This is a genomic window from Novosphingobium album (ex Hu et al. 2023), assembly GCF_022832385.1.
GTDB lineage: Bacteria > Pseudomonadota > Alphaproteobacteria > Sphingomonadales > Sphingomonadaceae > Novosphingobium > Novosphingobium album.
Map to the genome: position 1 here is coordinate 112,966 of NZ_JALHLE010000011.1, position 57,671 is coordinate 170,636.

Genomic DNA, 57,671 nt, shown 5'->3' on the forward strand with positions numbered 1-57,671 from the left:
ATCATGTCCGGGGTGGCGATGACGCGGTCGTAGTCGAGGTTGCCATCCTGCATGTCCTGCATCAGGTCCTCGGCGCCCACCTTGTCGGCACCAGCGGCAAGAGCGGCCTCAGCCTTGTCACCCTTGGCGAACACGGCGACGCGGACGGTCTTGCCGGTACCGGCCGGGAGCGAAACCATGCCACGGACCATCTGGTCGGCGTGACGCGGGTCGACGCCCAGGTTCATCGCGATCTCGATGGTTTCGTCGAACTTGGTGGTCTTGAGGTCACGCAGCGCGGTGAGCGCCTCGTTCACACCATAGAGCTTCATGTTGTCGCCCAGCTTTTCGGTCAGCGACTTCTGCTTCTTGGTCACCTTGGCCATTCTATCAGCCCTCCACCACTTCGAGGCCCATCGCGCGAGCGGAGCCTTCGATGATCTTCGTTGCGGCCTCGATGTCGTTGGCATTGAGGTCGGCCATCTTCACCTGCGCGATTTCAGCGAGCTTCGAACGCGCGATCTTTCCGGCCGAAACCTTGCCGGGCTCCTTCGAGCCGGACTTGAGGTTGGCGGCCTTCTTGATGAGGAAGGTAGCGGGCGGAGTCTTGGTGACGAAGGTGAAGCTGCGATCCGCATAGACCGTGATGATGGTCGGGATCGGCATGCCCTTTTCCATCTCCTGCGTGGCGGCATTGAACGCCTTGCAGAATTCCATGATGTTCACGCCGCGCTGACCCAGAGCCGGACCGATCGGCGGCGACGGGTTGGCTGCGCCGGCAGGCACCTGCAGCTTGATATAGCCTTCAATTTTCTTGGCCATGAGAGGCCTCCTTTCACACTGTCGCTTCCGCCGGAGCAGAAGCTCATGTTAAGCGGTCAGACAGGCGCCGAAACGCCCTCCCGCACAGAATCGGCCCTGCCGTCGAATCTGATGGCTGGTCCGAAGGGCGCGCCCCTAACCGAAATCGGAAGAAAAGGGAAGCGTTATGCCGCAAGCGGCGTAGTCGTTCGCTCACGACGCTCCCACGCCGCCTTGATCGCACGGCGCGCGGGCATTTCAAGATGACGGTAGCTCACGTCGGAAACCAGCAGCACCGCAGCAGCGAATGCGGCCGTGACCGCCCAGACAGTGGCCATGCCGCTGTCGAACGGCGGCCAAAGACTTTCGACCAGGACAAGCATCGGGTAGTGTACAAGGTAGATCGCGTAACTGCGGTCGCCCAGCCAGCGCATCGGCGCGCAGCCCATCCAGGATGCGCGCAGGGTGAGAAGCAAAAGCGCGGGCCAGGCATAGAGGCACAGAGGCAAAAGCGAACTCATTGCTCCCATGTCGAGCGCCAGCCCGAAAACGAAGAAGCAGCCCAGAAGAAGAGTCGCCGTCCGGGCGAGACGGACACGCAAGTGCCAGAGCAACTGTCCGAAAAAGAACCCGAACAACCCGCGTGGGACACCGTCGCCAACCCAGGGTCCGCCCGGACGCCCCTGCACGATGAAGTGTGCCAGTGCGATAGCGATGGCGACGCCTGTCACCCAGCGGAGCACGCGTGGACCGCACACGGCGGCCATCGCGAACAGCAGGTAACAGACCGCTTCCACCTAGATCGACCAGGCCGGTCCATTGAACGTGTGGCTGACTGGCTGAACAAACGCCTGCAGCATCAGCAGGTGCGCGGCGAATGCCAGCACGGTATTTGATGGGGCTGCCCAGAACAGAATGGCAGATGCAAGCAACGTCGCCAGGTGCAGCGGATAGAGTCGACCCACGCGCGCAACAGCAAAGCTGGCGAGCTTGTCACGTGTCAGGCCGGTCCCGTGCAGATAGACATGCGCAAAGACGTAGCCGGAAATCAGGAAAAACAGGTCCACCAGCGTCCAGCCCCATGTCTGGAACCAGATCAGCGCGCCCGGTGCACCGACAAGTGCCGGGCCGGTGAACAGCGATTGGGGATGGTAAAGGAAGGCAACCCCGCAAGCAGCCAAGCCACGCAGCCCATCAAGCTGGGTCAGACGCTGGATCGGCTCGTGCCCAAAGGCCTTCTGCTCAGCGATAGTCTCCGTCATGCGGCGGACGACTATCGCATCCCAGTAATTTTAACATTAACCCGCATAACCCGGCCCAAAGGCCGGGCACCTGCGGTAACGATTACTTGCTGAGTTCGACGTGTTCGAAATCGAGCTCGACCGGCGTAGCCCGGCCGAAGATCGAAACCGAAACCTTGACGCGGTTCTTGTCGAAATCGAGCTCCTCGACCACGCCGTTGAAGCTGGCGAAGGGACCGTCGAGCACCTTGACCTGATCGCCGATCTCGTAATCGATGCTGACCTGATGGCGCGGAGCAGCAGCGGCCGCCTCGGCGGCACCGAAGTAGCGCGCGGCTTCCGATTCGCTGATCGCCTGCGGCTTGCCGCTGGCGCCGAGGAAGCCCGTCACCTTCGGCGTGTTCTTCACGAGGTGATAGATGTCATCGTTCATGTTCAGCTTGGCGAGCACGTAGCCGGGCATGGTCTTGCGCTCGACCTGAACCTTCTTGCCGCGCTTCACTTCGGTGATGGTCTCGGCGGGAACCTGCACGTCCTCGACGAGCTGCGACAGCCCCATCCGTTCGGCTTCGGACAGGATCGCTTCCTTCACCTTGTTCTCGAAACCGGAATAGGCGTGGATGATGTACCAGCGGGCCATGGATCTCTCTTCAGTCTATCTGGTTCAGGCAATTACAGGAGCGACAGCAGCGAGCTGACGATCCAGCCGAACAGTGCGTCGATACCAAGGAAGAACACGGCGAGCAGCACCGTCATGATGCCGACGAAGATCGCGGTGGTCACCGTTTCCTGGCGCGAGGGCCAGTAGATCTTGCGCGCTTCCGACTGGACCTGGCGCATGAATTCGCCGGGATTGATCTTGGCCATATCGTTCGCTCTCGTGTCTCTTGCCTGATTGCCTAAGCAAAAAATGTCTCGTCGCTTCCGCCTAGGGGACATCGCCGCCCCGGCCGTGGCCGGGAGGGGCAAATCAGATCCTCATGTCGGAAGAGATGGGGGATTTAGCTTCCGTCTGCAGGATTTGCAAGGTCCACCGCATCGGGCAGCCGCGCCAGGAACGAGTTGGGCGTGCTGAACACGATCCGCGCACCATCGGGCACGGCCACCGGATGGACGTCGCCTATGAACCAGAGATAGTCCGCGTGGCGGGCCGGCTTGAACTTCCTCAGGTCGATCCGCTGATTCGAAGAGAACAGGATCCGCTGTGTCGGATCGTTGAACCGGTAGCGGGTTTCGCGCATCGCCAGCATGTGCACGTCAGGCAGCGCGAAGTTGGAATTCTCCATCGCACTGCGCCGGACCACGGCATAGCTGCCGAAATGCTCGAACGGTCCGAACTTCCACTGCGAGCGCGGAATCGCGACCGCCGTGGCCACCCGTGCACCTTCGGGCACATGATCCATCGCCTTGATCATCTGGCTCGCGGTTTGCGCGTCCTGATGCCAAACCACTGTCGTCACCGCGATTCGCGAGGTGAACAGCAGCCCGGCCAGCACCATGCCCCAGCGCGGCACCGGCCAGTCGATCGCGAGGCAGGCTACCAGCAGCGCAGTCGTACTGAGGCGGTAATCGGCATAATCTCCGCCGAAGATCTGACGCGGCACAATCAGGGTGAGGATCAGCAGCAGCAGCGCGGCCCAGCCCGCACGCATGTCGAACCGCTTCGAAAACAGCGCAAAGGCGATCACAGCCACCACCAGACACAGGCTGGTGATGTCGAACACCTGATCGTAGCTGCGCATCGCCTTGTAGAGGATCTGCCACTTGTATTCGAGCACTCCCCAGCGGCCGTAGGACACCTTGGAATTGGCCCCCATGCCCGCCAGCATCGGCACCAGCGGAAAGATCAGCGGCCAGGGCTTGGTAAAGGGAATCCAGTCCAGCCAGCTGCGGCGCCTGGTCCATTCATAGCCGAACACCAGCACGCCCATGATGCCCCAGCCCGAAACGTGGCAGAGCCAGACCGCAAAGGAGAAAGGCACGAAGACCACGTGCCGCCAGGGCGAGCGCTCCATGCGGACCCACAGCGCAAAGGCGAACAGCGCCATCGCCAGCGAGAGCGAGAAATTGAGGAAACCCATCAGGAACGACGGCGACCAGATCATCGCGAACGCGAGGATCGCGCCCACCCCAATGTTTTTGCGAAGGCTCCAGGCCACCGCCATGACCGACAGGCCGGTGAGGAAGGGAATTGCCGCGACAATCAGCCGTCCGGCCTGCTCCAGCCCGAAAATCGACGCGAGCGGCACCATCAGCAGTTCCGCGCCAAGATTGCCGGTCCACTCCCAGTTGTGCAGGAAATAGTACGTCAGCCAGGGGTCGCTGCCGTGATCGAGCATGACCTTGTAGCCGGCCAGATGCGACGGGTAATCGGTCATCTGTGGTGCCCAGGCCACGAGCGCTGGCAGGGATGCGAGAATCGAGAGGATCAGCCCGAGCCAGAGCGCCCCATGCCGTTTCCTGCGATAGGCGTCGCCGGTTTCGCTCGCCTCAGGCTGCGCCGTTCCGTGCATCTACGACCGAATCTTTCCTCGTTACGCCGTCACCGGGCCGGACGCTTCCGCGGGCCTCCCGCGCGAATCGCCGGAACGCCGCCCTCCTAGCCGCCCCCGGGCAATTGGCAAGCAGCGCGCACGCTACAGGGTTCGCTGCCCGCCGCAAATAGGCACGTTCCCGGCCGCGATTCGCCAGCCCGGTCGGCGGCAACAGCGTGAATTTCGGGAAATACTGGCAGGAGTGGCAGGATTCGAACCCGCGGCCCTCGGTTTTGGAGACCGATGCTCTACCAACTGAGCTACACTCCTGCAGGCAGTGCGGCGCCTCTAAAGGGAGACGCGGAGGATTACAAGTGCGCGCCAACAAGATATTCGTGCCCTGATCCTTTTGCTACGAAGAGACCATGCACGCGCCGCGATCCCCGGACATGATCGACCCAGACCTCCTCATGCTGGCCTATCGCAGCGGGATATTCCCGATGGCGGACAACCGCGATGACCCGGAAGTGTTCTGGGTGGAACCGCGCCTGCGCGCGATCCTTCCGCTCGACGGCTTCCATCTCTCGCACTCGCTGGCCCGCACGCTGCGGCGCGGCCGGTTCACGGTGACCTGCAACACGGCCTTCAGCGCGGTCATGGATGCCTGTGCCGCTCCCCGCCCGCCGCAGGCCGGCGACGAGGCGGACGATGACGGCAGCCGCAGCTGGATCAGCCACCGCATCCAGGCGAGCTACGAGAACCTGCACAGGCTTGGCGGCGCGCATTCCATAGAGTGCTGGCAGGACGCACCGGATGGTAGGGACAAGCAGCTGGTGGGTGGCCTCTACGGCGTCGGTTTCGACCGCGTCTTCTGCGGCGAGAGCATGTTCAGTCGGGTGCCCGATGCCTCAAAGGTAGCGCTGGCGTGGCTCGTCGCCGCCTTGCACCGGGGCGGCGCGGTGCTGCTCGACTGCCAGTTCATGACGGAACACCTCGCCTCGCTGGGCGCGGTGGAGATGCCACAGCGGCGATACGTCGAACTGCTGCAAGCCGCTCAGTCGGCGCCGGCATCTGCCTCAGGGGCCGCTTCCGGCTCTGGAGCCGGTGTGGCGGACGGGACAGGCGATGTGCTGACACTGCCCGATGCCTTCGGCCTGCTGCTCGAGGAAGCCGCCTCAGCCGGACTGGCGCCCTCGCCCGGGAAATTCATCGCGCAAGCCTTGACCCAGACGTCATAGACCGGGTGCTCGACGACATTCAGGCCAGGCGAATTCTTGAACAGCCAGCCAGAGAACACCTTGTGCCACGCCAGCTTGTCCTTGGCTGTAGCCCGCTCTTCCACGAAGACCTGCACGAAAGCGCCCTCTTCCGCCGGGTGCTCCCAGGGCATTGTCTTCTCGCAAGTGGCGACCTTGACCACAAGATTGCCCAGGCGCTTTGAATCGCCCGGCTTCATCACCAGATCCTGGGTCAGGTTGTTGCGCTTGTTGAGGACGCCGAGCGTGACCACGCGATCCTTGTTGGGCGTGCCTATGTGCTGACCCTGCTCGGCCTGCGCCTTGCCCGCCTGCATGCCCGAGATGGCATCAGGAACAGTGGTTTCCTGATCTTCCGGCTTGGGTTCACCACCCCCGCACGCCGCCAGCAGCGACATCGAGGCAAAAAGCGGCAGGTAAACTGCGGCCCGTTTCACGGGACCGGGCCTCAGGCTTCCGGTGACCAGGCTTCGTAATCGCCCGTGGCCGGCGCGCGGTGGCCGCCACGCTCCAGCGCGCCCTGCGGACGGTAGGCCTTCACGGTGCCGGTGGCATTGGGGGTGTAATCGGCTTCCCAGATACGCGGCGGCGCCAGATGGCTTTCCGGCACTTCGTCATAGGAATGATGCAGCCAGCCGTGCCATTCGGCCGGCACATTGCTGGCATCGTTAGCGCCGGCGTAGATCACCCAGCGCTTGCCGTAACCCTCGACGGTCTTCGCCTTGTTCGAGCGATAGTACTTGTTGCCCTGCGCGTCGGTGCCGACGTGCTCGCCGTTCATGGCGCTGAAGAGCGAGGTGCCGATGGTGGCGCCGTCCCACCAGGTGAAGATCTTGCCGAGGATTCCCATGAGCCGCGCGTTAGCCCTTCTGCCCCCATCAAGGCAAGCGTGTTGACGCACTTGCGCTGATTTGATCCCCCGCGGCCGGACCGATAGGCTGCGAACCATGAATCAGGAGCGCTCCCCCGCCCCGATCGTCGAAACCGACGTGCCGGCCCGCCTCGACCGCCTGCCCTGGACGCGCTTTCACTGGCTTGTCGTCGTCGCTCTCGGAATCACCTGGATTCTCGATGGCCTTGAGGTGACGCTGTCGGGCTCGGTGGCCCCGGCCCTGCGCGAAAGCCCGATGCTGCGTTTCACCGCCGCCGACGTGGGCCTTGCCAACAGCGCCTATCTCGCCGGCGCCGTGCTGGGCGCCCTGTTCTTCGGCTGGCTGACCGACCGGATGGGCCGCAAGAAGCTCTTCACGATCACCCTGATGCTCTACCTCACAGCCACGGCGGGCACCGCGCTGACCTGGGACCTGCCCAGTTTCGCACTGATGCGCTTCCTAACCGGTGCCGGGATCGGCGGCGAATACAGCGCGATCAATTCCGCCATTCAGGAGCTGATCCCCGCCCGCCATCGCGGCTGGACCGATCTCGTCATCAACGGCAGCTACTGGGTCGGCGCGGCAATCGCGGGCAGTCTGGCCGTGATCGTGCTCGACCCGGCCGTGCTGGACGTGGACAGTGGCTGGCGCTTCGCCTTCCTGTTCGGAGCGCTGACCGGTCTCGCGATCATCTTCCTGCGCCGCCACCTGCCCGAAAGCCCGCGCTGGCTGATCACCCACGGCCATGCGGACAGGGCCGAGGCGATCGTCGATGCCGTCGAGCAGCGGATCACCGCCTCCGGCCGCGCGCTCGCCCCGGTGGAGCAGACCGTGCGCCTCAGGGCGCGGCGCTCGACGCCGCTGGGCGAAGTATTCGCGACGCTGCTGCGCACGTACCCGGACCGCGCCGCGCTCGGCCTGCTGCTGATGGCCTCGCAGGCGTTTCTCTATAACGCGATCTTCTTCACCTACGCGCTGATGCTCAGCGACTTCTACGGCGTGCCGTCCAAGGATGTGGGCTGGTACGTTCTGCCGTTCGCGGCGGGCAACGTGCTGGGACCGCTGCTGCTGGGCCGCCTGTTCGACACTGTTGGCCGGCGCCAGATGATCACGCTCACCTATGGCGTTTCCGGCGTGCTGCTCGCCGTGACCGGACTGCTGTTCCACCCGGGCATGCTCGACGCGACGACGCAGACGCTGTGCTGGAGTTGCACGTTCTTCTTCGCCTCGGCGGCAGCCTCATCCGCTTACCTCACGGTAGCCGAAAGCTTTCCGCTCGAAATCCGCGCGCTGGCCATCGCGCTGTTCTATGCCATGGGCACCGGGATCGGCGGCGTGCTGGCGCCGTGGCTGTTCGGCGTGCTGATCGAGAGCGGATCGCGCGGGCAGGTTCTGATCGGCTATCTCTTCGCCGCCGTACTGATGATCATTGCCGCGGCCGCCGCGTGGAAGTTCGGTCTCGCCAACGAGCGCAAGCCGCTGGAACACGTCGCCCGCCCGCTGTCCTGGCACGAGGACTGAGCGGAGGTTCAGCCCGGCAGAGGCAGATAGCGGCCAAGGCGCGGATCGGCTGGCTCGGCGGTCATGCCCTTTTCCTCCAGCCAGGCGTCACTGTAGCAGGTGGAGCGGTAACGGTCGCCGCAATCGCACAGCAGCGTGACGATCGAGCCCTCCTCGCCCGCCGCCGCCATCTCGTCGATGAGCTGCAGGCAGGCGTGCAGATTGGTCCCGGTGGACGGGCCGCAGCTGCGCCCGAGATAGCGGCTGAGATGCCGCGCCGCATGAAAGCTCGCCGCGTCGGGCACCGCGATCATGCGGTCCACCACATCGGGCAGGAACGACGGCTCGACGCGCGGGCGGCCGATGCCCTCGACCAGCGAGACCGTGCCCTGCACCTGCACCACGCTGCGGTCCGCGAAGTGGCGGTGGAAGACAGATCCCGACGGATCGGCCACGCACAGTCCGGTCTTGTGGCGGCCATAACGCAAATAGCGCCCGATCGTTGCCGACGTGCCGCCTGTGCCCGCGCCGCACACGATCCAGCGGGGAACGGGATGGTCCTCGCCTTGCATCTGCTGGAAGATGGACACCGCGATATTGTTCGTGCCGCGCCAGTCGGTGGCACGCTCGGCATAGGTGAACTGGTCGAGATAGTGCCCGCCGCATTCGGCCGCGAGGCGCTCGGCTTCCGCATACATGGTGCGCGGATCGTCGACCTTGTGGCATCGCGCGCCCTGCTCCTCGATCAGCGCCAGCTTCTCACGGGCGGTGGTGGCAGGGACGACGGCAATATAACGCAGCCCCAACAGGCGGGCAAAATAGGCCTCCGACACGGCCGTCGAACCGGACGAGGCCTCGATCACCGTGGTGTCCGGGCCGATCCAGCCATTGCACAGGGCATAAAGGAACATCGAGCGGGCTAGGCGGTGCTTGAGGCTTCCGGTCGGGTGGCTCGATTCGTCCTTGAGATAGAGCGCAATGCCCGGCGCATTCGCCAACGGCACCGGGATCAGATGCGTGTCGGCCGAGCGCGACTGTTCGGCCGACAGGATACCGACCGCCCGCGCCAGCCATTCACGTGGCGATGGGACGGAGGGGTTGGCGGACTCAGGAATCTGGACGTTCTGCACGCCCCGATCTCTGGCAGGCGCCAAGGCAGCCTACAAGCTGCCGATTTCAAAAGCAGGCATGCCGCAAGGGTTCAATGGCCGGAGCCTTGCCGGCAAGAGGCGCCGCGCCTAGGGGCAGGACCTAGGGCTTCGCGCCAAAGCATGATTTGTTCGAGGGGGAGCGCCATGACCATCCACTTTGACTGCACACAATGCGGCAAATGCTGCCAGAACCTGCGGCTTACGCTGAGCGTGGACGAAGCCATTGGCTGGGCCGGGCGCGGCCACACCGTGCAGTTGCTGACCGAGGCCCTGCCGTGGGTCAGCGAACCCGACACTGCGGACGCGCGCGTCCTGTACGACCGCGATCGCTCGTTCCCGGCAATGAGCGGTTCAGTCGCGTTCCGCATCGCGGCGGTTCCGGTGGCTCATCACATCGGCCCCTGCCCGAACCTGCAACCGGACATGCGCTGCAGCAACTATGAACAACGCCCCCGGATCTGCCGGATCTATCCGCTCGAAAGCAGGCCCTTCATCGGCCTCGACCCCGCAAGCCGGCTTTGCCCGCCCGAGGCATGGGCGCCGGCGTTTCCGGTGCTGGAGCGCAACGGGAAAATCGCCGATACCGAAACGGCGAACATCGTCGCCGAACACCGGCGAACCGCCGTCGACGACGTGCCAGTGCTCACCATGGCCTGCCATGCGCTGGGCGTATCCACAGCGGCTTTCGCGAACGAGGGATTTGCCGTCCATACTTTCGATCCGCAGAAACTGGCGGAAGCTCTTCGCGCGGTGCGCGATGCGAACCCGAACCAGAACGCGCCTGCTCCGCAGCCCTGGACGGTAGCGACCAACCGCCGCTCAACGCTGACCATGCTTGCCGGAGCCGGGTGCGAGGCCGCTCTCGTGCAACGGGGGGCCGACTATCTCGGCTCGTTCCCCGACGAGCCTTGAGGGTAGTCGCCTACCACTGCACGGAATCACCGGGCTTGATACCCAGCTCTTCCGCGCGGCCGCCATTCAGTTCGAGCACCGCGCTGGCCACGCCCGCTGACGGGAGCGGCGTCTCGTCATAAGGCACGGCATTGGCCGCGATGTTGAGGATGCGGTGATCGGTGCCGACGAAGATGATGTCGAGGGGGATCACGGTGTTACGCATCCAGAACGCAGCCTTGCGCGGCGGGTCTTCCGGAAAGATCATGCCTTCGTCCGCGCCCATTGCGGTACGGAACATCAGCCCCTTGGCCTGTTCCGCCTCGGTTTTCGCGACTTCCACACGGAATGCGTGCACCTTGCCACCCGATTCCACCGTGAGCGAGGTCACAGGCAGGCCGGACACGGGATGGACAGCCGGCTGCGCCGCCGCGGTGCTGGCGGTGGCTTCGGGCGCATCGCCTGAACAGGCGACAGTCCCTAGCAGCAGGGCAGCGACAAAAATTCCGGTCAGGCGCACTCAATCGTCTCCGTAGGCCGACTCGGCCCATTCTTCTGCCTCGCCGGGATCGGGCGCATCGACAATCCGGCGCGCAATGTCGAGCGAATGCCCCGCCCGCAACATCGCTGCCAGTTGCTTCTCCCGCGCCGCCCGGTCCGGCGACTCGATCGCGAAAGGCCCGAACCGCCGCCGCCGCGCGAGGACCAGCGCCGCACGCCGCTGATCACGCTCGCCAGGGCGTGTCTCCGCGCGCAAGCCTTCTTCGATCCCGGCTTGCCCCAATGCCTCGCCCACGCGCCGCACGCCATAGCCGCGCCGCAGCAGGCTGCCTGCCTTCATCCGCGCCCACGCGGCATCGTCGACATAGCCCAGTTCGGCATAGCGGCTGACCAGCGCCTCGACCGGCGGTTGCCCCTCGCCGTCCCAGCCCCGCTCCCGAATCTTGCGCTGGAGATAACCATGCAACCTGGCTTGCGTCGTGGCAAAACGCGCGACATAGGCCAGCGCCAGTTCCTCCAGGCGCTGGCCATTCAGGGGCTGTGGATTACGACGCTTGACCGACATCTTGCCCTATTCGTGCCACACTCCGCTCAGAATGGGGAGTGCGCGTGGGATCATGCGGGTCCGAATGGGCTAACTCCGGTTCAGATTGCACCGGTTAATAGCCCCGGTTCCGCAAGAATAGTGTTATAACAACAACGGGTTACATACAGATGGCCGACACCGTGAGCATGGTGCCGAACTCCGCACAGGCACTTGCAGCGACGCCGAACGACGACGCTCTGCCGCGCCGTTTCGCCGATTTCGACACTTTCTGCGAGGCACTCGACTACGCAGCGAAGGGCCTTCGCGGGTTCAATTTCCATGATCCGCGCGGCACGCTGACGCGTCCCTACCCCTTCAGCGAACTGCGTGAGGATGCGCTGGCCGTGGCCTATGCGCTGATCGCGCGCGGGGTGAAGCCGGGTGACCGCATTGCGCTCATCGCCGAGACCGGGCCGGACTTTGCAGCGCTGTTCTGCGCCACGGTCTATGCCGGTGCATGGCCGGTGCCACTGCCGCTGCCGACCAGCTTTGGCGGCAAGGACAACTATATCGAACAACTCGCCGTCCAGCTTTCCAGCTCGGACCCGATGATGCTGATCGGGCCGGACGAAATCGCGGCACTCACATCGGCCGCTGCCGAGCGCCAAGGCTGCGGTCATGCGATCTGGGCCGACTTCGCGACGAAGGACACGGCGCCCTGCGAATTGCCGGTCCTCAGCCCGGACGACATCTGTTACCTGCAGTATTCGAGCGGTTCGACCCGCTTCCCGCACGGCGTCGCCGTGACGCACCGCCAATTGCTCGCCAACCTCGCCGCGCACAGCCATGGCATGCAGTTCACCGAGAGCGACCGCTGCATCTCGTGGCTGCCATGGTATCACGACATGGGCCTTGTCGGCTGCTTCCTGTCGATGATCGCCAACCAGGTCTCTACCGACTACCTCAAGACCGAAGACTTCGCCCGCCGCCCTCTCGCCTGGCTCGACATGATCAGCCGCAATCCGGGCAACTCGTGCTCCTATTCGCCCACCTTCGGCTATGACATCTGCGCGCGGCGAATTTCCAGCCAGAGCAACGTGGCGGACCGGTTCGACCTTTCGCGCTGGCGGATCGCGGGCAACGGAGCGGACATGATCCGGCCAGACGTGATGCAGAGCTTCGTCAATGCCTTTGCCGACGCCGGCTTCAAGGCCGCCGCGTTCCTGCCGAGCTACGGCCTTGCCGAAGCGACGCTGGCGGTCACCATCATGCCCCCGGGCGAAGGCATCCGTGTCGAGCTGGTCGAGGAAGAGCGCCTTTCCGGCTCCCCGCGCGATCTGTCACGCCCGGCCCGCTACCGCGCCATCGTCAATTGCGGCAAGCCGGTGAAGGACATGGAAGTCGTGATCCGCGGCGAAAAGGGCGAGACGCTGGGCGATCACAAGATCGGCAAGGTCTGGTGCCGCGGCACCAGCGTGATGCACTCCTACTTCCGCGATCCCGAAGCGACCGCCGAATGCATGGTCGATGGGTGGCTGGACACCGGCGACATGGGCTACATGGCCGACGGCTACCTGTTCATCGTCGGCCGCGCCAAGGACATGATCATCATCAACGGCAAGAACCACTGGCCGCAGGATATCGAATGGGCCGTGGAACAGCTTCCCGGCTTCAACCACGGCGACATCGCGGCGTTCTCAGTGGAGATGGAAAACGGCGAGGAAACGCCTGCCGTGCTGGTTCACTGCCGCGTATCCGATCCGGACAAGCGCATCGAACTGCGCGACCAGATCCGCGACAAGGTTCGTTCGATCACCGGCATGAACTGCGTGGTCGAACTGGTGCCGCCCAAGAGTCTGCCGCGCACCAGCTCTGGCAAGCTCAGCCGCGCCAAGGCCAAGAAGCTTTACCTCTCGGGCGAGATCGAGCCCTTCAAGCTCGCCGCCTGAGCGGCATCGAGAGGTGACGAAAGGCGGGCCGGAGAGCGCAAGCTCTCCGGCCCGTTTCTTTTGGGAAAGTGGGACGGAGATCAGTCGCGGCCGGAACCGAAAGCCGCGATCTGCAGCAGGCCACCGGCAATCGCGATGTTCTTGAAAAAGTGGATAAACTGGTTCTGATCCGCCAGGTTGTTGTGAAAGAACACGGCAGTGGCGACGCTGAACAGCGCGATCACGGTAGCGACGGCACGCACGCGATATCCCGCGATCAGAAGCAGGCTGCCCACGATCTCCACCGCAATGGCACCGGCCAGAGCGAAAGCGGGCAGAGGCAAGCCTACCGACTGGATATAGGCGATCGAGCCCGCGGGATCGGCGATCTTGGAGAAGCCGCTGAGCAGGAAGATCGCGGCAATCAGTACGCGACCTGCGACAGGCAGCCACTTTTCCAGATTGGCAGCAATGGCGGGAAACTGGGTACGGGCAACAGTGGTCATAACGAATTCCTTTCCTGATGAGAGGCCTTCGGGAGTGCACCATGCGGCCCCTTGCCTCGACAGGTCAGAAACTGCTCCAGGAACATCATTCTAAATAGTGAGATAAAATTATCTCAAATGTTCAGCATTGTTGAAATGTACTTTGTGCAATTCCGCCTCAACGCGCCTTTAGTTCCCCATCCAGACGTTCGGCCAGCCGCAGGGCCAGCGCCACAAGCGTAAAGGTCGGGTTCGCCCAGCCCGCCGTCGGGAACACCGAACTGCCCGCCACGTGCAGGTTGGCCAGACCATGCACCCGGCAATGCGCGTCGACCACACCCGCCTTCGGATCGTCGCTCATGCGGGTCCCGCCCATGTGGTGGTAGCCGGCGATGGGGTGGTTGCCGACGGTGGGATCGACCGGCCAGTCGTTGCCCGCCTCCGCGATCCATTCGGTGGGCGTCACATGCCCCTGCCCCATGCGCTGCAGTTCCTCGCCAAACACGCGGGCGAAGACGCGGGCGGTGTGCTTGTCGAGCCCATCGAGCTGCCAGTCGAGGTCCGCCTGCCGTTCGCCAAGGGCGTTGCGCTTGTCTGACAGGACGATGCGGCTGTCCGGGTTGGGCGCCTGCTCGCCGCGGATGATCATGTAGAGGCCGGTCATGTCGGTATTGGCCATAGCCGCCTCCACTTTCTCGCGCACGGCGCGATGGAACCAGCCGCGCAGGCCGCGGTAGATGTGATCGAGCGTGCGGCCGGTGCGGTTCGGGTTCAGCGAATGTTTGATCGTGCCGTAGAGCTTGTTGCCCAGCGCCACGCCCTTTTCCGGCGGACGCTGCAGCTTGAAGGTGATGATCGAGTTCATCGCCCCTTCGGCTTCCTGCACCGCGTCGGACAGGCGCAGCACCGGCGCCAGCGGCGGGCCGGACTTCATGAAGCGCTTCTGGTAGGCGGCCCACAAGTCGAACGGGCGCGAAGTCTCCACCTTGCCGATGCGACCGGTGGGGTGCTCCATGAAGAAGCGTCCGAGCTGGTCGTGGGCATTGCCAAGGCCGCCTGCAATCACATCGTCGGACGCCATCATCAGCCGCACGTTCTCGATCGCACCGCAGGCGAGGACATAGTGCTTCGCCTTCAGCCGGGCCGACTGGCCGGTGAGCGTCCTGACCTCGACATGCTCGATCTCGGCGCCATTGGCGCTCGCCTGCACCTGCGTGGCATTGGCGTGAAGCACGATCGTCAGGTTCGGCGCGTCGATCAGGTCCTTCGTGCGCGCCTGCGCGAAACGTTCGGTCGCCTCGTCGAAGCGCCAGAGGTCGGTCGCCAGCTTTTCTGGATCGAAACCCTGATCGGGAATGCCGCAGAGCCGGTAGGCATCGTCCCACTCGAACGGGCCGATTTCGAAGATGTCCTGCGCCTGCCGCCAGTAAGGCATGACGTCATCGCGCGTGATCGGCCAGCCCGAATGCGGCACCCAGCTGCGCCGGGCGAAGTCAATCTCGTCGAGCAGCGCGCAGCGCCCACCCCAGATCGACACCGTGCCGCCGAAGAAGCGCAGGCGCGATTCCTCCAGCGGGTAGTAGTCGTGGCCGATGTTCGCCCCATCGTAGAGCGCCTGCGTCTTTTCCTCGAAATCCATGCCGCCGCTTTCGGCAAGGCACACCTGATGGCCCGCACGCATCAGTTCGCGCGCGAGCGTCACGCCCGCCGCGCCGGCGCCGATCACGCAGACGTCGAACTGCTTTCCGGCAAGGGCTTCGGGGCTTTTCTGGAGATCAACGAGCATCGAAAGTCTGGTCCCACCAGCAGGAGAACATGGCGATCGCGTAGAGGATGCGCCCGTGATTGGCCACGCCTGCGGCATGTTCGGTGAACAACTGATGCACCGCGTCCTCGCGCAGATAGCCGCTTTTCGAAGCGCCGCTGGAGATCCATGCCTCCTGCGCGAACGAAGCGAAACCGCCGCTGAACCATTCGGCGAAGGGCAGCTGGAACCCCAGCTTGCGTTCGTCCAGCGCGCCGGGGAAGAGCCAGGGCTCCACTGCCTTGCGCAGGGCATACTTGCCGACCTTGCCGCGCAGCTTCATGTCGCGGGGCATCGTCAGCGCCCAGTCGACCAGCTTGTGGCTGAGAAACGGCACCCGAGCCTCGAGCGAATGCGCCATGGAGCCCCGGTCGGTGCGGTTAAGCAGCGAGGCGGGCATGTGGACGGTCAGGTCTGCCAGCATGAACTGCGAAAGCGGATCGAGATCGCGCGCGCCGCTCCACCCGAAATATTCGCGCTCCAGATCGGCAAACGGATGACCGCTTTCCTGCCGCGCATGGAAACCGGGCTCGTACAGGTCCTCGCGCACCCACGGGGTGGAAATCTGCGTGCCCTGGAAGAAGCGCTGGTAATTGTTCTCCAGCATCGCCGACTGACGGAACCGCCGCGCATTCTGGCGCAGGTAGTTGAGCCGCTTGCTACCCATGCCGGGCACATGGTCGATGGCGGCCAGAACCGGCTCCAGCATCCGCAGCAGCGGCCCGGTCCGTGCCGCTGCCAGTGCGGTGCGCTGACGCTTGTACCCGGCGAAGATTTCGTCCGAGCCCTCGCCGCAGAGCACGACTTTCACGTGCTCGGCCGCGAGTTTCGAAAGGTGCCACACCGGCACGGCGGCCGTGGCGGCGCAGGGCTCGTCATGGCTGCGCTGCACTTCGGGCAGCATGATCCCGGCGTCCTGCGGCTGGAGCGGCAGAGTGATGTGCTCGCAGCCAAGGTGCATGGCAATGCGCGCGGCGGCCTCGGTCTCGTCGATCGAGGTGCCCGGAAAGCCCATGGTGAAGGCCTTGACCGGCGCGATGGCATGCTCCGCCATGGCCGCGACGACCGCACTCGAATCCACGCCGCCCGACAGGAAAGCACCGACCGTCACGTCCGCCAGCATGTGGCGCTTCGTGGTCTCCGAAACCCAGGTCTGCGTCTGCTCGATCCACTCGGCCTCGGACAGGCCCTCGGTGACCTTGAATTGGGGGCGCCAGAACTGGCGAACGTCGGGCTCACCCTCCGGGCCGATGTGGAGCACGTGACCGGGAGGTAGAGTCTTCACTTCGTTCCAGATCGAGCGCGGTTTCTGCACGTGCCCGAACATGAAGAAATCATGCACGCCGCGCTCGCAGACGGTGAAGTCGAGCGCCCCGCCATCGGCCGAATACATCGCCCGCAAGGTGCGGATTTCCGAACCGAAGGCGATCCCGCCCCGCTGCAGCGTGTAGTACACCGGCTTGATCCCCAGCGGATCGCGCGCAAGCACCAGACGGCGCTCCTTCACGTCCCAGATGGCAAGGCCGTACATGCCCTCCAGCTTCGGCCAGGCCTCGTCGCCCCAGCGCACGTAGGCGGCGAGGATCGTCTCGGTGTCGCCGTGAGTAGAGAACTTCCAGCCCCAGTCGGCCAGTTCCGCGCGCAGGTCCGGGAAGTTGTAGACCTCGCCGTTGAAGACGATGGCCCAGCGCCCGTCGGCCGAGAACATCGGCTGGTGCCCGCCTTCCAGATCGACGATCGACAGGCGGCGGTGGCCCAGCCCCAGATCACCGTCGATGTGGATGCCTTCGTCGTCGGGTCCGCGATGGACGATAGTCTGGCAGGCCCGCACGATAGCCTCGCGCGGCACCGGCCTGCCGCCGCGCCTGTACCAGCCGGTTATGCCGCACATGGGCCCCTCATTGTCGCCGCCATGATTATGGCGGTTCCGTTACAAGGGAGTGGGGATCAGGAAAAGGCCTTGGCTTCGTTCCCATCCTGCCACCGTGGATAAGGCGGCAGAAGGATCAGCAGCGCGCCGCCCAAGGTGCACCCGACGACGCCAAGCCACAGGAAAGGGCCATAGCCTCCCATGGTATCGTAAATACGCCCTGCCACGAACGGCCCAAGCCCCGACCCCAGCGCCACAAGCGCCGACATCACGCCGTAGATCGAACCGAAATTGCGCATTCCGGCAAAGCCCACGGTCAGGAAGGCACAAATCTGCATCTTGGTCCCCGCCGCGTAACCGTTGATGACGACGGCCACTATCACCGCCGTCGTCGATTCGATGAATCGGTCTAGCATGAAGAACGTCACGGCCGTTACGCCCATGGTCAGGCCCCCGATCCAGTTCGGGCGGAACCGGTCGAGCAGCGAACCGGTGGCCAGCTTGCCGACGACGCCGGCGATGCCGCCCAGCGACATCATCCATGCCGCCGTCTCGCGCGGGACTCCGCTTTCAGTGAGGATCGGGAACAGGTGGATTCCCAGCCCGATCGTGAGCAGCATGACGACGAAGGTAGACGCGGCCACCATCCACAGCGCCGGACTGCGCAAGGCCTGCGCCTTGGTCAGCCCGGGCAGCGACACACTACCGCGTGCGCTAGCCTCCTCGCCCCGGCTGGCAGCGGCGCGCGCATGGCGATCGTGCGCGTCGTAGAGAAACAGCCAGCACAGCAGTAGCGTCAATCCGCCCCAGCCCGCGCTCAGCCAGAAGAAGGCGCCGCGCCAGCCGGTCGTCGCGATCAGCCAATTGCCGAGCGGCGGCACCACCGTCTGCGCGATCGCGGTGCCCGCAACGACGATCCCCAGTGCAAGCCCGCGCCCCTTTTCGAAGACACCCGCCACTGCCGTCGTCCAGATCGTCGACTTGATCGAGGTGAGGATCAGCCCGAACAGCGCCCACATCAGCAACCATTGCGTGCGGCTGCCGTCCGCCAGTCCGAACATGGCCGTGCCCGCCATGGTGATAACGATGCCGGGAAGCGCGAGACGGCGCGAACCGAAGCGGTCGATCATCGCGCCGTAGAAGGGCGAGAGCAGCGCGGTGACCCCGGTGGCGATTGCGGGCCCGGCGGACAGCACCGACTTGTCCCAGCCGAACTCGCGATTGAGCGGCTCCATGAACAGCCCGACCGCCGACAGCAGCACCGAGAAAAAGGAGAATCCGATTGCCGATGCCAGCACCAGCGTCCAGCCCGACGACCATTCCTGCGCCTGCGTTCTCGCGCTGCCTTCCATCCGGACAAGTCCTCCCTATCAGGCACAGCCTAGATGGGAGTGACAAATTGGCAATCTGCCCGGCACCAGCCCCGCCCCGGCGATGGCCCGTGTGCCTCAGAGCTTGCGGTGGAGTTCCAGATAGTCCCGCGGAATGCGCAGGCTGGCGGCCGCGATCTGGGTCTCGCGCAGGAACAGCACCAGCCCCACCATCAGCAGCGTCAGCGCGGCAATGAAGGTTCCCGCCGCCACCAGCCGGATTTCGGTGCCCACCAGTTCTTCCAGAAACAACAGGAATACCGTGGTGCCAATGAACAGCCCGCTCAGCACCAGCAAACGCATGGCGATGCCGATCAGCCGGATCCGGTCATCGACTGTCCGGATCTCCAGAACGACAAGGTCGTGTTCGGCCTCCATCGTCGAAGCGTAGCGGTCCTGCAGCACCCGTGCCCGGTCAACGACGCGGCTAAGGCGGGTCGTCAGCAGGTTGAGGATATTGCCGATCGCCACCAGCATGAACACCGGGGCAAGCGCGAGCTGGATGGTCTGGGCGATCATGACGCCCTTGCTCCTATCAGGCAGCGCAGGCTCTGGCGAGCAGGCATACGCCGTCTTCAGCGAATGCAACGTCCCGCAAAGCGGGAGCGAGCGCGCAACTGCCCGGTGCAATGGTTTCACCGGCCACCTGTACCACGCCCTCGCGCGGGATCACCAGCAAGGGACCGGGGTAACGCCTCGAGATTTCCTCCGACGGAATCCCCTCGACCTGATCGAGCAGGAACAGCGGCCCATCAACAAGCACCTGCGTCCCGCGCGGCGGGACCGTCTTGTGCCACGCGGTGAGATCGTAAGTCTCTCCCCTGGAAACGGCCACGCCCTCTTCCAGGTGCAGCTCGCGCGGGCGGCCATAATCGAACAGCCGATAAGTGATGTCGGAGTTCTGCTGTACTTCGATCAGGCTGACGCCCGCGCCGATGGCATGAACGGTGTTTGCAGGGATGTAGAAGAAGTCCCCCGGTTTCACATCATGCCAGGTCATCAAGCCTTCGATGGAGCCGTCCAACGCTGCCGTACGCATTGCATCGTCGCCCATCGCGCAGTCAAAACCGATGCCCAGCGTCGCACCAGGTTCGGCGGCCACAATCAGCCAGCACTCTTCCTTGCCCTGCCGGCCGATCCCCTTCGACAGCGTCTGCGCATCGGAAGGGTGGACCTGCACCGAGAGCTTTTCGCTGGTGAAGATATATTTCACCAGCAGGTCGGGCAATTGCTCGGGCGGCTCAAACCAGATCTCGCCGATGCGCTGCCCGGCAGGCGCGGCAAAGGGACACGGGAGCACCTCCTTGCCCCATGGCTTTTCCACGTGCCGAATCGGAAGTGCGCCCACTACGCAAGTTCCCTCACTGGTTCACTGCACCGTCCAGCTTGCCCACCTTCTGCACGCCGGTCACAGTCGTGATCATCACGTCGTTGCCATCGACGACGACGATGACGTCTTCGAGGCCGATCACCGATACGCGCGGGCCGTCGCTGTCGATCAGGACATTGCGGCAATCGACAAGCTCGGCTCTGACGTTCCCGCGCACGGAATTGCCATTGGCATCGCGTGGCAGTGCTTCGTGAAGCGCGTGCCAGTTACCGATGTCGGACCAGCCCATATTCACCGGAACCATCGCGGCGCGCTTCGTGTTCTCCATCACCGCGTAGTCTACGGAATCGCTTTCGACCGAGGCGAATGTTTCGGCATCGGGATGGAACCGCCTTCCATCCACGGCACCCTTGGCAACTGCGGCCGCGACAGTCGAGGCGATCTGCGGACGATGAGCCGCCAGGTCGCTCAGGAAATCCTTTACCCGGAACGCGAAGATACCGCCGTTCCAGGCATATCCGCCTTCCGCAAGGAAGCTCTGGGCCCGTGCAAGATCCGGCTTCTCGACAAAGCGGGCAGTAAGATAGCCGCCCCCCTCGATCGGCTCGCCACGCTTGAGGTAACCGAATCCGGTTTCCGGCGCGGTCGCCTCGATCCCGAAGGAGACCAGCCAGCCGTCACGTGCCAGATCGGCAGCACGAAGCGCGGCATCTGCGAAGGCCTGCGCGTCCGCGATGTGATGATCGCTGGGACAAATCAGCATAACGGCGTCTTCCGGAAGGCGGCAGGCCGCCAAGGCGATGGCTGCCGCCGTGTTCCTGGCCGAAGGCTCGACAATGATCTCCGCCCCATCGACAGGCCCCAACTGCTGCTCGACATGATCGAGATGCATTTGCCCCGTCACAACGACAGGAGGCGCAAAGCCGAGATTAGCCGGGCACCGTGCCAGTGCAGCCTCGAACAGAGTGCTGTTACCTACGAGCGGTAGAAATGGCTTCGGCTTGCTTGCCCGGCTACGCGGCCAGAGGCGCGTTCCGCTGCCACCACACAGGATTACAGGAACGATAATCGGCATTTCCCCCGCTTTGATAGTGGGCATTCGAAGTACTGCAGCTATTACCGCCAACAGGTTTCAATGCAACGCCCCCTCAGGCTACCTCCCTCACCTTAATGGCTAGAACGGCCTTTGCATTCAGTAGAACCATCGCTGGCGCCATCGGTAGATCGCATCGACCGGATTTCCTTGTGCGTCCGTAGCGGGCCGGAAACGAAAGCGTTTCGTGGCAAGATCGCAGGTAATGCGATCGGCCTCCGTGTCGGGACTGGGGCGCACGACCCGGCATGCCTTGACGCGGCCATCCGTGCCAACCGTCAGATCAATGGTGACCGAAGCTCCGATCCGAAGGCCGCGACTGGCACGTGGGTAGTCCTTCGCTGAATTGATATCCCCCCTGACCTTGACCGTAGGCGCCGACTGACCTCCTCCACCCTGTCCAGTCCCTCCCGTGCCGCCGCCCGTGCCCATGCCCGTTCCTGAAGCACCTGTGCCCCCGCCATCATCGCGGGCACCGGCGGTATTTTCATCTCTGGTGCCCGCAACCGGCGGGGCCTGAGTCGGCTTGAACGCAATGGATGCTTCGGGAGCAGCAGCTTCCCGCGGCTGCGCTTTGCGCCCCGGCGCCCCCGCAGCCCCCTGCTCAACCGGAAGCGCAGCGCTTGGCGAGGGAGACGGGGCGGGTTCCGGTAGCGACGGCGGAAGCGAAACGAAAAATGCTTGCGTCACGCTGTCGACGACGCTGGCGGCAAACCGGGGCGTAAAGGCGCGGATCAGGCCTGCGACGAGCACCAGATGCACAAGCAGCACCAAGGCTGCCACACTCAGCCGCTTGCGGCGTTCCATGCGGAAATCGGCCTGCGTCATGTTGCAGCCATGCCATGGCGACCCATGACACGGCAACGACGCACTTTGACAAGTGCAGCAGCACAATGCATTCCAATTTCAGAACAATTATTCATTATTTCGACAATATGGGAGGCCACAAACATGGGCACGTTCGAACCGCTTCGTTGCCAGCACCGCGACGTTACCATGGAAGGATTCGTCATAGGGCCCGGTCAGGGGACAACGCGGGGGACTATCCTGATGTTTCCGGGCGCCACCGGCCCCGGCCACAGCTTTCGCAACGCGATGCGCGAACTGGCTGACCTTGGCTATCTCACCGTCGGCATAGACATGTACGGCATCTGCGCAGACATCTCGAGCCCGCAAGCGGCTGGAGGATATTTCGCGGCGCTGATGGCCGATCCCGTCCTGCTGCGCGAGCGTGTCGTCGCCTGGTTCGAGACAGTACGAGATCTTCCCGGCGTCGACCCGCATCACATGGCCGCGATCGGCTACTGCTTCGGCGGGAAGTGCGTGCTGGAACTCGCCCGCAGCGGCGCTGCCATCGCCTGCGTGACAAGTTATCATGGACTGTTGACGACCCATGCTCCGGCCCGCCCGGGCGAAGTGCGAGCCGAGATCGCCGTGTGGTCCGGAGGGCACGATCCCTACGCACCTGCCGCGGATCTGGACGCATTGCGCGCAGAACTCGATGGAGCAGAGGCCAGCTATCAGATCACGCTGTTCTCCAAAGCCCAACACTCATTCACAGATCCTGATCACGACGGAGTCGCAGAAGGTATCGCCTATGATCCCCTTGCCCACCGAATTGCCTGGAGCGGCACGTTGGCGATGCTGGCCGAGAAGATCGGCCAGTAGACTTCCCGAAGGGTGTTACTCGTACGTCACAGTACGTCACATAAATTCATTCTTACGACATTAAATTCGACATATAGAACGTATCTGCTTCACTTTTGCTTGCATCCCAAAGCGACTCCAGTAGTCTGCACATCAACGAAAAACGAAGGATGCCGGCAACCGGCACATCGGGATTGAGGAAGCTGAAGGGAGACATGGGGGGAATCCGCCTGAACGCGGATTGCGCCAATCCATACACTCCACAAAGCTAATCGAAGGAAGCGGACCGTGAAAGGCGGCCGTCCGATGTTCCTGTTGCTGTTGCGTGAGAACAGAGTTTCCGGAGGGAGAGAGAAGACCATGCTGGCGAGGAATTTCAAATCTGCATTGATGCTTGGAGTTGCATTTGCGGGAACGTCGGTTGCGATGCCCGCACTTGCGCAGAGTTCGTCGGCGGCCAATCCCGACGAAATCATCGTCACGGCCCGCCGCGTCGAGGAACGCCTGCAGGACGTTCCCATTTCCATGACGGTTTACAGCGGGGATCAGATCGAAAAGCGAAACATCGCAGTCGCGTCAGACCTAGCGCTGACGACGCCCTCGCTGTCAGTCAACACCCGCTACGGACCTGAAAAGGCGACCTTCTCGCTCCGCGGCTTCAACCAGGACGCTGCCGCAGCACCGACCGTGGGCGTCTATTTTGCCGACGTCGTGGGCGTGCGCGCGCAAGGCGGCACCGCAGGCGGCAACACTGTTCCGGCAGGCGCTTTCACGGACCTGCAGAACGTGCAGATACTGAAAGGCCCGCAAGGCACCCTGTTCGGGCGCAACACCACGGGCGGCGCCGTGCTGCTGGTTCCGGCAAAGCCGACCGACCTGCTGGAAGCCTCCATCGAAGGCACATACGGCAACTACGACCAGAAGCGCGTCCAGGCCATGTTCAACGTGCCACTGGCCGACACCTTCAAGGTGCGCCTGGCGGTCGATCGCAACAAGCGCGACGGCTATATGAAGAATCACTCGGGCACCGGCCCCGACGCCTATAACGATGTCGACTATACCTATGTCCGCCTGGGCATCGTCGCGGACCTTACCCCCGATCTCGAAAACTACACGCTCTTCCATTACAGCGATTCCGACACCAACGGCTACGCGTCGCATTATGAAGACTGCAATCCCGCCGCACCGGGTCTGGGCGCGTTCACGACGCTGGCGTGTTCGGCACAAATTGCCCGGCAAACGGCGCGCGGGGACGGTCAGCTCGATGTCGATGTCGGGTTCGCTGACCCGCGCATTCACCTCAGGACGTGGCAGGTAATCAACACCACGACGTGGCAGGCCAGCGACACGCTCACGATCAAGAACATCGCCAGCTACGGCGAATACCGCGAGCAGGCCGCGTTCTCGCTCTACAGCGACAACTTCACGGTTCCCGGCACCACCACACCCTTCCAGTACATCACGCTGGGCATTCAACCGGGCCACGATGCTGCCGCGGAAAGCACTGCAACCGAGGAACTGCAGCTCCAAGGCCGTTCTGCCGACGGCAAATTCAACTTCGTGGTCGGCGGTTACCTCGAATTCAGCCGCCCCATCGGCTACAACCAGCAGCGCACCGGTATTTATGGCAATTGCACGGATCCGGGAACGCTGAGCTGCGTCGGCGGCCTGCCGTTCATCCCGCTGCCGGCAAATGCCCTGTTCACCGGCTCGCCGGCGATGACGCTGGCTGGTGCGATCATTTCGGAATCGCGCACCCGGCTTGCTTTCGACAACCACGGCATATTCGCGCAGGGAACCTACAACTTCTCCGACCAGTTCGCGCTGACCGTCGGCGGCCGCTGGACCTTCGACACGATCAACGGTTATGCGGAAAGCAATCGCTACACTTATGGCACGCTTCCGGCCTATCTCGGCGGATCAACGGTCCTGTTTGCGCGAAGCTGCAACGACAGCCTGAACCACCCGACTGTCAACCTGATCACGAACGGCGGTGATACCTCTGCCTGCGGCACACACATCACCAACAAGTCGAACAAGCCGACATGGCTGATCGACCTCGACTACAAGCCGACGCCGGACATGCTGTTCTACGCCAAGTATGCCCGCGGCTACCGGCAGGGCGCCGTGAACTTCACGAACCCTGGCATCGAGACAGTGGGGCCGGAACGGGTCGATGCCTATGAAATTGGCAGCAAGGTGACCGTGCGCGGCTCGATCCCAGGCTACTTCAACATCGCGCTTTTCTACAACGATTTCCAGGATCAGCAGATTTTCGGCGCGCTGATCCCCAAGGCATCGTCAGGTCTTGCAGGCGGTGCCGCGTTGATCAACGCGGGCAAGTCGGTGATCAAGGGGATCGAGGTCGACACCGGCTTCACCCTCTTCAATCACCTGCGTCTGACGGCCGGATATACCTATCTGGACACCAAGCTTAAGTCATTGGTCGTACCCACGTTGTCGGCAGACAGTCCGTTCGCTGCCATTCTCCCGAACGGGGACGTTGGCGGTTCGCTGACTTATTCGCCAAAGCACAAGGTTTCGCTTGGCGCAGACTTCACAGCAGAACTTGGCGACTTCGCCGGGTTCAACGCCAGCGCGCTGTGGACCTACACGGCCAAGCAGATGGCTGACAGCGTGGCCGTGCTGCCAAGCTACAGCCTGCTCAACTTGAACGCCGGCCTGACAAACATCGGCGGCACCGGCTTCGATGTCACGGTGTTCGCGCAGAACGTGACAAACAAGAAGTATCGCGTCGCCTCAGGTGGCGGCTGGAACTCTTCGGGCATCCTCGACTTCATGTACGGTGCCCCGCGCATGTACGGCATCCGCCTGAAGTACAACTTCGGACAATAAGCCATAAAAGACCCGCATCCTGCGAGATGCGGGTCACAATCCGGCTGCCGAGCCGACTGAAAGGCCACGCTTTCCCAGGGAAGCGTGGCCCTTTTGCTGTGCTTTGCTTTGTGGGACGCGTCAGGAAATGCCCAGCAATCCGAAGCTGCCGTGCCGCATCACCGCCCTTCCCAGCCGGTCGGTGAACTGCACGATGACCGGCGGATCGACCCGCCGGGTGATCGACCAGAGGTAATAGCCGTAAGTCACCCCCTCCCGGTATTGCGCCCAGGCCTCCTCCGCGTCCGGCATCGCCATGCCATGGCCGCGCATCATCGCCAGGTATTCATCCAGCAGACGCCGCTCTTCGGCCTCGGCGGTTTCCACCGGCAGCACGGCATTGATGTGATAGGCGACATCGAGCGCCCAGCCGCCGCGCTGGAGTAATTGCCAGTCGATCACGCCCATGCCTTCGGTGGTGCGAAAGATGTTCCCGGCATGGGCATCGCCATGGATCAAGAACTGCGGCCGGGCCCCGTCGCGGTCCGCCAGCGCCTTGATCGCGGCGACGAGGTTCTGCGCGCTGCGCACATCAGGCAAGAGATTGTCGCCGCGCGGGCCGTCGAGCAGTTCCTGCAGCATTTCGGGCGTGACGTAAGTCATCTTCGCCAGTTCCGCTGCGCGGGGCCGGATCCAGCCGGCGCCGCCGAGAAACGCACTCTTCGCGTGAAGTCTTGAAAGCTGATCCAGACTCATCAGCGCGTCGTCGGCAGTGAAGGGATCGAGCGCGGAACAGAAGGTGGCGCCATCGACGATCAGATCGCGCATCACCGTCACTGCCTGCTGCGCCTCACGGTCAATGACCGTCGCTACCGCCGTCGGCACGCGCATGTCGAGGACAGGCGCCACTTTCCCATAGAAATCCGCCTCCAGCACGCAAGTCGGCCCGCCGCGTGCCGTCATGGCGTCGACGTCCAGCAACCCCTTCAGGCAGAAGTTGGCCATCAGCCCGTCGGCGAAGGTAACGGCAAAGCGCACCTTGGTGGCGACCGTGCGGATCACTTCCACCTGCTCGACGGCAGCAACGGCGCTGCCGCCGGAATATTCGGACAGCACCTGTGTCAGCCAGGCCGGATCGAGTGCCTCGGCCAACGTCGCGGGAACTGCAACCTTCGGCTCGGACGGACGGGCGTGGCTCGGAACTTCAGACATGCATCTCCCTTTCCGGTGTTTCTCGGATTCTGCTGAACCCCACCTTGACGTAATTCGCTATTTCGGTCCATCATTCATAATAGAGAATTATTGACGTGCCGTGACGCCCCTTGGGCGATCGGTGTTGGACAGCCGCAGCAAAGCGATCGAAACTGCGAAAAACTAGGGAGAGGCCGGAGCCGCCATGGGCAAGCCGCTGGAAGGAATCAAAGTCGTTGAAGTCGCCATGTGGGCATTCGTGCCCGTCGCGGGCGGTATGCTGTCCGATCTGGGCGCGGATGTCATCAAGGTTGAACCGCCCACCGGCGATCCGATCCGGGGCCTGCAGATCGGCGGCACCGAAGGCGGCAAACGCCAGCTCGACTACTCGTGGGAATCGTACAACCGCGGCAAGCGCTCGATCACGCTGGACCTCAAGCAGGAAGCAGGGCGCGCCGTGCTGATGAAGCTGCTCGAAGATGCCGACGTGTTCATCACCAACCTCTTGCCCCCGGCACGGCGCAGTATGGGAATCGATGCCGATACGCTGCGCGCGGCCTTCCCGAAGCTGATCTACGCCAGCGGCAGTGCCTCTGGCCCGAATGGTCCCGAGGGCGAGAAGGGCGGCTATGATGCCATTACGTTCTGGGCACGGGGCGGGGTCAGCTCCTCCGTCACCGAGGACGGGGCCGAACGCCCGGTAGGACCGCCGGGGCCGGCTTTCGGCGATTCGCTGTCAGGTTCGATGCTGGCCGGTGCGGTCTCAGCGGCCATCGCCAAGCGGGCGATGACCGGCGAGGCCTCTGAAGTCGATGTATCGCTGCTGGGCACCGCGATGTGGTCGATGCAGCGCTTCATCGCCCAGGCGACGGACAACGATATCCTCAAGTTCCCCCGCCCGGCAGACATGAAGCCATATAACGTGCTGGTCCACAATTACGCCACCAGCGACGGCCGCTTCGTCGCACTGTGCATGTTGCAGGCCGACAAGTACTGGGCCCGGTTCTGCGAGGTTGCGGGCCGGCCGGATCTTGCCGCCGACCCGCGCTATGCCAGCGCCTCGGCGCGGCGCGAGAACCTCGATGCCTGCTTCACGGACGTGAAGGCGCTGTTCGCCAGCAAGACGCTCGCGGAATGGAAGGCGATCCTGAAACAGCAGGACGGCCAGTGGGACGTGGTCCAGCATGTCGGTGAAATGAAGGACGACGTGCAGGTTCAGGCCAACCACTACCTGCAGCGCGTCAATTACGGAGACGGCACCGAAGTGCCCCTCGTCAGCGTGCCCATGCTGTTCGACCGGCAGGCGCTGCCCACCCGCCGGTCTCCCGGTCTCGGAGCCGACAGCGATGCCGTGCTGGAAGGGCTCGGCTACAGCGAGGACGAGATCATCGACCTCAAGGTTCAGGGCGTCGTGTTCTGATGAGCCAGACGCCCCCCCCTGCCCGCAAGCTGCCGGAACTCGAACCGGATACGGCATTTTACTGGACCTCGGGTGCCGAAGGCGTGCTGCGCATCCAGCGCTGCGCAGACTGCGGCATCTATCAGCACCCGCCCTTTCCGCGCTGTTCGTGCTGCGGAAGCGAGGCTGTCGCGCCCGCGCCGGTTTCGGGCAAGGGGCGGATCGCCAGCTACACCATCAACTACGAACCATGGGTGCCCGGCCTTGAAGTGCCGTTCGTGTTCGCCGCCGTGGAACTGACCGAACAGCGCGAGCTCTACGTCTTCACCAACCTTCTCGCGCCGGCAGAAGCCGCCCGCGTCGGCATGGCGGTGACCGTCGAATTCGAGCAGCACGACGATGTCTGGCTGCCGATGTTCCGCCCTGATGCCGGGGAGGACGCGGCATGACGCTCTATCCCGAAAAACTCACCTGCATCACTGGCGCCGCACAGTCCGAGGTCGGACGCCCCTCATCCCGTACGGCCTTGCAGCTCACCGCCGATGCCTGCCTGGCCGCGATTGCCGATGCCGGGCTCAAGGTTTCCGACATTGACGGTATCGCCACTTATCCGGGCAAGTCGTCCGAGGGCGGCGGCATCGCTCCGGTCAGCCCGTCCGAGGCGGCCGCGGTGCTGGGCATCGAACCGCGCTGGATCCTCGCTTCGGCCGAGGGCTTCAGCCACATGGCGCCGATCTTCAACGCGATCACCGCAATTGCCTGCGGCCTTGCCCGGCATGTCGTCGTGTTCCGCTCGGTGGCGCAAGCGACCGCACGCTTGGCCTCGCGCCAGTCCACGCTGATGGCCGGATCGCGCAGCCGCGTGGATGGCAACAATGCCTGGACCGTGCCCTACAACGCCCTTTCGCCAATCAACACGTTCGCGCTCTACGCGCAGGCCTATTTCGAGAAATACGGAGCCAATGAGGAGCAGCTCGGCATGATCGCGGTGTCGGGCCGCCGCAACGCCGCGCTCAATGAAAACGCCGTCTACCGCAAGCCGCTGTCGCTGGAAGACTATCTGGCCGCCCGCGTGATCTCCACGCCGCTGCGGCTGTTCGATTGCGATTCGCATATCGACGGATCGACCGCGATCGTCGTCTCCCACATCGACGCGGCGAAGGATCTCAGGAACCCGCCCTTGCACATCGAATCGATGGGCATGGCCGTCGGCGGCCTGTGGGCCGGCCGCTACGAGGGCGATTTCACCTCGATCCCCGCCGCGCACAGGGCGGGCGAGATGCTGTGGCAGCGCACGGACCTGAAACCCGCCGACATGGACTGCGCGCAGATCTACGACGGCTTCTCGATCCACGTGTGGATGTGGATGGAAGCGCTCGGTCTCGTCCCCAGAGGTGAGGCCTGCCGCTTCGTCGAGGGCGGACAGCGCATCGCGCTCGATGGCGAACTGCCGCTCAACACCGGCGGCGGCCAGCTCTCCGCCGGGCGTTTCCATGGCTACGGGCACATTCACGAAGCCACCGTGCAGCTCTGGGGCCGCGGCGCCGGGCGGCAGGTCCGCGATGCGAAGACCTGCGTGATCTCCAACGGCGGCTACGGATACGGCGCAATGATCCTCCGGCGCGACTGACCGCAACGAAGATCGAGTCGTGACCTTGACAGAATCGTTCGTTATTGCGATAGTTAGTTCGTTATTTCGAATTTATACGCATAGCCGGTAAACGGCAGGAGAGGAGCACGGGAAATGAGCGAAGCAGATCCGGCAATCCGGGACGGACAGGTTACCGAGTGGACCTACGGCCCCATTTTCGATGCAGATGCCCACATCGATCCGCCGCATGACATGTGGAAGGACTACCTGCCTTCGCACCTCAAGGACCGCGCGCCGTATATCGAGCACGCCGAGGATGCCGATTACATCTGCTTCGAAGGCAACCGCCGTCCCTTCATGATGATCAACAACCAGGCCGGCCGCAGCGGCGAAACCTTCAAGATGAAGGGCCGACTCGCGGATCAGCGAAAGGTCTGGGAACCGGCCACCCGCCTCGGCGACATGGACGCCGATGGCATGGACGCGGCGCTGCTGTTCGGCGGCGGCCCGCTCGGCTCGTTCGATAACGAGCTCTACGTCGCCAGCTACGAGGCTTACCAGAACTGGGTTATGGACTTCTGCTCGGTCGCGCCCGACCGGCTGTTCCCGGTCGGCTATGTGCCGATGCGCGACATCGGCGAGACCTGCCAGCATGTGGAACGCCTCGCCAAAAAGGGCTTCCGCGCGGTCAACCTGCCGGCCTTTCCGCAGAACCCCGATGCCTGGAAGACCTCTTCGGGCATCAAGAACCTCAAGGACGGGCAGGTGTCCGCGCTGACCGGCGATCCGCAGGGCGAGCTGCAGTATTCCAATCCGGCCTTCGACAAGCTGTGGAAGACGATCGTCGACAACAACATCGTCATCACATTCCACCTCGGCGGGCGCGTGCCGCGTTTCGGCCAGAAGGAATACTTCCTGGCAGACATGCCGATGAGCAAGCTGGCAATGGCCGAACCGATCGGCATCCTCATCTACAACGGCGTGTTCGACCGCTTCCCCGACCTCAAGATCGGCTCGATGGAAAGCGGCGTGGGCTGGTTCGCGTGGTTCGCCGAATACAACGACCGCACCTGGGAAAAGCAGCGCTTCTGGACCCAGTGCCCGATCAAGAACCCGCCCAGCTACTACATGGACCGCAACGTCTACGGCTCGTTCATCCAGGACCGCACGGGCATCCTGTGCCGTGATCTGCCCGGCGGCAGGAACATCATGTGGTCCTCCGACTATCCGCACTCGGAAACCACGTTCCCGAAATCGCGCGCCATCATCCAGCGCGACTTCGCGGGCGTGCCCGAGGAGGACGTGAAGGCCATCATCAACGGCAATTGCCGCAAGCTGCTAGGTCTGGACTGACAACACCGTCCAAGCTGCCAAAACGACAACAGCGCCGGGGGAAAAGGTGTGGCGACGACATCATTGAACCGGGAATCGGTGACGGCTGCGGCCACACCGATCCCGGCCTCGGCCTACATTGCGCTGGCCCTTCTCGCTTCGGCAAACCTGCTCAATTATCTCGACCGCTTCGTCGTCTCGATTCTGGCCGAAGCGATCAAGGCCGATCTCAGGCTCGACGATGCCCAACTCGGGTTCCTGCTGGGGACGGCCTTCGCCATCTTCTATTCCATCGTCGGGGTCGCCATGGGCGGCATTTCCGACCGGCTGAGCCGCAAGAAGGTGATGGCCTTCGGCCTCGCGCTCTGGTCGGGCATGACCGCGCTGGGCGGCATGGCGACGAACTTCGTCACGCTCGCCGCCGCGCGCATCGGTGTGGGTGTCGGTGAGGCCGCGGCCAATCCCTGCTCGCATTCCCTGCTTTCAGACATCTTCCCGGCCCGCAACCGTGCACTGGCGCTGGGCGTCTACCTCGCCGGAACATTCCTGGGCGGCGCGCTCGCCATGGCGGTCGGCGGCTATTTCCTCCAGCACTGGTCCACCAGCATGTGCGTCGCGGTGCCCATCGCCGGGGCCTGCGATCTCGCCGCGTGGAAGGCCGCGCTCTTCGCGGTCGGCCTGCCCGGCTTCCCGCTTGCCCTGCTGCTCCTGATGATACGCGAGCCGGCACGGACGGCCAGCGGCGGGAGCCATTCGGCAGGCGTGATCATCCGCGAATTTTCCGCCTCTCTCCCGCCCTTCACACTGCTGACCGTCGCGCGGGAAGGCGGCCAGAGGGCCCTGCGGCGCAACCTCGCCATTCTCGCGGGAATTGCCGTGGCGGCAGCGCTGCTGGTCATGGCGACCGGCGATTACGCCCAGTGGATAGCCTTCGGCACGGGCGCTTATGTCGTGGTGACCTGGGGGCAGATCCAGTCACTGCGCGACCGGCCGCTCTTCGCGCTCACGTTCGGCGACCGCACGTTCCTCTATGCCATGGGCGCAACCGCGCTGATCGCCTGCGTGGGCGGTGCCATCAACGTCTGGGCCGCCCCTTTTGCAATGCGCACCCACGCGATGAATCCCAGTGAACTGGGCCTGCGTCTGGGCGTGATCCATACCGTCGGCGCCATTGCCGGGGTCATTGCCGGCGGCTGGATCGCAGACAAGTGGAAGCAGGTGGACCGCCGCGCCCCGCTGGGCATGGCGGCGATCTCGATCAGCGGCACCCTGCCCAGCGTGCTGGTCATGCTGCTCGTCGCCGACCTCGAACTGTTCCTCGCCGCTTACGCCGCCGTCAGCGTGTTCGGCGCGATGTGGAGCGGCGCGACGGCTGCGCTGGTGCAGGACCTCGTCCTGCCGCGCATGCGCGGTTCGGCGGCTGCCTGCTATTCGTTGATCGCCATCGTCGTGGCATCCGGCACCGGGCCGTACTGGGCCGGCAAGGTGAGCGCCGTTACCGGTTCGCTCACAACCGGAATGCTCAGCCTGCTGGTACTGGCGCCTGTCGCCATGGTGTTCCTCTGGCTGGCAGCAAGGCGCCTGCCCGGCGAAACGCCCGAAGCGCGCCTTGCGCTGGCGGCGGCCGCGGGCGAGCCCTCCGTAAGGGACACGGCGTGATGCAAGACGACGTCCTCACGGCGGACGATCCGCTCTATCAGGAGCTTTACGACGTCCGCCGCGAGGCCGAGGCGATGGGCAATTTCATCGACCGCGACGTGACGCAGGACATCCATGCCCTGCGCGCGGCCGCGCCGGTCCACAAGGGTAAGCTGCGCGAGCTGCTCGGCCTGCCCATGACATATGAGCGTCACCAGAACGCCGTGGGCCGCCAGCACTACACCGTGCTTAGCTACGAAGCGTGCGAGGTCGCCTTCCGCAACCCGCAAGTGTTCTCCAACAAGGTCCAGATGGACCCGAAAGTGGGCGAGAAAGGCACCGGCCTGCTTGAACTCGACCCGCCCCGCCACCGCGCCTACCGCCGCACCGTGCAGCCGATGTTCCAGATGGCCAACGCGCTCAGCTGGTGGCGGGCCAGGACCATCGACGGCATCATCGAACGCCTGATCGAACGGCTCGGCCGTGAGGACCGCGCCGAACTCAACATCGAATACTGCGCGCGCATCCCGGTCTATACGATCACCACTGCGCTGGGCCTTGCCGGCGACGAGGCACTGCGCTTCCGCCACGCCTATCTCAACAGCACCAGCGCCAGCCGCAGCGTCACCATGGAAGAGCGCATGCGCAACGGCCAACTGGTCCAGAGCCTGCTGCACGATCTGGTCACCGCCCGGCGCAAGGCGCCGCAGGACGACCTCGTCAGCTTCATGATCGACGCCGTGCTGCGCCTGCCCGGCGAGCCCCCGCGCCCGCTGACCGACGAGGAGATCACCACCCATGCCAAACTGGTGATGGTGGCGGGCGGCGGCACTTCCTGGCGGCAGATGGGCATCACGCTGTTCGCGCTGCTGACCCACCCGGAGCAGCTCGCGCAAGTGAAGGCCAACCGCGATCTCGTCGGCGACGCCATCGAGGAAGGCCTGCGCTGGGACCCGACCGCGCCGTTCCACTACCGGCTGGTGCTGGAGGACATCGATTTCCATGGCCACGCGCTGAAGGCCGGCGACGTGCTCGAACTCGGCCTCGGCCCCGCCAACCGCGATCCCTCGCGGTGGGGCCGGCCCGACGCCTACGACATCCACCGCCCGAAGCTGACCAACATGGCCTTCGGCCTCGGCACCCACCGGTGCCTCGGCATGAACGTCGCCCACGTGGAAATGGCGCGCGGGATCAACGCCCTGCTCGACGCCTTCCCGAACCTGCGCCTAGACCCCAGCGCCCCCGCGCCATTCATGACCGGCGGGCTGGAGCAACGCGGGCCTTCTGGCCTGCCGGTGCTGCTGCGCTGAAATCGTCCGCTTTGCGCTTATCGTGAAATCAGACGAACCACGCCAGTACGGTGTCGAAATCGGCCTGTCCCGGTATCGGCAAAGCGACCATCGACTTGTGACCCGCGCCCTTGGCCGAGACAAAGGCCGGACCGGTTTCCGCGCCGATGTCGTCCACGATCGAAGGGACGCCAGTCGCTGCCGCCTTTGCAATCGGGCCAGTGTCGGCAGGCAGCAGCGTGCCCGCATAGGTTGAATTCAGATCCTCACCGCTTTCGCAAAATCCGTGCTCGAAACGGTAGCCGCCGCTCGTGCCATCTTTGGTCCAGATCTCGAAGCGCCCGGCGATCGGCGAGTTCTGCGCGGACAGGAATGTGAGGACCCACGGCTTGTCGCCAGTGGACGAGCACGGGATGCCGACCGCGCGATTGATGCCGACTTTCTCGGCGGCATCCCGGCGCAGAAACATATTGCCGCGCCCGAAGTCGTCCAGAATTTCCGGATGGCCGCTGTCCCACACCCGGCCAGGCAAACCCATGCGGCGCGGAAAACTGGTGTTGCGCGAAGTGAATTCGAACTTTTCCGCGCGGCCGAAATAGCCATCGACCAGGTTCAGATCGATATCGCCGTCCTGCCTGCTCCACAATTCGAGTGCTCCCACCCGGAACCTGTCATCCCCGCAGAAGAACACAATTACAGACTTCAATGTCCCGTCCGCGAAAGTCGGCACCGCAACGGCACAACTCAAGCCATCGGACATCGCTGCATCCCCGCGCCGGAAATAGGAATTGCGAAGGTCCTTCAGGACGATCGGGTGGCCCGCCTGCCATGTCTTGCCCGGCAACCCCTCGCCATGGGCAAAGCGCATGCCCCTGCTGATCGCTGCAAAATTATCGAGATCGCCATAGAGCCCGGCCTGAAGATCTATGTTCTTGCCGTCGGAAGTCGGCACCCACACCTCGGTTGCACGGATAAAGGGCTCTTTGCGCATCGCATCGCCTCTCCTCACGATTCTCGGGACCGATGAAGAATAAGGTCGACTTGCCGTTGTCCGCCAGCGCTAATTTAGCCGCGCGCGGCGCCCCTCACACCTTCAACCGCCGCCGCATCGCCATTTCGTCCATCATCGGCGCGCCGCGCAGGTGGCCCAGCCGGATCCCGGTGCAGGTCATCTTGAAGCGGGTGAATTCCATGTACCAGTCCAGCCCTTCGGCGGACTTGCCGCTGAGCTCTTCCCACAGCGCCACGGTCTCGTCGTGGCTGCCCATGCCTTCGAGCGGGGCGCCGTAGGACGACTGGGGCCCGTGCATCGTCTCCGAAAGCTCGCAGAACCACGCCAGGTCATGCAGCGCGCCGCCGAGTGAGGGCTGTTCCCAGTCCATCACCGCGACGACATCATAGTTCTCGTCGAACATCATGTTGCCGATGCGCGCGTCGCCCCAGACGAGGCCTTCGGGCTGCTGCGCGGGCCATAGCGACTGGAGGCGCGCCAGGGCATCGTCAAGCACCGTCAGCGGCTCCACTTCCTGCAGCCAGCGGGCAAAGCGGGTGTACTTGTCCCACTCCTGCGCGAGGCCGCTTGCCGCGCCCGGCGGGCCTTGCAGAAACGCCATGCCGTCCAGCGGCACGCGCTGGATCGCGGCGAGCTGGCCCACGGCGTTGCGCCACAAGGTGCGGCGCTGCTCGGGGCTGGAATCCCTGAGCCATCCCTCGCGCGCATAAGGCGGAATCGAGACGGGGACTCGGCCCTGCTTCTTCTCCATCACGAAGAATGGATTGCCGAGCAGGCCCGGGTCCTCCTCGAACCAGAGCGGGCGGGCGACGCGAACCTGACCGTCCTCGGAGAGCAGTTTCATGATCTTGTACTGCTCGTCGAACAGGTTGTCCGGAAACACGGTGAAGCTGTTGGGCTTGATGCGCACCACACAGCCCTGTTCGTAGCTGCGGCCGCCCTCATCCCAGCGCGCATCGAACAGCACCGTCTCATGGCTTTGCCCCGCGCCGCGCGGATAGGCGAGGTTGGTCACGGCGATACCGCTTGCCTGAGGCAGCCTGCCCGACAGCCAGTCGGCCAGCCGCGCCGCCAGTTCCTCCAGATCCCGCGTTTCGGGTGAAACGATCACATCCGACAAGGTCCCTCTCCCGTTCCCGTTGATGCCAAATTAATTCGACATCATGAATTTATTTTCGGCTATTTGATAAGGGAGCAGAAAGGCGCGGTCAAGCGGGGAGCGGCCTCGCCTGTGCGGAGTTCCGCGTGAGCGAAGTTCAGTCGAGCGGCGCGGTGCGGCCCGAGAGGAAGCCGGAAATGCGCTCGCAGGCCTCAGCAAGGCGGCGGCCCGCCTCGGTGACGGCCTTGCCCGTCATGGCGCTGTGGAACCCGGCCAGGACGAGCGAGATGGTCACCCGGTTGCGGCTGTCGTAGATCGGCGCCATCACCGCCATGAGCGGATAGACGGTGCCCGGCTCCAGCGTGACCTGCGGCACGACCGGCGGGTCCTCGGTGCCGGCGCCGATTCCCTGCCCTTCGTCCATGCTCGGACCGGGACGGCGCATGAGCGGGAGGAAACCCTGCTCGCGCACGAAATCGAGCCCGGCGCGGAACTGGGCGAGCTGGTCCTCGCTGAGCTTTGGCGTGGTGCGGGCAGCCCAGTTTTCGGCCTCGCGCGGGGCGCGGGCGAAGAACGACATAGCCTGAATCCAGCGCAGCGGCATGCGCGTGCCCAGCGGCACCGGATAGCCGACATGACTCAGCGAGGCGGCACGTTCGCGCAGGTGGATGGTCTCGCCTTCGAGAAAGTAAGCGCCGCAGACGACGTCGAATTCATCGGCGAGGCGGCGCATTTCCGGCTGGGCGACCTGCAGCGGCGAGAAATGCTCGGCAGCAATGCGGCCGATCGCCGCCAGCGCCGGGCCGAGCACGTAAGTCTTGTCGGTGGTGCGGTAGAGATAGCCCTCGTCCACCAGCCCTGTCAGCAACGCGTGGCAGGTCGCGCGGCTGAGCTTGAGCGCGCGCACGAGATCGGTCAGCGCGAAAGCCTGCCCCGGATGGTCGGCAATGAAGTTCAGGATGGCGGCGACGCGGGCAACGCCGGGGGAGGAACGCGACATGTGTTCTTTCGCTATTTCGAATTACCATGCCTATGGGCATTGGCCCGCATTCGTCAACAGAAACAATCGTTCATCGTAGCGAATGCTGACCTGTCAGGCCTCCACCCTCCCCAGCTTCTCCGCCATCATCCGCGCGATCTCACGCCGGGCGACCTTGTTCGAATGGAGCAGCGGCACATCCTCGCGCGCCAGTTCAACATAGGCGCGCGGGACCTTGTAGCTGGACAGCCGGCGCCGCATTTCGCCCTCGATCGCGTCGAAGTCAAGGCTGGCCCCGTCACGCGGGACGACGGCGGCGACCAGCAGGTTGCCGCGCTCCTTGTCCGGCACGCCGACGACATAGGCGCTGTGCACGCCGTCGAGCGACTGCATCTCCATCTCCACCTCTGCAGGCGAGACGTTGGAGCTGGCGACCTTGATCATGTCGCCATTGCGGCCGACGAAATGGATGCGGCGGCCCTGTGGCCGATCCTCGACAAGGCACATGTCGCCGGTGCGGTAGTAGCCGTCGGGCGTGTAGTGCTCGGACTTCTCGATCTTGTGGAGGCCACTGGCGACCGGATAGCCGCGCACTTGCATCTCGCCCACTTCGCCCGCCGCGACCGGGCGGTTGCTCTCGTCGGCGATGCGGATTTCGTAGCCGGGACCGAAGTGGTCCATCGGCGCGCAGACCGGATAGCCCGGCGCACGGAAATCGTCGCCCCAGGAATAGGGCCCGAGCGTCTCGCTCATGCCCAGGCCCCACCAGGGCCTGGGACCCTGAATCAACTTAAGGTCTTCCTCGGCGAGCACGCTGCCCATCGCAAAGCGGCTGTTGCTGAGGGTGCGGTCGGTGCAGACGACGACCGAGCCGGCCTCGATACCGGGCACGAGGTACATCATCAGCCCGCCGACCCAGAACATCGGCAGCATGCACGGCACGCGCTTGCCTTGCGTGTGCTCGATCATCGCGCGCATGGTGTGGCTGCGGAAGCAGACCGGGCCGTGGTGATGCTTCACGCCCTTCGGCAGCGCCATCGACCCGGATGTGTAGATCTCGATCATCTGATCGGTGGGGTGCACTTCGGATTCGATCTCGCGCAGCAGGTCTTCGCCGACGCTGGCCGCTGCATCGGTGAGGAACTCCATCGGCGCCACGCAAGACGGCAGGCCCTCGCCCGTGGAAACGATCCAGCGCAGGTAGGGCGCGCGCGCAAGGCGCAGCGAACCGCTTTCCTGCCCTTCAAGCTCAGGCAGCGCTTCGAGAATGCGCTCGACATAGTCCTTGCCCAGCATCGTGCGGTTGAGGATCAGACCCTGCACGTCCGACTGGCGCAGCACGCGCACCAGCTCGTTGGCGCGGATCATGGTGCTGACCGGTACGGCAATCGCGCCGATCCGGCTGATCGCCGCAAGCATCAGCGCGAACTGCGGTCCGTTGCCGAAGATGAAGCCGACGCGCGTGCCCTTGCCGATGCCTTGCGCGGCAAGCCCGCGCGCGATCAGAGCCGAGCTTTCATCGAGTTCGCGGAATGAGATCGCCTCGACCACTTCCTCGCCATCCTCGCGCACCACCGCCGTCGAATCGCCGTAGGCCTCTGCCGCCGCGCGCACGAGCTGCGGGAAGGTGGTTGCCGAGCCCGGGCCGTCCCGTCCGCCGATGTTCGCAATATCCGTGGTCAATGTGCCTCATCCTCTCTCTCGGCAGTGATCCGCGCCGGAATCCTGCCGCTTCTCTCTGCAATCCTGACGCCTACGCAGAGGCAAGACAAGTGTCGAAGCCAGTCATCGCTGGGCCGCGATCTATTCGAAATTGCAGATCTTGTGTCGATATTGAGGAATACTGACACCTAGTGCAAGCGCAAGAGTTAAGCACACCTTCCCTTTCGTCATTGCGAGGGCCACAGGCCGAAGCAATCCAGGGCGTTTTACGCACGCTCTGGATTGCCGCGCGACTTCGCCGCTCGCAATCACGAAGAGGAGAAGGACGCCGAACGGGGCGGGTCAGCTTTCCGCGAACGTATAAGGCTGCGCCGTGCGCAGATAGTCGTCCGCCAGCACGTCCCGCCCGATCGGCGGAACGGCACGCGCCGTACAGGCGGCGCGGTGGCACAGCCGGCAGGTCACGCCAATCGGCGTCGTGGGCGCACTCGCCGGATCGATACCCGAGGCATAGACCAGCCGCCCCGCTTCCTCGGCAGCGCAGGCCAGCGCCACGGCTCTCATCACACGCGGACGGCCATAGCCGCGCACGCCTGCCGTTACCGTGCGCGCGATCGAGAAGTACCGTTCGCCGCCCGGCAGTTCCAGCCACTGGGTCATGAGTTCACCGGGGCGGCGGAAGACCTGATGGACGCTCCACAAGGGGCAGCCCCCGCCATGCGCCGCGAAGGGAAATCCCGCTCCGTCGAGCCGCTTCGAGACATTGCCCGCCTCATCGAGGCGGATGAAGAAGAAGCCCACCCCTTCCGCACCGGGCCGCTGCAGCGTGGTGAGACGGTGCGCAGCCTGCTCGAAGCTGACACCGAAGAGGGCGCAGAGCGCATCAATGTCATAGGTGCGCTGTTCCGCAGCACGGGCGAACTTGCCATAGGGCATCCGCAGCGCCGCCGCGCAGTACCCTGCCAGCGCGCGCAGCAGCAGCGTTGCCGTGGCCCGGCTGGAGAAGCCCTCCTCCTCACGCAAGGCCCGCTTGATGTCGCTGCGCATGGCAGTGTGGGCGATGTGCGTAGCGATCTGGAAGGCCCGGCTGGCCGCATCGAGCGTGTCTGCGATCAGCAATTGCTGGTTGTGCCGGTCGAACCGGCGCAGCGAGTCCATCAGCACGTCGGGCGGCAGGAGGCGCACGCGCACGCCTTTCGCCCCGAGCCAGGCGGTGGCTCCGCCCGCCTTGTCGATCTCGGCCGCGAGCTCTTCTGCGCGGGTATCGAGCGCGTGAAAGTAATTGCGGTGACCGGCGAGGAACCGCTGCGCTTCGCGCACCGGGTCATTCTCGTCCGCGCCCGGCCCGGCGGCGCGCTGCTCGGCCAGCGCCTGCTGCTCGCGCGTATAGGCTCCATGCAGGCGCAGCAGCGCTTCGGAAACGCCGGGGAAGCTCGTCGCCAGATCGGCCACTTCGAGTGCGGGCAGATCGATGTCGGCAAAAATCGGGTCGCGCAGCACATCGCCCAGCCGCCGCGCGTAGTCCTCACCCTCGTCATTCGCGATGTCGCCGATGTCGAGCCGATAGGTCCGCGCAAGCCGCAAGAGCATGTCCGCCGTCACCGGGCGCTGGTTGCGCTCCAGCAGCGCCACGTAGCTGGGCGAGATCTCGAGATCATCGGCCATCGCTTGCTGGGTCAGGCCCAGCTCCCGGCGCAGACGGCGAAGCCGGGGACCAAGGTAGAGAGGGCGGGTTTCTGCCATATCCCGGCATTTTGTCAGGACAGCACAACTTTACAAGGAAAATCTGTAAAGTTTTACAACGAGACTTCGCTAGGCGTTTTCGGGCGTGAAATTTGTGACTACCTGCGCCGCATCACACCGCAACAATCTTCCTCAAGGGAAATCGAATCGTGACCTACAACAGCCAGATCATCGAAGCCGGAAAGACCATCGGCACCGAGCCCAACTGGAACGGCATCGAGGCCGAGTCGGTTGCCCGCATGCGCCTCCAGAACCGGTTCCGCACCGGCCTCGACATCGCCCGCTACACCGCGAAGATCATGCGTGAAGACATGGCCGCGTATGATGCCGATCCCGCACAGTACACCCAGTCGCTGGGCTGCTGGCACGGGTTCATCGGCCAGCAGAAGATGATCAGCATCAAGAAGCACTTCGGGTCGACGAAGCGCCGCTACCTTTACCTGTCCGGCTGGATGGTCGCCGCCCTGCGCAGCGAGTTCGGCCCCCTGCCCGACCAGTCGATGCACGAGAAGACCTCGGTCCCCGCGCTGATCGAGGAACTCTACACCTTCCTGCGTCAGGCCGATGCCCGTGAACTCGGCATGCTGTTCCGCGATCTCGACGCCGCCAAGGCCGCCGGTGATGCAGTCAACACGCACCGCCTGCTGCACAAGATCGACGAGTTCCAGACCCACGTGGTTCCGATCATCGCCGACATCGACGCGGGCTTCGGCAACGCGGAGGCGACGTACCTCCTCGCCAAGAAGTTCATCGAGGCGGGCGCCTGCTGCATCCAGATCGAGAACCAGGTCTCGGACGAAAAGCAGTGCGGCCACCAGGACGGCAAGGTTACCGTTCCGCACGAGGACTTCATCGCGAAGATCCGCGCGGTCCGCTACGCCTTCATGGAACTGGGCGTCGACGAGGGCATCATCGTGGCCCGCACCGACTCGCTGGGCGCAGGCCTCACCAAGCAGATCGCCTTCACCCGTGAAGCCGGCGATATCGGCGACCAGTACAACAGCTTCCTCGACTGCGACGAAGTCGATGCGGCCAACATCGGCCACGGCGACGTGCTGATCACCCGGAACGGCAAGCTGATGAAGCCGAAGCGCCTGCCGTCGAACCTCTACCAGTTCCGCCCCGGAACCGGCGAGGACCGCTGCGTGCTCGATTGCATCCAGTCGCTGCAGAACGGCGCCGACCTGCTGTGGATCGAAACCGAAAAGCCGCACATCGGCCAGATCGGCGGGATGGTCAGCCGCATCCGCGAAGTCATTCCGAATGCCAAGCTGGTCTACAACAACTCGCCCAGCTTCAACTGGACGCTGAACTTCCGCCAGCAGGTGTTCGATGCCTGGACCGCAGAAGGACGCGACATGTCGGCCTATGACCGTGCGAAGCTGATGAGCATCGACTACGACGGCACCGAGTTGGCGGACGAAGCCGACGAGCGCATCCGCACCTTCCAGAAGGACGCGGCACGCGAGGCGGGCATCTTCCACCACCTGATCACGCTGCCGACGTACCACACCGCTGCGCTGTCGACCGACAACCTGGCGAAGGAATACTTCGGCGAGGCTGGCATGCTCGGCTACGTCAAGGGCGTCCAGCGCCAGGAGATCCGCCAGGGCATCGCCTGCGTGAAGCACCAGAACATGGCCGGCTCCGACATCGGCGACGACCACAAGGAATACTTCGCCGGTGAAGCGGCCCTCAAGGCCGGCGGCGCGCACAACACGATGAATCAGTTCGCAGCGTGATCGTCGCAGGCGAACATCTGAAATTGCCGAGCGGGGCTCTGTTACCTCTCGCTCCGCTCGGCGAGCACCCCGCTCACGGGAATCAACCACGCGAGCAAAGGAAAGGAAACGTGACCATGACCACCACCACGACCGAACCGGCCCGCGCCCGCGCGGTGCTTTCGAACGAAGACTTCAAGCTGCTGCAGGAAGCAGTCCGCTACTATCTGCAGGCGCATCAGGACGATCCGATCTCGTCCAAGTATTCGAACCTTTACCACCGCCTCGGCTCGGCCATCCGCCGCTGAGGCTGCTTCAAGAGTTTTCCTGGGGAGGAAAGCTTGGCCCGTCGCACACCGGTGCGGCGGGCCATTTTCTTGGAAAAAGGCGCTAAGCAATCGTTTACGGACAGCGCCGCGCCGAATTGGGGATTCCCCGCAAGTTGCGATTATCGCGCCTGCAACGTGACAGCCGATAGTTTTGGCAGCCATGGGGGATTCTCACGCCAATCCACTTGCCGAGCTCTACCTGTGCATCAGCCAGGAGCATCGGCCCGGTATGGTGCTGCTGGCGTTGGCAGCGGCCACGCTGGCAAGTGCCTGCGCGGTCTCCTGCTGGCGGCAGGCGCGCAACCGCAGGGGCGTGCCCAGCTACACCTGGACGGTACTATCCGGACTGACGCTGGGCACTGGCGCCTGGTCAGCCCATCAGATCGCCTTTCTCGGCTATTTGCCGGGCAGTCCGTTCACGTTCGACTTCCCGATCACGCTAGCGTCGCTGGTTCTGGTCCTCACGTCAGGCGTGACGTGCATGCTGCTGCTATTGCACCTGCCGTCACGCGGCGGAGTGTTGACGGCAAGCCTGCTTTTCGGCGGCGGGATCGCGGTCATGCACTACACCGGCATTGCCGCGGTGCAAATGCCAGCCCAGATCCATTGGGATCCGGAATACGTCACCACCTCGATCATTCTCGGCGTTTTCTTCGGCTTGCCGGCATTTTCCCTCACCAGCCGCTTCCATGGCAAGTTGACCGCGTCGATCGGTGTCCTCTTCTTCAGCCTGCTCATCACGGCAACATATGCGACCGGCATGACGGCACTTCAGCCAGTTCCCGCCAGGGCCATGCCACACGCGATGAGCATGTCACCGGCCAATCTGGCGGTCTGGATCGGTCTGGTCACCATGGGACTGTTCGTGCTGGGGCTACTGGTCGCCCTGTCGAACTACAAGGCGCTGACCGCCCTTGCCAAAAGCGAACGGCAGCTCTCGTTCCTGGTGAACAACTCATCCGACTACGCGATCTGCATGCTGGACCGTGACGGCTGCATTTCGCAATGGAACACCGGTGCGCAGCAACTCACCGGTTACAGCGCAGAGGATGCCGTCGGCATGCCGATGGCCCGTCTCTTTACTCCGGAAGACTGTACCGGAGGGCTTCCCGCACAAGTCCTGAAAATCGCCGCCGAAACCGGCATCTGCAAGGGCATGTGGGATTCGCGGCGCCGCGACGGCACCCGGTTCAGCGTCGAGGGCACGATCGAGAAAGTCTGCGACGACAAAGGACAGCACATCGGCTTTTCGGCCATCACACACGACGTCACCCGCATCCGGCAGGCCCAGGCACTCGCAGCGGAGACTTCGCGCCAGCTCGATACCGCGCTGGAGAACATGCACGAGGGCCTGTGCCTGTTCGATGCTGAAGAACGCGTGGTCCTGTGCAACCAGCGCTTTCGCGAACTGTGGAACCTGACAGAAGCCGATACTGTGCCCGGCACGCCGCTGGGCCGGCTGATCGTAGCCGGATTCATGAACACCGGTGGTCCTCAGCGCGCCGCTGAACAACTCTGGGAGTTCCGGCAGATCATCGACGATGCCCTCGGCGAGGAGCGTGCGTCACCAGTGATGACGGAACTGGACGGCAGCCGGGTGATATCGATGGCCAACAGTCCACTGGCCGACGGCGGCTGGGTCACCACCTGCACCGACATCACCGAGCAGCGCCGCTCGGAGGCGACGATCGAACACATGGCCTTCCATGATGCGATGACCGGATTGCCCAATCGCGCCCGCTATCACCGGCGCCTCGACCACGCGATCGAGAAAGCTGCGGAACGCGGAACACATATCGCCGCCATCGCCATCGATCTCGATCGCTTCAAGGAAATCAACGACACCTATGGCCACGCAGCCGGTGACGAGGCGCTACAGGCCATTGCCGGACGCCTGACCAGCGTGATGGGGGACGGCGAAGTGACCGCGCGCCTGGGAGGTGACGAATTCGCCGCAGCCAAATCATTCAACGATCGGGCCGAACTCGACGAATTCCTGACCCGCCTGACGGATGCCTTCGTCGCCCCGGTGACAATCCAGGCCCGAAGCCTGTCTCTCGCCACAAGTCTGGGCGTGGCAGTCTACCCGCGCGACGGCGAGGATCGCGAGACCTTGCTCAACAACGCGGACCTCGCGCTGCAGCGGACGAAGTCATCAATTGGCCTTACCGTCTGCTTCTTCGAACCTGACATGGACGAAAGCGCCCGCGCCCGCCGCCAGCTCGCCAGCGACTTGCGCCATGCCGTGCCTTCCGGCGAACTGCGCCTGCTCTACCAGCCGCAGCGTTCGCTCAAGACCGGGGAAATCTCCGGTTACGAAGCGCTGCTACGCTGGCACCATCCCAAGCGCGGCCTGATCTCGCCCACTGAATTCATTCCTTTGGCCGAAGAGACCGGCGACATTTTCGCGATCGGCGACTGGGTGCTGCAAGAGGCCTGCGCGGAGGCCAGGCACTGGCCCGAAACGCTCAAGGTCGCAGTCAATCTCTCGCCGGTGCAGTTCCTGCAGGATGGCCTGATCGAACGCTTCCGCGCCATTCTGCTGCAAACCGGCCTCTCGCCGAACCGGCTGGAACTGGAAGTTACCGAATCCGCAATCATCACCGACAAGCTGCGCGCGCTGCACTACCTGCGCCAGTTCAAGGCCATGGGCGTCAGCGTGGCGATCGATGATTTCGGCACCGGCCATTCCTCGCTCGACACCTTGCATGCGTTCCCCTTCGACAAGATCAAGATCGACAAGTCGTTCCTGCTGCGCGCGGAAACCAGTCACCAGGCGCTGGCCATCATCCGCACGGTCCTTTCGCTGGGCCGGAGCCTCTCCATCCCGGTCCTGGCCGAGGGTGTCGAGACCCAAGGCCAGTTGCAGGTGCTCGAAAGCGAAGGGTGTGACGAGGCACAGGGGTATTACTTCGGCCGTCCGGCCGCAGCGCCAAGCCTCGACCTGCCCGACGCGGTCAACTTCTGATTGGCAACCTGCCGGATACGCATTGTTCCGCATGGTCCGAAAAAGTCGCTCGCAACACCTGGTCCTCAGAGACAATTTTCCCGTAAGTAGCTGCGAAAAATTGCAATTTCACGCTGTTGCGGTGGTAAAAAAATTAACACTCGGCCCATAGCGTGACCCGCATCATGAGGGGTCAACGTGCATCGTCGGTTTCCTGAGGAACAGTCCGGTCTGGTAGCTGGCGAACAGGCCATGCAGTCGCTCGAGCTGGCGCTGCAGGCGGCCTCGCGCGCGGAACTGCGGCTGCGGGAATCGATCGAGGCGCTGCCCCACGGCATCGTCTTTCTCGACGAAGACGACCGGTACATGTTCTGGAACGAGCAATATGCAGAAATCTACAGCCGCTCCGCCGATTTGCTGCAACCGGGCGCGAGGCTGGCGGATACCCTGCGCATCGGTATCGAACGCGGTGACTATCCCGAGGCCATAGGCCGCGAGGAACAATGGCTGGCAGAACGCCTTGAGCGGTTGCAGCAGCCGGGAAGCCGCCACGAACAGTGGCTTTCCAACGGCCGCTGCATCATGATCGAGGAACGCAAGATCGAAGGATGCGGCACGGTCGGCATCCGCGTCGACATTACCGATCTCAAGCAGAAGGAAGAGAACTTCCGCCTGCTGTTCGAGCGCAACCCGCTGCCCATGCTCGTCTATGACATCGAAAGCGGCCTCATCCGTTCGGCCAACGAAGCGGCCTGCGCCTTTTTCGGATACGAGCGGCAGGCCATGGCGGGGCTTGCCGCACGCGATCTGTTCCCAGAAACAGTCTGGCCCCAGGCTGCCGCGATGCTGGCGATCGACCACTCGGACACCAACAACTGCTGGCAGATGCTCCACCGCGACGGTTCGTGCGTGGATGCAGTCGTCGCCACCCGGCTTTCGCAACTCGAAGGCTATTCCGCGACGATCATTTCGATCTTCGACATGACCGAGCGCCGCCGCATCGAACAGCGCATGGAACACATGGCCCGCCACGATGAACTGACCGGCCTCGTCAATCGCGCCCACTGCCGCGAACACCTGTGCAAAGTTCTGAGCGAGCAGGAAACTGCGGACACGGTCACGATAGCCCTCGTCGACCTCGACCATTTCAAGGCCGTGAACGATACTTACGGACACATGTTCGGCGACGTGGTGCTCAAAGATGCCGCCGCACGCATGCTCAAACTCATTCCCCCCGACGCCCTGCTCTGCCGGATCGGCGGCGACGAGTTCGCGATCATCTTCCGCCGCTCCAGCCTGATGCAGGCAGAACTGGTCGCCAAGTCGATCATCTCGACGCTGTCCGAACCGTTCTTCGTTCATGGCCACCTGATCCACATCGGCGCCACCGTCGGCTTCGCGTCTTCGCCTTACGACAGCCGCGATCCCGAAACGCTGATGCGCTATGCCGACCTCGCGCTCTATGCCGCCAAGGGCGAGCAGCGGGGCAGCTGCCGGGTCTTCGAGGCCAGCATGGATGCCGCCGCGCAGGAAAAGAACAAGCTGGAACAGGATTTCCGCGCGGCCGTCAGCGGCGGCGAACTGGAGGTTCACTACCAGCCGCTCGTCAACCTCACCACGGGCGAGGTGGAATGCTACGAGGCACTGCTGCGGTGGAACCATCCCGTGCGCGGCCTCGTCCCGCCCGATGTCTTCGTCCAGCTCGCCGAGGAAATGGGGATCATCGACCAGCTCGGCCGCTTCGTGCTGTTCGAGGCCTGCCGCGAGGCGGCCAACTGGCCCGATCACGTCAAGGTCGCGGTCAATGTCTCCCCGCTTCAGTTCCGCAATGGCAAGCTGCTCAGCACCGTCATCAACGCCCTGTCCACCTCCGGCCTCAATGCCGAACGGCTGGAACTGGAAATTACCGAGGCGGTGCTGATGGAAAAGGGGCCGCGGACCTCCGCCATCATCCGCAACCTGCGCGCCTTCGGCATCGGCATCTCGCTCGATGATTTCGGCACCGGCTATTCCTCGCTGAGCTACCTGCTCAACTACCCCTTCACCAAGATCAAGATCGACAAGGCGTTCATCCTGAACCTGCACCGCGAAGCCAATTCGCGCGCGGTGATCCGCGCGGTGATCGGGCTTGGCAAGAGCCTGGGCCTGACCGTCGCGGCCGAAGGCATCGAGCGCGAATTCGAACGCGACTACCTGCGCGACGAAGGCTGCGCGCAAGGCCAGGGCTTCCTGTTCGGCAAGCCCGAGCACGGCCGAACATTGACCGTTCCGGGGCGCCGCGCAGCCTGACTGCGGGACAAATTCGCAGATTATCTCAACCGGATACTAGCTGAATGATTGTCCGCTTCGCTGGCGGCGTGGTCAGGCGGTTAAACGACCGGAAAGCCGGGGCAAGCGGATCAAAACGCAATGGGCATGAGACTTTTCGACTTCGTTGAACTTGCCCTGACGATATGATCAACCGGGCCTACGAATTTACGGTGTGATTGCCGAGCCAGGCAAACACCCGGCGGTGCAATTGGTTCAGTTCGGCTCGCACCTCTCCCGTCAGCGCATAGAGCCTACCTCGTCTGTCGGCCGGATTGACCACCGTCGTCACCATGTCCAGCGATCTGAGTCTGCGAAGGCTGACATTGAACCCGGACGGTGACACGTCGATGAACCGCGACATCTCAACATTCGACAGGACCGCCGCGAGATAGAGATAGAGCAGGATCTGGAACTCGGCCGTGAGATGGCTGACCTGGCTTCCGCGATAGATGTAGGACTTGCCCATGCTTAGCGCAGTGGCGGCATTGGGCTCATCGGAAAGAACCGGCCGGGCAAGTTCCATGTAGCCGGCGTGCTGCCCGAGAACCAGCTTGTGCATCGGCTCGCTAAGGCCATAGAGCTTGCTACGCCGATCGCGCGGGTGCGAGCGGGTGACTAACACGCCGCGCGATATCATTCCCGCGAGCGTATAATAAAATGCAGTTCCCGAAAGACGGGAGCGCTGCTGAAGGTGTAAGGGTGTGGCCCATTCTTCATCAAGCAGGCAGTAGATCAGTTCATATTCGCCGGTGAGCGTGTGGACACCAAACTTCGTTTCAAATGCGCGCTGGATTTCGAGCAGCGACAGTGGCTCGGGGGTGGGCTTTGGCTTGTCCATGGCTATCATCTGTTAGCAGGTCTGGCGCGCATTGGAGAATTTGACTCCAGAATTTGACGTCATTTTTCACGCTATATCCGCACTGTGTCGGGTGACAAGACTGCGGTGCGACCCGAGGCTTCTGCATCTTGCAAGGGCCAACCTCACGGGCGGCCCTTGCAGGGCCGCCCATTTTTGTGCGGCCACCAGTCGATGTCAGCAATGCCGGCGTGTCCGGAAAGTCCGCTTCTGCAAGAAAATCGCGAATAGATCCCATTGAAGGCCGTCCCTGATTTGCGCCTCGTATCTCAGACCTAAGCCCGCGCAGCTTCCTGCGCACGCGCCCGCTCCACCAGTTCGTCCAGCGTTGCATCCGAAAGCGCAACGCGCTGCAGGGCGCGCTCGCCCTCGGCCGGGTCGGCATGGGCCATGCGCGCATGCTGGAGCGCGATGTTGTCTATCATCAGCAGGTCATGAAGTTGCCAGATATGGTCGTAACGGGCCTCGTCCGCATAGAGGTGCGCGAAGAGGTGCTCCAGCACGGCCCGGCTACGCCCGTCGTCAAATTCCAGGATCCGGTCGGCATGGTATTGCGTCACGAACAGAACGGGCTGTCCGGTGCGCGGGTGCGGCAGAACGGTGGGATGCTCCGCAATGAAGACCGGCCAGTCGTAGCCGCTGGCGAACATGTCCAGCTTGTGCCGAAGGGTAGTCCCCTCGACATCGTCCTTCAGGTCCTGTGGCAGGTGGCGCCAGCCCGCCGTGCCGCTCACGAAGGTGGTCGCAGTAGCCCCTTGCGGCAGAGCGATGGCGTGGAGGCAGATCCCGTGGATTGGATGGTCGGTATAAGTCAGATCCGAATGGAACGGCAGCATGACCGAGCCCGCCGCATCGTCGTTGCGCAGCACCGTGACGAAATCGTCCTTCCCTCCATTGGCGACCGGCGGCGGCGGGCCGAACCATGCCGCGATCTCCAGCTGGCGCTCGGGCGAAAGGCGTCCGCCACCGCGGAACAGGAGCAGCCCGTGCGCATCCCAGGCGGATCGCAGCGCGTCAATCTCGGCCTCCGTGCCGCCCGTTTGGGTATCGAAGCCCAGCACCTCCACGCCGAAATCGCGATGCAGCGGCCGGAATTTCATCGGTCCTCTCCCTTCGCACGCCTGTTGACTGTGCCGCCCGAACCTGTCGCATTATGGCGCGTGATTCCAGCGCCTTCTTCTCCTGCCGCCCCGGAGCCTTCCTGATGAAAGACATCGCCACCCTGACGATGAATCCCACGATTGATGTATCCTATGACATCTCCCGGATGCGGCACACGCACAAGATGCGTACGGACAACGAATGGTACGCGCCTGGCGGCGGGGGCATCAACGTGGCGCGGGTGTTCACCCGGCTCGGCGGCAACGCGCGCTGCTATTACCTTTCGGGTGGTGCAACCGGCCCGGCGCTCGACGGGCTGATCGATTCGCACGAACTGGTGCGCACGCGCATCCCGATCACCGGGCCCACGCGCATCGCCTCCGCCGTGCTGGAACACGAAACGGGCAAGGAATACCGCTTCACCCCGCAGGGGCCGAAGATCTCTGAACGCGAATGGACCGAGTGCCTCGATCTGATCAGCCAGTCGGATTGCGACATCATGGTGCTGAGCGGCTCGCTGCCGCCCGGTGTGCCCGACGACTACTATGCCCGCGTGACCCGCCTGCTGCGCCCGCGCGGAATCGAGATCGTGCTCGACAGTTCGGGGCGCGCGCTCATGCAGGGGATTGATGCCGGATCGCTGCTACTGGTGAAGCCCAGCCAGGGTGAACTGCAGCAGTACGTGGGGCGCAAGCTCGATACGCGCGGAGAGATCGAGCAGGTAGCGATGGACATCGTGCAGGCTGGCAAGGCGCGCCTTGTCGCCGTGACGCTCGGACAGGAGGGGGCGATCCTCGCCCGCGAGGGAGGCCCGGTGTTCCTGCCTTCCCTCAGGATCGAGGCGGCCAGCGCAGTGGGGGCAGGCGACAGCTTCGTCGCGGGCATGATCTTCGCGCTGAGCACCGGGATGACCGAACTGGAAGCCTTCCGCTTCGGCGTTGCTGCCGGTTCAGCTGCCGTGTTGCGGGCCGGCACGGGACTGGCCTATCCATCCGATATCGAGCGGCTCCTGCAACTGGTCGAGCCGTTGTAATGCTCTATGCGATGATGCCCCGGCGGCAGAATTCCCAAATGCTGGCGGCCAGTTCCTCGCGTTCGTGCAGATCCGCCGCGCCCCCTTCTTCCGCCAGCAGCAAGGTGTGCACCGTCGTGGAAACGAGATTGTAGATCAACCGCGCCTGCGCATGCGGATCGGCGGCACGGAAAACGCCCGCGCGGATACCGGTGCTGACATAGCCCGCCATCAGGTCGAGCAGAGGCTGAAGCGCCGATTGCAGTTCTGCCGGACGCGTCTGCGCCAGCCGCAAGTGCTCGCGGCTGAGCGCCGCGCCGCGCCGGTTGGCCCCCATGCGATCGTGACCAAGCTGGCCGACGACAATGCTCGTCACGATCACCCGCAGCGCATCCTCGGGCCCGTCACATTTCTGGGTGAAATCACGGAACTGGGCCGCCGCCGCGCGCAACGAACTGTCGAACACGGCCAGCACCAGGTCGTCCTTGCCCTGGAAACACTCGTAGAAGGCCCGTCGCGCCAGCCCGGTTTTCGCCAGCACGGCCCGGATAGTCAGCCCTTCCAGCCCGCTTTCGTCGAGCAGGTCGTAGGCAGCACCAATCAGCATACGGGCCCGGTCACGTTCGCCGCCTGGAACGGCAGCCGGCGCTGCGGGATAGAGGGACTGTCCTGACATTGACATTGCCTAAGCGGAGTCCCTTCCGGGGTCCAGTGCCTGCATCTCGGTTCCTCCGGCAATGTGTTGTACGTTGACACTACAAGCCGTGTCGGGCTAAAAAATTGAGAACGATGTTCTCGCGAACTTCCAGGAGAGATTGATGCCCAAGGTTACTTACATCGACCACACCGGCCACGAGACGCAGATCGACGTGCCGGCCGGCGAAAACGTGATGCATGGCGCGGTGTACAACGGCGTCGAAGGCATTGCCGGCGAATGCGGCGGGGCGCTGTCCTGCGCCACCTGCCACTGCTACATCGACGATGCCTGGACCGCGAAAGTCGGCGGCCCCTCGTCCGAGGCCGAAGAGGAACTGCTGGAAAACGCATCGGCGGAAGTGAAGCCGAACAGCCGCCTTTCCTGCCAGATCGAGATGACCGACGAACTCGACGGTCTCGTCATCCACATGCCCGAATCGCAGTACTGATCCGCCGGTTCAGAACATAGGGAGAGATACCGTGCCGATAGACGCAGCAAACCCCGTTCCGCCCACGCTTCCGCGCTATGCCGGCATGGATCAGGTGCCTGCCCACGTCCCGCAGGAGCTGGTGCGCCAGTCCGGCCTCACCGTGGGTTCGGAATTCCTCGCCGACCCGCACGGCTTCATGGCCGCGCTGCACGAAAAGCAGCCGCCGATCTATTACGACGTCAGCCCGATGGGCAACATGTGGCACCTCACCAAGCATGAGGATGCCCTGTTCGGCCTGCGCCACCCGGACATCTTCTCGAACGAGGGCGCCACGCCCTTCCCGCGCGATCCGAACGACTATTTTTACTTCATCCCGATCGAGATCGATCCGCCACACCACCGCAAGTACCGCAACATCGTCGATCCGGTGTTCTCGCCCAAGGGCGTGCAGAAACTGGAAGGCCTGATCCGCCAGCGCGCGAACGACCTGATCGACCAGTTCATCGGCAAGGGCGAATGCGAGTTCACCGAGGAATTCGGCCGTCCGCTGCCGGTTTCGGTGTTCCTCGACATCATGGGCCTGCCGCAGGACATGCGCGATACGTTCGTGTCGTGGGCGATGGAACTGCTGCACTCCAACGACCGCGAACGCATGGGCGCGGCGATGATGAGCATCACCGAGTACCTGAAGGACGCAATCGCGGACAAGAAGGCGAATCCAGACGACGGCGTCGTCAGCCTGATCGCCCATGCCGCGCCGGACGGCGTGCCGCTTTCCGACAAGGAGATCTTCGGCTTCGTCTGCTTCCTGTTCATCGGCGGCCTCGACACCGTGTTCGCCACGCTGAACAACATCTGGCTCTACCTCGCCCGGAACCCTGCCAAGGTGCAGGAAATCATCGAGCGGATGGACCATGATATCGACAAGATCGTCGAGGAACTGCTGCGCCGCTGGTCGGTGACCTTCTCGGGCCGCGTGCTCGATCAGGACTACGTGATGCGCGGCGTGCAGATGAAGAAGGGCGACCGCGTCACCTTCATCCTGCCCGCGTGCAACTTCGATCCCGACGTGTTCCCGAACCCGCTGGAAGTCGATTTCGACCGCCCGCGCAAGACGATCCTCGCCTTCACCGTCGGCGTGCACAGCTGCATGGGCGGCCACCTCGCGCGCCTCGAAGTGAAGATCGCACTTCAGGAATGGCTCAAGCGCATCCCCGCCTTCAAGCTGAAAGACGGCGCACACATCGAGTACCGTCCCGGCGGCGTGATCGGCCCCGAGGAAGTCGCGCTGGAGTGGTAGGATTCCAGTCGGACACCCCGACCTCATGCGAAAGGGAGCCCTGCGGCTCCCTTTCTTTTTGCGCGAAGGACGTTTCAGCTCAGCCAGCCGCGAGAGGACGCAAGGGACCGTCCAATATACCGAGGAGCGCGGCTTCGAACGCTTCCGGTCTCTCGTACATCGCCCAGTGCCCTGCATCAGGAACGACACGAAAATCCGTGTCCGGCTGAACCTGCCGCAACACCGCTTCCTGTGCCGCCGGGTCCGGGTGCGGCAGATCCAGCTCTCCCCAGATCGCATCCACCGGAACACGGACGCGCGGAAGGATCTTCACAAGACGGTCGGGCAGAACGAGATGTGGCACGTTCAGCCGCGCGGCCTTGGCCGTGGGCAGCAGCATGTGGATCGCCAGTTCGTCGGCGCTGTCAGGATGATGCAGCATCAGCCCCAGCAGGTTCGCCTTGAGCGCCGCGCGCCGCTCATCGCCGGTCAGTCCGCTGATCCGGCCGAGCCGCGGATGCCCGCCCGGCGTATCAAGCCCGCCGCAGCCGACGATCACCAGCCTGCGCGCCACATGCGGATAGAAGGCGGCGAGATGGGCGAACGCGACCCCGCCGAAGGAAAAGCCGCACAGGTCCACCGGCAAGCCCTCGCGGCCTAGAATGTGCTCCAGTCCCTGCGCCAGCGCCCTGGATATGCCTTCATGATCAGGCGTCTCCGGCATCGCCGATTGCCCATGCCCCGGCAGGTCGGCGACAATCAAACGGCGGCGGCGGGACAAGTGCTCGATATTACGCACCCAGTGCGACCATGCTCCTTGCGCGCCGTGGGCGAGAACCAGCGGCTTCCCCTCGCCCCAGATGCGCCAGACCATGGTGCCATCACCGCACGGCGTTTCAACGCGTTCGGCCCGGGCCTCCAACGCCGCGAGAAACGCCGCCGGATCGGCATTCTGCACGTCAAGCGGAGTCATGCGTAGCGCCCGCCCTGCACCTGGGCGATGGGCATGGCCTGCTCGATCCCGGACAGGTCTTCCGCCGACAGCACAATATCAGCGGTCGCCGCATTTTCATGCAGCCGGTCAAGCCTGCGGGTGCCGGGGATCGGCACGATGTCCTTACCTTGGTGAAGCACCCAGGCGAGGGCAAGCTGCCTTGCCGTCACGCCCTTGCGTTCGGCCAGCGACAGCAGCGCCTCGACCAGCCGGAAGTTGTGCGCACCGGCCTCTCCGCTGAAGCGCGGCATGCTCGCGCGCCAGTCGTCACCGGCCAGCTCTCCGGGCTTCACGCCGCCGGTCAGGAACCCGCGCCCGAGCGGGCTGTAGGGCACGAAACCGATGCCCAGCTCGCGCAACGTGGGCAGCACCGATTGTTCGACATCGCGCGACCACAGCGAATATTCGCTCTGCACTGCCGCCACCGGCTGCACGGCATGGGCACGGCGGATCAGGTCGGCGGACGCCTCGGACATGCCGAAGTGACGTACCTTGCCCTCGCGGATCAGGTCGCCGACGGTTCCGGCGACATCCTCGATCGGCACATCGGGATCGACCCGGTGCTGATAGAGCAGATCGATGCACTCCATGCCGAGCCGCGCGAGCGAGGCATCGCAGACTTCGCGAATGTGTTCGGGGCGGCTGTCAAAACCCTGAATCGGCTTTCCGGGCTCAGCCTTGTTCTGGGTGCGGAAACCGAACTTGGTCGCCACCACCACCGACCCGCGGATCGGCGCAAGCGCCTTGCCCACCATCTCCTCGCCAACGAAGGGACCATAGATCTCGGCGGTATCGAAGAAAGTAATGCCACTCTCGAATGCGCCGCGCAGCAGGGCATTGCATTCGTCCTGAGACAAACGCGGACCATAGGCACCGCTCACGCTCATGCAGCCTAGCCCCAGCGCGGAAACTTCAAGTCCGTCGCCCAGTATGCGCTGTTCCATCGCCAGCCTCTCCCACAACCATTCTTGCCGGTAACCTCCCTCAACCGATCACGGCGATCGCCGAAGCGCAACGGGCAACGCGAAACATCGCCCGAGTGACAAAAAAATGAACTTCTCTCATTAATTGTAGGAAGCCGCCATAGTTCAGAAATGCGCATATTGCGCAGCAAACTGTGCGATTATTGCTTTGCCAAACCGGCTTAATGTTGCAATGTGGCCGCGAAAGGCCGCTTGCGGCTTTGCCGGTGTTGGGAGAGAGCGCGCCGGGGGGTTTAATTATCTACCCGGCGCGCCGATCTCTTCGCAAACGCAACATTACCTTATCATCGATTAACACAAGCGGTCTGCCGCGAGGTCGCGTGCAGAATCACACTTTGCGCCCTTGCCGCACGAAGTTCGCCCCGACGGTATTTGTGCATCGCAGCATCGATTTTTCGTATCGGCTGCTCCTGGCGTGCGATCGACAGGTGATTCGCCCTCTGGTGCCGATTCGCCTTGCCTTCACCTCACAGCAACGATTGCCGGGTGCCATCTGCTCCGGTAGGCCCGTGATGAAAGCGAGTCCTGTCCCGTCCGTATCCTCCCGTGAACCATCCCTATCCTCCCCCGGCGACGCGGCGGCTGATGACGTTCTTCGTCATGGCTGCGGCGATCATGAACCAGATCGACACGACGATCGCCAACGTCGCGCTGCCGCACATCCAGGGCAGCACCTCGGCCTCGCGCGAGCAGATCACCTGGGTGCTCACGAGCTACATCGTGGCCCTGGCGATCTTCACGCCATTGACCGGCTGGCTCGCCGGGCGGTTCGGCCGCAAGCGGGTGGTGCTGACCTCGATCTTCTTCTTCACGGTCATGTCCGGCCTGTGCGGGGCAGCCACCAATCTCGACGAGCTGATCCTGTTCCGTGTGCTGCAGGGCATGGCCGGGGCAGCACTGGTGCCGATGAGTCAGGCCACGCTGCTCGATGCTTATCCGCCAGAGGAACACGGCAGCGCCATGGCCATTTTCGGCATGGCCGCAATTACCGGGCCGCTGGTGGGACCACTGGCGGGCGGGTGGCTGACCGAATACATATCGTGGCGCTGGTGCTTCTTCATCAACCTGCCGGTCGGGATCATGGCGTGGCTGGGCCTGACTGCGACAATGCCAGAATATGCCGGGAAGAAAGGCGCCAGGCTCGATTTTCTCGGCTTCGTGCTGCTGGCCGTCGGGATCGGCGCATTGCAATTGCTGTTCGACCGGGGGCAGGTGCAGGACTGGTTCTCCTCGACCGAGATCTGGATCGAGACGGTGCTCGCGGGCTGCGCATTCTATCTCTTCATCGTCCATTCGATGACAACGAAACATCCTTTCGTCAGCCCAGCCGTATTCACGGACCGCAACTTCGTGATCTGCTCGATCGTGGGCTTTTTCCTCGGCGTGCTGATCTACAGCCCGATGTCGTTGCTGCCCGAAATGCTCTCCAACCTGTTCGGCTATCCGATCATCGATGTCGGCATGGCGATGGCCCCGCGGGGGTTGGGCGTGCTGATCGCGATGCTGGCGATGGGCCGCCTGATCAACCGCGTCGATCCGCGCCTGCTCATCGGTTTCGGGATGCTGCTGGCTGCCTTCTCGATGTGGCATCTCTCGCACATGACGCTGCAATCGAGCGACTGGATCGTCGTGACCACCGGCGTGATCCAGGGCATGGGCTCCAGTTCAATCTTCGTGCCGCTGTCGATGATGACCTTCTCCACCCTGCCCGCACACCTGCGCAACGAAGGGGCCGCGCTCAACACCCTGCTGCGCAGCTATGGCGGCGCGGCAGGTATCGCACTGGTGCAGGTGCTGATCTACCGCAACGAGGCGAAAGTGCAGTCGCGCCTGACCGAGGGCCTGCGCCCGGACAACCCGGTGGTACATTCGGCGATGCCTGATGCCGACTTCACCCTGCCCTCCTCGATCGCCGGCATCGAACATGAGATCGTGCGACAGGCGACAATGGTGGCCTATATCGATGCCTTCTGGGCACTGTCGATTGTCGGTATCCTCGCTTGCGCCATGGTCTTCCTGCTTCAACGCCCGCAACGCATCACCGCCCCGGCCGAACCGATCAGCGGCGAATGACCTTGCAGCCGCCGCAACACAGCACTGCGCGCCTGCTCTGGACAATCGCCCTCCCCGCGATGCTGACAAACGTGGCGACGGCGCTGTTCGGACTTGCCGACATGTGGGCGATCGGGCGGCTCGGCGATGCCCCGGCGCAAGGGGCGGTGGAACTGGGCGCCAAGTTCATGATGGGCCTGCTCAACGTCTTCAACTTCCTGCGCACGAGCACGGTCGCGCTGACCGCGCAGAGCGCCGGGAGCGGAGACAGGACCGCACAGGGAGAAACCCTGGCGCGCGCCATGGCCGTCGCGCTCGGGATAGGCGCTCTGCTGCTCGTGGCAATGCCCTGGGCCATTCCCGCCGGGCTCGATCTGCTCGAAGCCAGGGCGCAGGTGCGTGCCGATGCGCACGTCTATATCGGCATCCGCTACTGGGCCGGGCCGGTCTGGCTGGGCAATTGCGTGCTGG

The 57,671-nt window shown here is 63.9% G+C and carries 49 protein-coding genes, 1 tRNA gene and 2 pseudogenes (2 of these 52 only partly in view); 21 read left to right on the plus strand and 31 right to left on the minus strand.

Features of this window, described 5'->3' with window-relative positions:
• From rplA to MTR64_RS09500, 7 genes and pseudogenes are all read right to left on the minus strand, one after another.
• Positions 1-365, minus strand: the 5' portion of a protein-coding gene (rplA, locus tag MTR64_RS09470) for a 50S ribosomal protein L1 (RefSeq protein WP_243993169.1). 337 nt of this gene lie to the left of the window's left edge; only the first 365 of its 702 coding nucleotides appear in the window; the start codon lies at positions 363-365; its stop codon lies off the left edge, out of view.
• 4 nt (positions 366-369) lie between these two features.
• Positions 370-801, minus strand: coding sequence for a 50S ribosomal protein L11 (rplK, locus tag MTR64_RS09475; RefSeq protein WP_243993171.1), 432 nt, complete (start codon positions 799-801; stop codon positions 370-372).
• Between the two features lie 164 nt (positions 802-965).
• Positions 966-2,042 (minus strand): annotated as a pseudogene (locus MTR64_RS09480) (acyltransferase family protein).
• Positions 2,043-2,124: 82 nt separating this feature from the next.
• Entirely contained in the window at positions 2,125-2,661 is a 537-nt protein-coding gene (gene nusG, locus MTR64_RS09485; protein ID WP_243993173.1) for a transcription termination/antitermination protein NusG, read from the minus strand.
• A gap of 32 nt (positions 2,662-2,693) precedes the next feature.
• On the minus strand, positions 2,694-2,888 hold the full coding sequence (gene secE / locus MTR64_RS09490; RefSeq protein WP_243921963.1) for a preprotein translocase subunit SecE: 195 nt from the start codon (positions 2,886-2,888) through the stop codon (positions 2,694-2,696).
• 134 nt (positions 2,889-3,022) lie between these two features.
• Positions 3,023-4,534: a hypothetical protein gene (locus MTR64_RS09495; RefSeq protein ID WP_243993175.1), complete on the minus strand. Its 1,512-nt coding sequence runs from the start codon at positions 4,532-4,534 to the stop codon at positions 3,023-3,025.
• 215 nt (positions 4,535-4,749) lie between these two features.
• A tRNA-Trp gene (locus MTR64_RS09500) sits at positions 4,750-4,825 on the minus strand.
• Positions 4,826-4,944: 119 nt separating this feature from the next.
• Between MTR64_RS09500 and aat the strand changes: the two genes are divergently transcribed.
• Positions 4,945-5,733 (plus strand): leucyl/phenylalanyl-tRNA--protein transferase, encoded by a 789-nt coding sequence (aat, locus tag MTR64_RS09505; protein ID WP_243993177.1) that lies wholly within the window; start codon positions 4,945-4,947, stop codon positions 5,731-5,733.
• Between the two features lie 35 nt (positions 5,734-5,768).
• Here the strand turns inward: aat and MTR64_RS21465 are convergent.
• Positions 5,769-6,149, minus strand: a pseudogene (locus tag MTR64_RS21465) (DUF2155 domain-containing protein); the annotation flags it as partial.
• Between the two features lie 50 nt (positions 6,150-6,199).
• A complete protein-coding gene (locus MTR64_RS09515) occupies positions 6,200-6,601 on the minus strand; it encodes an NADH:ubiquinone oxidoreductase subunit NDUFA12 (protein ID WP_243993179.1) in 402 nt (133 codons plus the stop codon).
• Between the two features lie 97 nt (positions 6,602-6,698).
• On the opposite strand from MTR64_RS09515, the gene MTR64_RS09520 reads away from it, so the two are divergent.
• Positions 6,699-8,144: an MFS transporter gene (locus MTR64_RS09520; protein ID WP_243993181.1), complete on the plus strand. Its 1,446-nt coding sequence runs from the start codon at positions 6,699-6,701 to the stop codon at positions 8,142-8,144.
• Between the two features lie 8 nt (positions 8,145-8,152).
• Here the strand turns inward: MTR64_RS09520 and MTR64_RS09525 are convergent, their stop codons facing one another.
• Positions 8,153-9,253, minus strand: coding sequence for a PLP-dependent cysteine synthase family protein (locus tag MTR64_RS09525; RefSeq protein WP_243993183.1), 1,101 nt, complete (start codon positions 9,251-9,253; stop codon positions 8,153-8,155).
• Between the two features lie 165 nt (positions 9,254-9,418).
• Between MTR64_RS09525 and MTR64_RS09530 the strand changes: the two genes are divergently transcribed.
• Positions 9,419-10,186, plus strand: coding sequence for a YkgJ family cysteine cluster protein (locus tag MTR64_RS09530; protein ID WP_243993185.1), 768 nt, complete (start codon positions 9,419-9,421; stop codon positions 10,184-10,186).
• A gap of 10 nt (positions 10,187-10,196) precedes the next feature.
• Here the strand turns inward: MTR64_RS09530 and MTR64_RS09535 are convergent, their stop codons facing one another.
• Positions 10,197-10,685 carry a DUF192 domain-containing protein gene (locus tag MTR64_RS09535; RefSeq protein ID WP_419144933.1) on the minus strand — a complete coding sequence of 163 codons (489 nt, stop codon included), beginning with the start codon at positions 10,683-10,685 and terminating at the stop codon, positions 10,197-10,199.
• Positions 10,686-11,231 (minus strand): regulatory protein RecX, encoded by a 546-nt coding sequence (locus tag MTR64_RS09540; RefSeq protein ID WP_243993187.1) that lies wholly within the window; start codon positions 11,229-11,231, stop codon positions 10,686-10,688.
• 149 nt (positions 11,232-11,380) lie between these two features.
• On the opposite strand from MTR64_RS09540, the gene MTR64_RS09545 reads away from it, so the two are divergent.
• Positions 11,381-13,141 (plus strand): fatty acyl-AMP ligase, encoded by a 1,761-nt coding sequence (locus MTR64_RS09545; protein WP_243993189.1) that lies wholly within the window; start codon positions 11,381-11,383, stop codon positions 13,139-13,141.
• An 80-nt stretch (positions 13,142-13,221) separates the two neighbouring features.
• Here MTR64_RS09545 and MTR64_RS09550 read toward each other — a convergent pair whose 3' ends face one another.
• From MTR64_RS09550 to MTR64_RS09585, 8 genes are all read right to left on the minus strand, one after another.
• Positions 13,222-13,626 carry a DoxX family protein gene (locus MTR64_RS09550; protein ID WP_243993191.1) on the minus strand — a complete coding sequence of 135 codons (405 nt, stop codon included), beginning with the start codon at positions 13,624-13,626 and terminating at the stop codon, positions 13,222-13,224.
• A 157-nt stretch (positions 13,627-13,783) separates the two neighbouring features.
• A complete protein-coding gene (locus MTR64_RS09555) occupies positions 13,784-15,391 on the minus strand; it encodes an FAD-dependent oxidoreductase (RefSeq protein ID WP_243993193.1) in 1,608 nt (535 codons plus the stop codon).
• Positions 15,381-17,300, minus strand: coding sequence for an asparagine synthase (glutamine-hydrolyzing) (asnB, locus tag MTR64_RS09560; protein ID WP_243993195.1), 1,920 nt, complete (start codon positions 17,298-17,300; stop codon positions 15,381-15,383). The genes MTR64_RS09555 and asnB overlap by 11 nt, the downstream gene beginning before the upstream one ends.
• Before the next feature lie 56 nt (positions 17,301-17,356).
• On the minus strand, positions 17,357-18,631 hold the full coding sequence (locus MTR64_RS09565; RefSeq protein WP_243993197.1) for an MFS transporter: 1,275 nt from the start codon (positions 18,629-18,631) through the stop codon (positions 17,357-17,359).
• Between the two features lie 96 nt (positions 18,632-18,727).
• Complete coding sequence (locus tag MTR64_RS09570) at positions 18,728-19,168, minus strand: DUF2721 domain-containing protein (RefSeq protein ID WP_243993199.1); 441 nt, start codon at positions 19,166-19,168, stop codon at positions 18,728-18,730.
• 16 nt (positions 19,169-19,184) lie between these two features.
• The gene (locus MTR64_RS09575) at positions 19,185-19,973 is read right to left on the minus strand and encodes a class I mannose-6-phosphate isomerase (protein ID WP_327194263.1); all 789 of its coding nucleotides are present in this window, start codon (positions 19,971-19,973) and stop codon (positions 19,185-19,187) included.
• A gap of 37 nt (positions 19,974-20,010) precedes the next feature.
• On the minus strand, positions 20,011-21,054 hold the full coding sequence (locus tag MTR64_RS09580) for a mannose-1-phosphate guanylyltransferase (RefSeq protein WP_243993300.1): 1,044 nt from the start codon (positions 21,052-21,054) through the stop codon (positions 20,011-20,013).
• A 117-nt stretch (positions 21,055-21,171) separates the two neighbouring features.
• On the minus strand, positions 21,172-21,900 hold the full coding sequence (locus MTR64_RS09585; protein ID WP_243993202.1) for a TonB family protein: 729 nt from the start codon (positions 21,898-21,900) through the stop codon (positions 21,172-21,174).
• A 123-nt stretch (positions 21,901-22,023) separates the two neighbouring features.
• Here MTR64_RS09585 and MTR64_RS09590 point away from each other — a divergent pair, with 123 nt between their 5' ends.
• Both MTR64_RS09590 and MTR64_RS09595 read left to right on the plus strand, forming a co-directional pair.
• Positions 22,024-22,740 (plus strand): dienelactone hydrolase family protein, encoded by a 717-nt coding sequence (locus MTR64_RS09590; RefSeq protein WP_243993204.1) that lies wholly within the window; start codon positions 22,024-22,026, stop codon positions 22,738-22,740.
• 405 nt (positions 22,741-23,145) lie between these two features.
• Entirely contained in the window at positions 23,146-25,575 is a 2,430-nt protein-coding gene (locus MTR64_RS09595; RefSeq protein ID WP_243993206.1) for a TonB-dependent receptor, read from the plus strand.
• A gap of 120 nt (positions 25,576-25,695) precedes the next feature.
• Here MTR64_RS09595 and MTR64_RS09600 read toward each other — a convergent pair whose 3' ends face one another.
• Positions 25,696-26,766: an aminoglycoside phosphotransferase family protein gene (locus MTR64_RS09600; protein WP_243993209.1), complete on the minus strand. Its 1,071-nt coding sequence runs from the start codon at positions 26,764-26,766 to the stop codon at positions 25,696-25,698.
• Between the two features lie 184 nt (positions 26,767-26,950).
• Here MTR64_RS09600 and MTR64_RS09605 point away from each other — a divergent pair, with 184 nt between their 5' ends.
• From MTR64_RS09605 to MTR64_RS09630, 6 genes are all read left to right on the plus strand, one after another.
• Positions 26,951-28,165: a CaiB/BaiF CoA transferase family protein gene (locus tag MTR64_RS09605; protein ID WP_243993210.1), complete on the plus strand. Its 1,215-nt coding sequence runs from the start codon at positions 26,951-26,953 to the stop codon at positions 28,163-28,165.
• Positions 28,165-28,593: a Zn-ribbon domain-containing OB-fold protein gene (locus tag MTR64_RS09610; RefSeq protein ID WP_243993212.1), complete on the plus strand. Its 429-nt coding sequence runs from the start codon at positions 28,165-28,167 to the stop codon at positions 28,591-28,593. The genes MTR64_RS09605 and MTR64_RS09610 overlap by 1 nt, the downstream gene beginning before the upstream one ends.
• Positions 28,590-29,774, plus strand: a complete 1,185-nt coding sequence (locus MTR64_RS09615) for a thiolase family protein (protein WP_243993214.1) — start codon at positions 28,590-28,592, stop codon at positions 29,772-29,774. The genes MTR64_RS09610 and MTR64_RS09615 overlap by 4 nt, the downstream gene beginning before the upstream one ends.
• A gap of 114 nt (positions 29,775-29,888) precedes the next feature.
• A complete protein-coding gene (locus MTR64_RS09620; RefSeq protein ID WP_243993216.1) occupies positions 29,889-31,088 on the plus strand; it encodes an amidohydrolase family protein in 1,200 nt (399 codons plus the stop codon).
• Positions 31,089-31,136: 48 nt separating this feature from the next.
• Positions 31,137-32,726 carry an MFS transporter gene (locus MTR64_RS09625; RefSeq protein WP_243993218.1) on the plus strand — a complete coding sequence of 530 codons (1,590 nt, stop codon included), beginning with the start codon at positions 31,137-31,139 and terminating at the stop codon, positions 32,724-32,726.
• Positions 32,726-34,015, plus strand: coding sequence for a cytochrome P450 (locus MTR64_RS09630; protein ID WP_243993220.1), 1,290 nt, complete (start codon positions 32,726-32,728; stop codon positions 34,013-34,015). The genes MTR64_RS09625 and MTR64_RS09630 overlap by 1 nt, the downstream gene beginning before the upstream one ends.
• A gap of 28 nt (positions 34,016-34,043) precedes the next feature.
• On the opposite strand, the gene MTR64_RS09635 is transcribed toward MTR64_RS09630, so the two are convergent.
• The 5 genes from MTR64_RS09635 to MTR64_RS09655 form a co-directional block, all read right to left on the minus strand.
• Positions 34,044-34,985, minus strand: a complete 942-nt coding sequence (locus MTR64_RS09635; RefSeq protein ID WP_243993222.1) for a GAF domain-containing protein — start codon at positions 34,983-34,985, stop codon at positions 34,044-34,046.
• Positions 34,986-35,079: 94 nt separating this feature from the next.
• Positions 35,080-36,117, minus strand: coding sequence for a phosphotransferase family protein (locus MTR64_RS09640; RefSeq protein ID WP_243993302.1), 1,038 nt, complete (start codon positions 36,115-36,117; stop codon positions 35,080-35,082).
• Between the two features lie 145 nt (positions 36,118-36,262).
• Positions 36,263-37,105 carry an IclR family transcriptional regulator gene (locus MTR64_RS09645; protein ID WP_243993225.1) on the minus strand — a complete coding sequence of 281 codons (843 nt, stop codon included), beginning with the start codon at positions 37,103-37,105 and terminating at the stop codon, positions 36,263-36,265.
• 93 nt (positions 37,106-37,198) lie between these two features.
• Entirely contained in the window at positions 37,199-38,767 is a 1,569-nt protein-coding gene (locus MTR64_RS09650) for a class I adenylate-forming enzyme family protein (RefSeq protein ID WP_243993227.1), read from the minus strand.
• 321 nt (positions 38,768-39,088) lie between these two features.
• On the minus strand, positions 39,089-40,489 hold the full coding sequence (locus MTR64_RS09655) for a helix-turn-helix domain-containing protein (RefSeq protein ID WP_243993229.1): 1,401 nt from the start codon (positions 40,487-40,489) through the stop codon (positions 39,089-39,091).
• 149 nt (positions 40,490-40,638) lie between these two features.
• On the opposite strand from MTR64_RS09655, the gene MTR64_RS09660 reads away from it, so the two are divergent.
• The 4 genes from MTR64_RS09660 to MTR64_RS09675 all read left to right on the plus strand — a co-directional run bounded on the left by MTR64_RS09660 (position 40,639) and on the right by MTR64_RS09675 (position 47,775).
• On the plus strand, positions 40,639-42,231 hold the full coding sequence (locus MTR64_RS09660; protein WP_243993232.1) for an isocitrate lyase: 1,593 nt from the start codon (positions 40,639-40,641) through the stop codon (positions 42,229-42,231).
• A gap of 110 nt (positions 42,232-42,341) precedes the next feature.
• A complete protein-coding gene (locus MTR64_RS09665) occupies positions 42,342-42,518 on the plus strand; it encodes a hypothetical protein (protein WP_243993304.1) in 177 nt (58 codons plus the stop codon).
• Between the two features lie 181 nt (positions 42,519-42,699).
• Entirely contained in the window at positions 42,700-45,507 is a 2,808-nt protein-coding gene (locus MTR64_RS09670) for an EAL domain-containing protein (RefSeq protein WP_243993234.1), read from the plus strand.
• A gap of 177 nt (positions 45,508-45,684) precedes the next feature.
• On the plus strand, positions 45,685-47,775 hold the full coding sequence (locus tag MTR64_RS09675; RefSeq protein WP_243993236.1) for a putative bifunctional diguanylate cyclase/phosphodiesterase: 2,091 nt from the start codon (positions 45,685-45,687) through the stop codon (positions 47,773-47,775).
• A gap of 178 nt (positions 47,776-47,953) precedes the next feature.
• Here MTR64_RS09675 and MTR64_RS09680 read toward each other — a convergent pair whose 3' ends face one another.
• The gene (locus MTR64_RS09680) at positions 47,954-48,634 is read right to left on the minus strand and encodes a MarR family winged helix-turn-helix transcriptional regulator (RefSeq protein ID WP_243993238.1); all 681 of its coding nucleotides are present in this window, start codon (positions 48,632-48,634) and stop codon (positions 47,954-47,956) included.
• A 293-nt stretch (positions 48,635-48,927) separates the two neighbouring features.
• A complete protein-coding gene (locus MTR64_RS09685) occupies positions 48,928-49,752 on the minus strand; it encodes a TauD/TfdA dioxygenase family protein (protein ID WP_243993240.1) in 825 nt (274 codons plus the stop codon).
• 104 nt (positions 49,753-49,856) lie between these two features.
• Between MTR64_RS09685 and MTR64_RS09690 the strand changes: the two genes are divergently transcribed.
• On the plus strand, positions 49,857-50,786 hold the full coding sequence (locus MTR64_RS09690) for a 1-phosphofructokinase family hexose kinase (protein WP_243993242.1): 930 nt from the start codon (positions 49,857-49,859) through the stop codon (positions 50,784-50,786).
• A gap of 4 nt (positions 50,787-50,790) precedes the next feature.
• Here MTR64_RS09690 and MTR64_RS09695 read toward each other — a convergent pair whose 3' ends face one another.
• Positions 50,791-51,441: a TetR/AcrR family transcriptional regulator gene (locus tag MTR64_RS09695; protein ID WP_243993244.1), complete on the minus strand. Its 651-nt coding sequence runs from the start codon at positions 51,439-51,441 to the stop codon at positions 50,791-50,793.
• Between the two features lie 142 nt (positions 51,442-51,583).
• Here MTR64_RS09695 and MTR64_RS09700 point away from each other — a divergent pair, with 142 nt between their 5' ends.
• Together MTR64_RS09700 and MTR64_RS09705 are read left to right on the plus strand one after the other, a co-directional pair.
• Entirely contained in the window at positions 51,584-51,910 is a 327-nt protein-coding gene (locus MTR64_RS09700) for a 2Fe-2S iron-sulfur cluster-binding protein (RefSeq protein ID WP_243993246.1), read from the plus strand.
• 31 nt (positions 51,911-51,941) lie between these two features.
• Positions 51,942-53,192 (plus strand): cytochrome P450, encoded by a 1,251-nt coding sequence (locus tag MTR64_RS09705; protein ID WP_243993248.1) that lies wholly within the window; start codon positions 51,942-51,944, stop codon positions 53,190-53,192.
• A 79-nt stretch (positions 53,193-53,271) separates the two neighbouring features.
• On the opposite strand, the gene MTR64_RS09710 is transcribed toward MTR64_RS09705, so the two are convergent.
• Both MTR64_RS09710 and MTR64_RS09715 read right to left on the minus strand, forming a co-directional pair.
• The gene (locus tag MTR64_RS09710) at positions 53,272-54,144 is read right to left on the minus strand and encodes an alpha/beta fold hydrolase (protein ID WP_243993250.1); all 873 of its coding nucleotides are present in this window, start codon (positions 54,142-54,144) and stop codon (positions 53,272-53,274) included.
• Positions 54,141-55,109 (minus strand): aldo/keto reductase, encoded by a 969-nt coding sequence (locus MTR64_RS09715; RefSeq protein WP_243993252.1) that lies wholly within the window; start codon positions 55,107-55,109, stop codon positions 54,141-54,143. The genes MTR64_RS09710 and MTR64_RS09715 overlap by 4 nt, the downstream gene beginning before the upstream one ends.
• 585 nt (positions 55,110-55,694) lie before the next feature.
• On the opposite strand from MTR64_RS09715, the gene MTR64_RS09720 reads away from it, so the two are divergent.
• Both MTR64_RS09720 and MTR64_RS09725 read left to right on the plus strand, forming a co-directional pair.
• Positions 55,695-57,221: a DHA2 family efflux MFS transporter permease subunit gene (locus tag MTR64_RS09720; protein ID WP_243993254.1), complete on the plus strand. Its 1,527-nt coding sequence runs from the start codon at positions 55,695-55,697 to the stop codon at positions 57,219-57,221.
• Positions 57,218-57,671 carry the 5' end (the start) of an MATE family efflux transporter gene (locus MTR64_RS09725; RefSeq protein ID WP_243993256.1) on the plus strand. The gene runs 881 nt beyond the window's last position, so 454 of the gene's 1,335 nt are visible here — the first part of the coding sequence; the start codon lies at positions 57,218-57,220; the stop codon falls past the right edge of the window. The genes MTR64_RS09720 and MTR64_RS09725 overlap by 4 nt, the downstream gene beginning before the upstream one ends.

What these genes read in the sequence shown, in the direction of transcription:
- rplK (WP_243993171.1), bottom strand. Translation starts at nt 801, where the DNA reads ATGGCCAAGAAAATTGAAGGCTATATCAAGCTGCAGGTGCCTGCCGGC.
- nusG (WP_243993173.1), bottom strand. Translation starts at nt 2,661, where the DNA reads ATGGCCCGCTGGTACATCATCCACGCCTATTCCGGTTTCGAGAACAAG.
- secE (WP_243921963.1), bottom strand. Translation starts at nt 2,888, where the DNA reads ATGGCCAAGATCAATCCCGGCGAATTCATGCGCCAGGTCCAGTCGGAA.
- MTR64_RS09495 (WP_243993175.1), bottom strand. Translation starts at nt 4,534, where the DNA reads ATGCACGGAACGGCGCAGCCTGAGGCGAGCGAAACCGGCGACGCCTAT.
- aat (WP_243993177.1), top strand. Translation starts at nt 4,945, where the DNA reads ATGATCGACCCAGACCTCCTCATGCTGGCCTATCGCAGCGGGATATTC.
- MTR64_RS09515 (WP_243993179.1), bottom strand. Translation starts at nt 6,601, where the DNA reads ATGGGAATCCTCGGCAAGATCTTCACCTGGTGGGACGGCGCCACCATC.
- MTR64_RS09520 (WP_243993181.1), top strand. Translation starts at nt 6,699, where the DNA reads ATGAATCAGGAGCGCTCCCCCGCCCCGATCGTCGAAACCGACGTGCCG.
- MTR64_RS09530 (WP_243993185.1), top strand. Translation starts at nt 9,419, where the DNA reads ATGACCATCCACTTTGACTGCACACAATGCGGCAAATGCTGCCAGAAC.
- MTR64_RS09540 (WP_243993187.1), bottom strand. Translation starts at nt 11,231, where the DNA reads ATGTCGGTCAAGCGTCGTAATCCACAGCCCCTGAATGGCCAGCGCCTG.
- MTR64_RS09545 (WP_243993189.1), top strand. Translation starts at nt 11,381, where the DNA reads ATGGCCGACACCGTGAGCATGGTGCCGAACTCCGCACAGGCACTTGCA.
- MTR64_RS09550 (WP_243993191.1), bottom strand. Translation starts at nt 13,626, where the DNA reads ATGACCACTGTTGCCCGTACCCAGTTTCCCGCCATTGCTGCCAATCTG.
- MTR64_RS09555 (WP_243993193.1), bottom strand. Translation starts at nt 15,391, where the DNA reads ATGCTCGTTGATCTCCAGAAAAGCCCCGAAGCCCTTGCCGGAAAGCAG.
- asnB (WP_243993195.1), bottom strand. Translation starts at nt 17,300, where the DNA reads ATGTGCGGCATAACCGGCTGGTACAGGCGCGGCGGCAGGCCGGTGCCG.
- MTR64_RS09565 (WP_243993197.1), bottom strand. Translation starts at nt 18,631, where the DNA reads ATGGAAGGCAGCGCGAGAACGCAGGCGCAGGAATGGTCGTCGGGCTGG.
- MTR64_RS09570 (WP_243993199.1), bottom strand. Translation starts at nt 19,168, where the DNA reads ATGATCGCCCAGACCATCCAGCTCGCGCTTGCCCCGGTGTTCATGCTG.
- MTR64_RS09580 (WP_243993300.1), bottom strand. Translation starts at nt 21,054, where the DNA reads ATGCCGATTATCGTTCCTGTAATCCTGTGTGGTGGCAGCGGAACGCGC.
- MTR64_RS09585 (WP_243993202.1), bottom strand. Translation starts at nt 21,900, where the DNA reads ATGACGCAGGCCGATTTCCGCATGGAACGCCGCAAGCGGCTGAGTGTG.
- MTR64_RS09590 (WP_243993204.1), top strand. Translation starts at nt 22,024, where the DNA reads ATGGGCACGTTCGAACCGCTTCGTTGCCAGCACCGCGACGTTACCATG.
- MTR64_RS09595 (WP_243993206.1), top strand. Translation starts at nt 23,146, where the DNA reads ATGCCCGCACTTGCGCAGAGTTCGTCGGCGGCCAATCCCGACGAAATC.
- MTR64_RS09600 (WP_243993209.1), bottom strand. Translation starts at nt 26,766, where the DNA reads ATGTCTGAAGTTCCGAGCCACGCCCGTCCGTCCGAGCCGAAGGTTGCA.
- MTR64_RS09605 (WP_243993210.1), top strand. Translation starts at nt 26,951, where the DNA reads ATGGGCAAGCCGCTGGAAGGAATCAAAGTCGTTGAAGTCGCCATGTGG.
- MTR64_RS09610 (WP_243993212.1), top strand. Translation starts at nt 28,165, where the DNA reads ATGAGCCAGACGCCCCCCCCTGCCCGCAAGCTGCCGGAACTCGAACCG.
- MTR64_RS09615 (WP_243993214.1), top strand. Translation starts at nt 28,590, where the DNA reads ATGACGCTCTATCCCGAAAAACTCACCTGCATCACTGGCGCCGCACAG.
- MTR64_RS09620 (WP_243993216.1), top strand. Translation starts at nt 29,889, where the DNA reads ATGAGCGAAGCAGATCCGGCAATCCGGGACGGACAGGTTACCGAGTGG.
- MTR64_RS09630 (WP_243993220.1), top strand. Translation starts at nt 32,726, where the DNA reads ATGCAAGACGACGTCCTCACGGCGGACGATCCGCTCTATCAGGAGCTT.
- MTR64_RS09635 (WP_243993222.1), bottom strand. Translation starts at nt 34,985, where the DNA reads ATGCGCAAAGAGCCCTTTATCCGTGCAACCGAGGTGTGGGTGCCGACT.
- MTR64_RS09645 (WP_243993225.1), bottom strand. Translation starts at nt 37,105, where the DNA reads ATGTCGCGTTCCTCCCCCGGCGTTGCCCGCGTCGCCGCCATCCTGAAC.
- MTR64_RS09655 (WP_243993229.1), bottom strand. Translation starts at nt 40,489, where the DNA reads ATGGCAGAAACCCGCCCTCTCTACCTTGGTCCCCGGCTTCGCCGTCTG.
- MTR64_RS09670 (WP_243993234.1), top strand. Translation starts at nt 42,700, where the DNA reads ATGGGGGATTCTCACGCCAATCCACTTGCCGAGCTCTACCTGTGCATC.
- MTR64_RS09680 (WP_243993238.1), bottom strand. Translation starts at nt 48,634, where the DNA reads ATGGACAAGCCAAAGCCCACCCCCGAGCCACTGTCGCTGCTCGAAATC.
- MTR64_RS09685 (WP_243993240.1), bottom strand. Translation starts at nt 49,752, where the DNA reads ATGAAATTCCGGCCGCTGCATCGCGATTTCGGCGTGGAGGTGCTGGGC.
- MTR64_RS09690 (WP_243993242.1), top strand. Translation starts at nt 49,857, where the DNA reads ATGAAAGACATCGCCACCCTGACGATGAATCCCACGATTGATGTATCC.
- MTR64_RS09695 (WP_243993244.1), bottom strand. Translation starts at nt 51,441, where the DNA reads ATGTCAGGACAGTCCCTCTATCCCGCAGCGCCGGCTGCCGTTCCAGGC.
- MTR64_RS09700 (WP_243993246.1), top strand. Translation starts at nt 51,584, where the DNA reads ATGCCCAAGGTTACTTACATCGACCACACCGGCCACGAGACGCAGATC.
- MTR64_RS09710 (WP_243993250.1), bottom strand. Translation starts at nt 54,144, where the DNA reads ATGACTCCGCTTGACGTGCAGAATGCCGATCCGGCGGCGTTTCTCGCG.
- MTR64_RS09715 (WP_243993252.1), bottom strand. Translation starts at nt 55,109, where the DNA reads ATGGAACAGCGCATACTGGGCGACGGACTTGAAGTTTCCGCGCTGGGG.